This is a genomic window from Parafrankia sp. EUN1f (genome assembly GCF_000177675.1).
Lineage (GTDB): Bacteria > Actinomycetota > Actinomycetes > Frankiales > Frankiaceae > Parafrankia.
On sequence record NZ_ADGX01000024.1, the window covers coordinates 1 to 57,671 of the forward strand.

The 57,671-nt window shown below is 70.7% G+C and carries 41 protein-coding genes and 1 tRNA gene (1 of these 42 running past the window's edge); 23 read left to right on the top strand and 19 right to left on the bottom strand.

Annotated features, from left to right (window positions below; translation table 11 throughout):
• The 4 genes from FREUN1FDRAFT_RS09695 to FREUN1FDRAFT_RS09710 all read left to right on the top strand — a co-directional run.
• Window positions 1-216, top strand: a 216-nt coding sequence (locus tag FREUN1FDRAFT_RS09695) for a dTDP-4-dehydrorhamnose 3,5-epimerase family protein (protein ID WP_006539836.1), incomplete at its 5' end; no start/stop codon positions are given.
• A 465-nt stretch (window positions 217-681) separates the two neighbouring features.
• Entirely contained in the window at window positions 682-1,965 is a 1,284-nt protein-coding gene (locus FREUN1FDRAFT_RS09700) for a class I SAM-dependent methyltransferase (RefSeq protein ID WP_006539837.1), read from the top strand.
• A 1,335-nt stretch (window positions 1,966-3,300) separates the two neighbouring features.
• Window positions 3,301-5,331, top strand: coding sequence for a hypothetical protein (locus FREUN1FDRAFT_RS09705; RefSeq protein ID WP_006539838.1), 2,031 nt, complete (start codon window positions 3,301-3,303; stop codon window positions 5,329-5,331).
• 221 nt (window positions 5,332-5,552) lie between these two features.
• Window positions 5,553-7,121: an LPS biosynthesis protein gene (locus FREUN1FDRAFT_RS09710; protein ID WP_006539839.1), complete on the top strand. Its 1,569-nt coding sequence runs from the start codon at window positions 5,553-5,555 to the stop codon at window positions 7,119-7,121.
• 2,179 nt (window positions 7,122-9,300) lie between these two features.
• On the opposite strand, the gene FREUN1FDRAFT_RS09715 is transcribed toward FREUN1FDRAFT_RS09710, so the two are convergent.
• The gene (locus FREUN1FDRAFT_RS09715) at window positions 9,301-10,689 is read right to left on the bottom strand and encodes a hypothetical protein (RefSeq protein WP_006539841.1); all 1,389 of its coding nucleotides are present in this window, start codon (window positions 10,687-10,689) and stop codon (window positions 9,301-9,303) included.
• A gap of 430 nt (window positions 10,690-11,119) precedes the next feature.
• On the opposite strand from FREUN1FDRAFT_RS09715, the gene FREUN1FDRAFT_RS09720 reads away from it, so the two are divergent.
• A complete protein-coding gene (locus tag FREUN1FDRAFT_RS09720; protein ID WP_006539842.1) occupies window positions 11,120-12,247 on the top strand; it encodes a glycoside hydrolase family 26 protein in 1,128 nt (375 codons plus the stop codon).
• A gap of 41 nt (window positions 12,248-12,288) precedes the next feature.
• On the opposite strand, the gene FREUN1FDRAFT_RS09725 is transcribed toward FREUN1FDRAFT_RS09720, so the two are convergent.
• The 5 genes from FREUN1FDRAFT_RS09725 to FREUN1FDRAFT_RS09745 form a co-directional block, all read right to left on the bottom strand.
• Window positions 12,289-13,152, bottom strand: coding sequence for an SDR family oxidoreductase (locus FREUN1FDRAFT_RS09725; protein WP_006539843.1), 864 nt, complete (start codon window positions 13,150-13,152; stop codon window positions 12,289-12,291).
• Entirely contained in the window at window positions 13,149-14,075 is a 927-nt protein-coding gene (locus FREUN1FDRAFT_RS09730) for a hypothetical protein (protein ID WP_006539844.1), read from the bottom strand. Before FREUN1FDRAFT_RS09730 ends, FREUN1FDRAFT_RS09725 begins: the two co-directional genes overlap by 4 nt.
• On the bottom strand, window positions 14,041-14,808 hold the full coding sequence (locus FREUN1FDRAFT_RS09735) for a 2-C-methyl-D-erythritol 4-phosphate cytidylyltransferase (RefSeq protein ID WP_006539845.1): 768 nt from the start codon (window positions 14,806-14,808) through the stop codon (window positions 14,041-14,043). Before FREUN1FDRAFT_RS09735 ends, FREUN1FDRAFT_RS09730 begins: the two co-directional genes overlap by 35 nt.
• Before the next feature lie 2 nt (window positions 14,809-14,810).
• The gene (locus FREUN1FDRAFT_RS09740) at window positions 14,811-16,193 is read right to left on the bottom strand and encodes a DUF4910 domain-containing protein (RefSeq protein WP_006539846.1); all 1,383 of its coding nucleotides are present in this window, start codon (window positions 16,191-16,193) and stop codon (window positions 14,811-14,813) included.
• Between the two features lie 67 nt (window positions 16,194-16,260).
• Window positions 16,261-17,106 (bottom strand): sugar phosphate nucleotidyltransferase, encoded by an 846-nt coding sequence (locus tag FREUN1FDRAFT_RS09745; RefSeq protein ID WP_035951164.1) that lies wholly within the window; start codon window positions 17,104-17,106, stop codon window positions 16,261-16,263.
• A gap of 1,466 nt (window positions 17,107-18,572) precedes the next feature.
• On the opposite strand from FREUN1FDRAFT_RS09745, the gene FREUN1FDRAFT_RS43645 reads away from it, so the two are divergent.
• On the top strand, window positions 18,573-20,129 hold the full coding sequence (locus FREUN1FDRAFT_RS43645) for a glycoside hydrolase family 26 protein (protein ID WP_006539849.1): 1,557 nt from the start codon (window positions 18,573-18,575) through the stop codon (window positions 20,127-20,129).
• 71 nt (window positions 20,130-20,200) lie between these two features.
• On the opposite strand, the gene FREUN1FDRAFT_RS09755 is transcribed toward FREUN1FDRAFT_RS43645, so the two are convergent.
• On the bottom strand, window positions 20,201-20,617 hold the full coding sequence (locus tag FREUN1FDRAFT_RS09755) for a MerR family transcriptional regulator (protein WP_006539850.1): 417 nt from the start codon (window positions 20,615-20,617) through the stop codon (window positions 20,201-20,203).
• A 524-nt stretch (window positions 20,618-21,141) separates the two neighbouring features.
• Here FREUN1FDRAFT_RS09755 and mfd point away from each other — a divergent pair.
• The 11 genes from mfd to FREUN1FDRAFT_RS09810 all read left to right on the top strand — a co-directional run bounded on the left by mfd (window position 21,142) and on the right by FREUN1FDRAFT_RS09810 (window position 36,541).
• Entirely contained in the window at window positions 21,142-24,711 is a 3,570-nt protein-coding gene (gene mfd, locus FREUN1FDRAFT_RS09760) for a transcription-repair coupling factor (RefSeq protein ID WP_006539851.1), read from the top strand.
• A 156-nt stretch (window positions 24,712-24,867) separates the two neighbouring features.
• Entirely contained in the window at window positions 24,868-25,611 is a 744-nt protein-coding gene (locus FREUN1FDRAFT_RS09765) for a hypothetical protein (RefSeq protein WP_006539852.1), read from the top strand.
• A gap of 16 nt (window positions 25,612-25,627) precedes the next feature.
• A complete protein-coding gene (locus FREUN1FDRAFT_RS09770) occupies window positions 25,628-26,920 on the top strand; it encodes a MazG family protein (RefSeq protein WP_006539853.1) in 1,293 nt (430 codons plus the stop codon).
• A 90-nt stretch (window positions 26,921-27,010) separates the two neighbouring features.
• Window positions 27,011-29,113, top strand: coding sequence for a signal peptide peptidase SppA (sppA, locus tag FREUN1FDRAFT_RS09775; RefSeq protein WP_035951166.1), 2,103 nt, complete (start codon window positions 27,011-27,013; stop codon window positions 29,111-29,113).
• Window positions 29,114-29,676: 563 nt separating this feature from the next.
• Entirely contained in the window at window positions 29,677-30,963 is a 1,287-nt protein-coding gene (gene eno / locus FREUN1FDRAFT_RS09780; RefSeq protein WP_006539856.1) for a phosphopyruvate hydratase, read from the top strand.
• A 5-nt stretch (window positions 30,964-30,968) separates the two neighbouring features.
• Window positions 30,969-31,370, top strand: a complete 402-nt coding sequence (locus FREUN1FDRAFT_RS09785) for a septum formation initiator family protein (RefSeq protein WP_006539857.1) — start codon at window positions 30,969-30,971, stop codon at window positions 31,368-31,370.
• An 8-nt stretch (window positions 31,371-31,378) separates the two neighbouring features.
• Window positions 31,379-32,008: a DUF501 domain-containing protein gene (locus FREUN1FDRAFT_RS09790; RefSeq protein ID WP_006539858.1), complete on the top strand. Its 630-nt coding sequence runs from the start codon at window positions 31,379-31,381 to the stop codon at window positions 32,006-32,008.
• Window positions 32,005-32,961 carry a Ppx/GppA phosphatase family protein gene (locus FREUN1FDRAFT_RS09795; protein WP_006539859.1) on the top strand — a complete coding sequence of 319 codons (957 nt, stop codon included), beginning with the start codon at window positions 32,005-32,007 and terminating at the stop codon, window positions 32,959-32,961. Before FREUN1FDRAFT_RS09790 ends, FREUN1FDRAFT_RS09795 begins: the two co-directional genes overlap by 4 nt.
• Before the next feature lie 26 nt (window positions 32,962-32,987).
• Window positions 32,988-33,833: a uracil-DNA glycosylase gene (locus FREUN1FDRAFT_RS09800; protein WP_006539860.1), complete on the top strand. Its 846-nt coding sequence runs from the start codon at window positions 32,988-32,990 to the stop codon at window positions 33,831-33,833.
• A gap of 1,472 nt (window positions 33,834-35,305) precedes the next feature.
• Window positions 35,306-35,380: transfer RNA gene (locus FREUN1FDRAFT_RS09805), tRNA-Leu, on the top strand.
• A gap of 348 nt (window positions 35,381-35,728) precedes the next feature.
• Window positions 35,729-36,541: a Bax inhibitor-1/YccA family protein gene (locus tag FREUN1FDRAFT_RS09810; RefSeq protein ID WP_006539862.1), complete on the top strand. Its 813-nt coding sequence runs from the start codon at window positions 35,729-35,731 to the stop codon at window positions 36,539-36,541.
• Between the two features lie 90 nt (window positions 36,542-36,631).
• Here FREUN1FDRAFT_RS09810 and FREUN1FDRAFT_RS09815 read toward each other — a convergent pair whose 3' ends face one another.
• Both FREUN1FDRAFT_RS09815 and FREUN1FDRAFT_RS09820 read right to left on the bottom strand, forming a co-directional pair.
• Entirely contained in the window at window positions 36,632-37,042 is a 411-nt protein-coding gene (locus FREUN1FDRAFT_RS09815) for a PPOX class F420-dependent oxidoreductase (protein WP_006539863.1), read from the bottom strand.
• A 15-nt stretch (window positions 37,043-37,057) separates the two neighbouring features.
• Window positions 37,058-37,300 carry a DUF4287 domain-containing protein gene (locus FREUN1FDRAFT_RS09820; RefSeq protein WP_006539864.1) on the bottom strand — a complete coding sequence of 81 codons (243 nt, stop codon included), beginning with the start codon at window positions 37,298-37,300 and terminating at the stop codon, window positions 37,058-37,060.
• Between the two features lie 109 nt (window positions 37,301-37,409).
• On the opposite strand from FREUN1FDRAFT_RS09820, the gene FREUN1FDRAFT_RS09825 reads away from it, so the two are divergent.
• Window positions 37,410-37,808: a hypothetical protein gene (locus FREUN1FDRAFT_RS09825; RefSeq protein WP_006539865.1), complete on the top strand. Its 399-nt coding sequence runs from the start codon at window positions 37,410-37,412 to the stop codon at window positions 37,806-37,808.
• Window positions 37,809-37,868: 60 nt separating this feature from the next.
• Here FREUN1FDRAFT_RS09825 and FREUN1FDRAFT_RS09830 read toward each other — a convergent pair whose 3' ends face one another.
• The gene (locus FREUN1FDRAFT_RS09830) at window positions 37,869-38,855 is read right to left on the bottom strand and encodes a DUF459 domain-containing protein (RefSeq protein WP_006539866.1); all 987 of its coding nucleotides are present in this window, start codon (window positions 38,853-38,855) and stop codon (window positions 37,869-37,871) included.
• A gap of 701 nt (window positions 38,856-39,556) precedes the next feature.
• Between FREUN1FDRAFT_RS09830 and FREUN1FDRAFT_RS09835 the strand changes: the two genes are divergently transcribed.
• Window positions 39,557-41,452: a phosphocholine-specific phospholipase C gene (locus FREUN1FDRAFT_RS09835; protein ID WP_006539867.1), complete on the top strand. Its 1,896-nt coding sequence runs from the start codon at window positions 39,557-39,559 to the stop codon at window positions 41,450-41,452.
• On the top strand, window positions 41,448-41,579 hold the full coding sequence (locus tag FREUN1FDRAFT_RS45050) for a phospholipase domain-containing protein (protein WP_232295130.1): 132 nt from the start codon (window positions 41,448-41,450) through the stop codon (window positions 41,577-41,579). Before FREUN1FDRAFT_RS09835 ends, FREUN1FDRAFT_RS45050 begins: the two co-directional genes overlap by 5 nt.
• A 191-nt stretch (window positions 41,580-41,770) precedes the next feature.
• On the opposite strand, the gene FREUN1FDRAFT_RS09840 is transcribed toward FREUN1FDRAFT_RS45050, so the two are convergent.
• Window positions 41,771-43,477 (bottom strand): MBOAT family protein, encoded by a 1,707-nt coding sequence (locus tag FREUN1FDRAFT_RS09840; RefSeq protein ID WP_006539868.1) that lies wholly within the window; start codon window positions 43,475-43,477, stop codon window positions 41,771-41,773.
• A 250-nt stretch (window positions 43,478-43,727) separates the two neighbouring features.
• Here FREUN1FDRAFT_RS09840 and FREUN1FDRAFT_RS09845 point away from each other — a divergent pair, with 250 nt between their 5' ends.
• On the top strand, window positions 43,728-44,618 hold the full coding sequence (locus FREUN1FDRAFT_RS09845) for an alpha/beta fold hydrolase (protein WP_006539869.1): 891 nt from the start codon (window positions 43,728-43,730) through the stop codon (window positions 44,616-44,618).
• A gap of 135 nt (window positions 44,619-44,753) precedes the next feature.
• On the opposite strand, the gene FREUN1FDRAFT_RS09850 is transcribed toward FREUN1FDRAFT_RS09845, so the two are convergent.
• The 5 genes from FREUN1FDRAFT_RS09850 to greA all read right to left on the bottom strand — a co-directional run bounded on the left by FREUN1FDRAFT_RS09850 (window position 44,754) and on the right by greA (window position 50,917).
• Window positions 44,754-45,215 (bottom strand): hypothetical protein, encoded by a 462-nt coding sequence (locus FREUN1FDRAFT_RS09850; protein ID WP_006539870.1) that lies wholly within the window; start codon window positions 45,213-45,215, stop codon window positions 44,754-44,756.
• Window positions 45,216-45,314: 99 nt separating this feature from the next.
• Complete coding sequence (locus tag FREUN1FDRAFT_RS09855; RefSeq protein ID WP_006539871.1) at window positions 45,315-46,592, bottom strand: serine protease; 1,278 nt, start codon at window positions 46,590-46,592, stop codon at window positions 45,315-45,317.
• A gap of 57 nt (window positions 46,593-46,649) precedes the next feature.
• Entirely contained in the window at window positions 46,650-48,653 is a 2,004-nt protein-coding gene (locus FREUN1FDRAFT_RS09860) for a VWA domain-containing protein (RefSeq protein WP_006539872.1), read from the bottom strand.
• 96 nt (window positions 48,654-48,749) lie between these two features.
• Window positions 48,750-50,234, bottom strand: a complete 1,485-nt coding sequence (locus FREUN1FDRAFT_RS09865; protein ID WP_035951172.1) for a magnesium chelatase — start codon at window positions 50,232-50,234, stop codon at window positions 48,750-48,752.
• Between the two features lie 197 nt (window positions 50,235-50,431).
• On the bottom strand, window positions 50,432-50,917 hold the full coding sequence (greA, locus tag FREUN1FDRAFT_RS09870) for a transcription elongation factor GreA (protein ID WP_006539874.1): 486 nt from the start codon (window positions 50,915-50,917) through the stop codon (window positions 50,432-50,434).
• A 566-nt stretch (window positions 50,918-51,483) separates the two neighbouring features.
• Here greA and mca point away from each other — a divergent pair.
• Complete coding sequence (gene mca, locus FREUN1FDRAFT_RS09875) at window positions 51,484-52,389, top strand: mycothiol conjugate amidase Mca (RefSeq protein WP_006539875.1); 906 nt, start codon at window positions 51,484-51,486, stop codon at window positions 52,387-52,389.
• Window positions 52,390-52,410: 21 nt separating this feature from the next.
• Window positions 52,411-52,788 (top strand): hypothetical protein, encoded by a 378-nt coding sequence (locus FREUN1FDRAFT_RS09880; RefSeq protein WP_006539876.1) that lies wholly within the window; start codon window positions 52,411-52,413, stop codon window positions 52,786-52,788.
• A gap of 228 nt (window positions 52,789-53,016) precedes the next feature.
• Here the strand turns inward: FREUN1FDRAFT_RS09880 and arfB are convergent, their stop codons facing one another.
• The 3 genes from arfB to FREUN1FDRAFT_RS09895 form a co-directional block, all read right to left on the bottom strand.
• The gene (gene arfB / locus FREUN1FDRAFT_RS09885) at window positions 53,017-53,439 is read right to left on the bottom strand and encodes an alternative ribosome rescue aminoacyl-tRNA hydrolase ArfB (RefSeq protein WP_035951173.1); all 423 of its coding nucleotides are present in this window, start codon (window positions 53,437-53,439) and stop codon (window positions 53,017-53,019) included.
• Window positions 53,440-53,693: 254 nt separating this feature from the next.
• Entirely contained in the window at window positions 53,694-56,738 is a 3,045-nt protein-coding gene (locus FREUN1FDRAFT_RS09890; protein ID WP_035951174.1) for a leucine--tRNA ligase, read from the bottom strand.
• Between the two features lie 273 nt (window positions 56,739-57,011).
• Window positions 57,012-57,671, bottom strand: partial view of a glucose 1-dehydrogenase gene (locus FREUN1FDRAFT_RS09895; RefSeq protein ID WP_006539879.1) — the 3' portion only. Its footprint extends 120 nt past the window's final position; 660 of the gene's 780 nt are visible here — the last part of the coding sequence; its start codon lies off the right edge, out of view — the gene reads right to left on this strand; it ends in the stop codon at window positions 57,012-57,014.

Here is a 57,671-nt window from a genome sequence, read left to right on the forward strand (position 1 = left end):
GCCGGCCTGGCACACGGCTACCAGACCCTGGTGGACGACACAGAGGCCACCTACCAGATGAACGTGCCGTTCACCCCAGGGCACGATCGCGGGCTCCGTTTCGACGACCCACGCCTCGGCATCGCCTGGCCGCTGCCCGTCTCCGTGATCTCGGACAAGGACCGCGCCTGGCCGTTGCTGCCCGCCGCCGTACCGAGCGGGGCCGCCACCCGATAGACCGCCGTGCCCGTGCCCGTGCTGCTTCTGTGGCGCTCGTCGAGATGCCCGGCGTGCTTGCGTCAGGTCAACTCCGTACGTGTGTGACACTCACGTCACGGGATGGACGGCCTGCCGTGGGCCGATCCCGGGCAGGAGGTTGGACGAAGCGGGCGAAGCCGGCGGCGGGCCTGCCGCACGGGGCACTTCAGTAGCGTGGAAGTGCCCGGTGGCGGCTCGGACCGGGAACGCGGGAGGACCAGGTTGTTTGCATGCCTGTCATGGTGATCTGGTCGGATGCGACTGCTGGTGGTCCAGCTCGTGGCCGCTGACCGAAGGCGGCCAGCGGGCGTCGGGCCAGCACCACGATTGCCGTCAGGATTGCGGTCGTCATCATCTCGAACGAGGCCGGCTACGGACCGGCCGCAGCCCAACGCAGGCCGCTCACTGGTCACCGCGCCGCAGTGACCTCGAACAGGGGAACGTATGTCATCCGGTAGCGCAGCAGAAGGAAGCACGGCCGCGGGGGGCGTCGCCGCCCCGGTCACCGCCTGCAGATCATGCGACGGCCCCGCTCCGCGGGTCTTCCTGTCGCTGGGCTCCACTCCGGTCGCGAACCGGCTGGTGAAGGCGGACGCACTCGGTGCGGTCGACCCGGTCTTCCCGCTGGAGGTCGGCTTCTGCGAGCAGTGCGCGCTCGTCCAGCTCACCCACGCGCTGCCCGCAGACGAGATCTTCGACGCCGACTACCCGTACTTCTCCTCCTTCTCCGACATGCTCGTGAGGCATTCCGAGAAGCACGTGATCGACCTGATCGCGAGCCGAGACCTCGGGCCGGACAGCCTGGTCGTCGAGGTCGCCAGCAACGACGGCTACCTGCTCAAGGCGTTCGTCGAGCGGGGCATCCCGGTGCTCGGCATCGAGCCGACGCCGGGGCCGGCGGCCGCGGCGCGTAAGGCGGGTGTGCCCACCCGCGAGGAGTTCTTCGGCGCCGACCTCGCCCGGGCGCTCGTCGCCGAGGGTCTCAAGGCGGACGTCATCATCGCGAACAACGTGATGGCCCACGTGCCGGACCTCAACAGCTTCGTCGAGGGCTTCTCGATCCTGCTGAAGGACGACGGCATCATCGACGTCGAGAACCCCGGGGTCGGCGCGCTGCTGGCGCACAACGAGTTCGACACCGTCTACCACGAGCACTTCTGCTACTTCTCCACCATCGCCGTGGACGCCCTCATGCGCCGCCACGGCCTGGCGCTGGTCGGGGTCGAGGAGTTCACCGAGCTGCACGGCGGCACACTGCGCTGGCGGATGCAGCACCAGGCGGCGGCCGTGCCGACGGCCTCGGTGGCCGAGGTGCTGGACGCCGAGCGGGCCGCCGGGCTGGGCTCGTTCGAGCGCTACGCGAGCTTCGGCGACGACGTCCGCGTGCTGCAGACCGAGCTGACCGAGCTGCTGCGCTCGTTGCGGGCGGACGGGAAGTCCGTCGCCGCCTACGGTGCCGCCGCGAAGGGTGCCACCCTGCTGAACTCGACCGGCATCGACCACTCGCTGATCGACTTCGTCGTCGACCGCAACGTCCACAAGCAGGGCAAGTACATCCCCGGTGCGCGGATCCCGATCCTGGACCCGGCCGTCCTGCTGGAGCGTCAGCCCGACTACCTGCTGCTCCTGGCCTGGAACGTGAAAAAGGAGATCATGGCGCAGCAGGAGGAGTACGCCGCCCGGGGCGGGCGCTTCATCGTCCCCGTTCCCCGTCCGGTCGTCCTCTAGGGAAGCGGTACCCACCGAAGCAATGACACCTGTGTCGGCAGCCGTCCGGCTGTGCCGTGCACCCCGTGCTCCGGGCGCCCTGAGCCTGCCCGGCGGAGCGGGGCGTCCGGCATGACCGATCTCGGCACGGAACCGAGGGCCGCGGGCGGGGAGGACGCCGACCTCCCGCCCGAGGTGCCGTCCGGCGACGCCGGAAGCACCCAGTACGTGCCCCGTGCGCGGCGGATTCGCCGCGGCCGGCGCGATTCGGGCCGTGATTCGGGCAATGGGCCGAACCTGACCGGCGCGGCATCATCGCCTCCGCCAGCGGACTCGTCACCAGGCTCGCCCTTCCTGCCGGGTTCGGGCTCGAGCTCGCAGGTCGGGCGGGCCGGACCGGTGTCTCCTGGTGTCCAGGTGGGTGGTCCGGTATCCAGGAACACCTCGCCGGACCCGGTCGATCCACGAGGAGGCCCCGGCCCAGGCCGGCCACCGTCCGGTCCGATCCAGGTCGAGGGTCTGTCCACTCGGCAGCCGACGCCCCCGCCAGGAGGCGGGTACCCGGACGCCGGCGTGCACCAGCAGCCCGGCCAGCACCAGCCGCTACCCGACGAGCAGCGGCAGCCTGACGGGCAGCGGCAGCCCGGCCAGCGGCGGCAGCCAGGGAGGCACCGCCAGTCCGGGGACAACCGTCAGCAGCCCGGATGGTTCAGCACCCCGCCGCCGTCCGGAGCTCCCGGGGTAGGGCCGGCATCCGACGGGGAAGCGGCCGCCAGGCGGGGTGCCTCGCGCGCGCTGACACCGCCTCCGGGCTGGACCGCGATGCCGCGCAGCCCGGTCGGAGACACGCCACCGCCGGGATCGCTCTTCCAGCCCGGAGTCGTCCAACCGCCTGGCGATGTACCACCGGCTGGCGCTGTGTCGCCGCCGGCAGCGACGCCGGTTCCCGGGGAGCCGGCACGGGGTTCCGCGCCGGCGGGGTCGCCACCGGCCACACCCTCCGATGGCTGGGTCCTGCCCGAGACGACTGTGCGGATGGTCGGCGGGCCGGGGGTACTGCCGGAGCGAGGCCCCGGCCGGCAGCCGACGCCGTTGCCAGCCCGGCAGCCGACACCACTTCCGACTCGCCAGCCGACCCCGCCGCCAGCCCGGCAGCCGACACCGGCGCCCGGCGAACGGCCGCCGAGGGCACCGGATCCTGTGCCCGGTATCCGGGTGGACTCGCCGACGCCCCCTCCCGCGCGGAACTGGCGGGCGCAGGAGCCGGCACGGGGGGAAACTCCCCGGTCGCCGGCCCAGGACGCCGCGCCGCCCACCGGCACAGGCCGCCCAGGCGGCGCCGAGCCCGGAGGCAGGGTGGGACGTGGCTGGTCCGCGACCGGGCGTCGGGGCCAGTCACGATCAGACGCGGGGAAGCCGGCTGCTCCGAGCCCCGGCGGAGGATCGGACCCGGCGACCAGACGTTCGCAGGCCACCGGTCGTGGGTGGGGAGGCCGCGGGGAACGCCGTGACCCGCCGCCCGAGACGCGCGGCCCGGACCTGCACTTCATCAGCGCTTTCACCGACACCATCGACCTGTCGGCGCTACGGCGGCGGCTGGAGCTGGAAGACGCGCGCGTACCGGACCAGACGGAGTACATCCCGCGCCTGTACGGGCGCAACCGGGGCGACGGCGATGCCGCCAGCACCCAGGTGGTTCGTCGCTCCGGCGTGCCCGGGAACACGCCTGTGCCCCGTTCCCGGGCCGGTGCCGGCGCGCCCGCGGGGGCCTCGGATCCGGACCGGCTGTCCGACTCCCGGCGCGGCCGGTTCGACAGAGCCGATGATCCGGACCTGGTCGGAGCCGCCGCCACACCGTCCGGTGCCGAGCGGCCCGGCGCGCGGGCGGCGGAGGAGAAGCGGACCGGCGGCGGTTCGACGAAGACGAAGGCGATCTGGACGCTCGCCGACCAGGGCGTCTCCAGCGCCACCAACGCCGCCGTCTCGATCCTGGTCGCCCATTTTGTGGGCAAGACGGAGTATGCCGCCGGGTTCGCCGTCCCCTATCTGATCTTCTCGGTCATCATCGGCATTTCGCGGTCGAGCTGCTGCGTGCCGCTGGGAATCGCCTATGCCGGCCGGTCGGCTGCCGCGTTCCGGCATGCGGCCGGATCGACCACCGGAGCCTGCCTGGCCTTCGGCGCGGTGCTGAGCCTTCCCACCGTCCTGGTGGGATTCGTCCTCGGTGGGCGGGTCGGCAGCGGGCTGGTCATCATGGGCTTCGTCCTGCCGGGGCTGCTACTGCAGGATGCCTGGCGCTACGTGTTCTTCGCGCAGGGTGTGCCGGTCAAGGCCTTCGTCAACGACGTCGCCTGGGCTCTGGTCCAGGTCGTCGGCCTGTCGGTGCTCATCCGGCGCGGTGTGGAGCAGTCCCCGCCGATGCTGTTGGCCTGGGGCGTCGCCGCGCTGGTCGCGGCGCTGCTCGGAGTGGCGCAGGCGGGCCTGTGGCCCGCGCCGTCCCGTGCGCTGGCCTGGTTCAGGGAGAACCGGGCCAACGCGGCCAACCTGACGGCGGAGTTCATCACCGTGCAGGGCGCCTTGCAGGCGTCGATCCTGCTCATGGGCGGGCTGCGCTCCGCGGAGATCGTCGGTGACCTGAGCGCCGTGCGTACCATCCTCGGCCCGACGACCGTGATCGGTGTCGGAATCGTGAGCTTCGCGGTCCCGGAGCTGTCCCGCCGCATGGACATGTCCGCCCGGGCCCGCCAACAGGCCGCGGTGGTGCTCACCTCTGTGGTGGTCGGGCTCGGGCTGCTCTGGAGCTCCATCTTCATCCTGTTCCCGGCGCTCGGGGAGTACCTGTTCGGGAAGAGCTGGCCCGGGGCGCACGCCATCCTGTTGATTTCCGCGCTGCATTACGCCGGGACCGCCCTGCCGACCGGGCCGGCCTGCATCATGTACGCGCTCGGTCACACCAGGAAGACGTTCCGAATCAATCTGGTGATGGCGCCGATGCTGTTCGCGTTTCCGATCATCGGCCTGTTGTTGGGAGACGCGCGGGGCGCTGTCATCGGCTTCAACATCGTGTTCTGGGGGATCGCGCCGGTCTGGTGGATCCAGCTACGCCGAGTGATCCGTGACCATGAGGCGGAGCGCCTCGCGGCGGTCGCGGCCCGGCAGAGTCCTGCGGCCGAGGCGGGCGGCGGCACTGCCGGCCGGGGCGTCACCTTGCCCGGCGTCGGCGAAGGCGGGCCCCTCGATCTGCCCGACGCGGCAGCCCGCGGGGCGTCGACGGGCAGGCACGCACCGTCATCGTCGTCCGCGACCGGATCGTCGTCCGTGGCCGGGCCGGGACCGCACGGTAGCCGCGGTGGCCTGTCAGAGGGTGGAAATTTAACGGAACGGTAGGTTGCGTCGGTGGTGCAGGCCGCCTACTTTGCGCTATCGGCTATGCTCACAAATCGGTTCCGTCAGATCTTGGCCGTGGTCTAAATGACCGGCTTGACGCTCCTGTGGGGGGCCCAATTGACTCCGCTTCATTCGCGACCGGGAGGGCCCGCGTCGGCGCCGCTCTGCACGCGGCGGGCTGGCGCCCCGCGGCGTCCGCGCGGCGCTGAGGCGGGCGCACGATGAGCCGCTCCGGGCAGCCGGCCGAGGGTGGCCGTGCTCCCTCCGCGCCGTCGCTGATCCGCATCATCAAGCCGCGCTGGATGGTCATCGTCATCGCCACGGTCATCCTGGCCGCGCTCGCGATGATCGTCTCCAAGCAGCAGGCGGCCACCTACGAGGCCAGCTCGCGGATCTTCCTGAGTACGGACAAGATCGGGGATTCGGTCGACCCCGGCCGCTACACCCAGACCCAGGCCCAGCTCGCGACGTCGACAGCGGCGCTGGACAAGATCGCGGCCGATCTGAAGATCTCCCGCGACGACGTCGTCAAACGGCTGAAGACCACACCGTCGGACGAGGGCTACTTCTTCACGATCATCGGCAAGGGCTCCACCCAGCAGGCCGCGATCGACTTCGTGAACAAGGCGAAGAACGCGTACGTCGCCCAGCTCGGCAACTCCGGCAACGGCGACACGTCGACGGTGGATGACCTCGGCGCGGCGCGGGATCGGAAGCTGCAGGAGAAGACGGAGATCGAACAGCAGCTCAGGGCCAACCCGACCGATCTGCGCCTGGTGAGTAGGCAGACCGTGATCGATGGCGAGTTGACGCAGATCCAGAACCAGCTCACGGAAGCGGGCGTGGCTGGCGAGCTGGCGAGCACCTCCGTCCGGCTCGCTGAGGCACCCCAGTCGGACGGGCAGGTCGCACCGAACCTGTTCCGCAACGTTCTGGTGGCCGCACTGCTCGGTCTGTTCGGTTCCATCGCCGGGCTGTGGATCATGTACCAGCGGCGCCCGACCATCCTCGATCCGCACAACTCGGCGGATCTGCTGGGTGTGCCGCTGATCGCGGACCTGCCGCCGAACCGCACCAGCGCCAACGCGGCGGAGACTCTCGTCTCCGCGATGTCGGCGGTGATGTCGCCGACCAGCAAGGTGGTGGCTTTCACCCCCGCCTCGCGGACGGACCTCAGCTCCGAGCTGGTCGCCGCGGTCGCCGCCGCCTGGTCGGACGACCAGGGCGTGGTCCTGATCCTCGACACCTCGGCCCAGTCCGAGGTGCGAGCCTCACTGGAAGGGCTGCCTCGGCCCACCTCGGCCGAGCTGCCCCACTGGGCGCACGAGCCGACCTGCCTGGCTCGCTCGTCCGGCACCGGCCGCGGCCACATCCTGTACAACCGGGTCTCGCCGGCCCGTGCGGCCCGTCCCGGTGGCCTCGCGCCGATCCTGGCCGACCGCGCGCCCGTCGTGGACCTCGTCATCCTGGTCACCGCCGCGCTCGCGGACCTGCCGATGACCGCCGCCTCTGCGATCCAGGCGGACGCCGTCGTCGTCATCACCTCGTCCGACACCAACCTCAAGGAGCTTGAGCAGGTGCCGCGTGACTGGCCGGCTCTGGCCGAGCGGGTCGTGGGTGTGGTGCACGATGGCCGTACCGCGGTGCGGCGCAACGCCGGTGGTGGTCGTTCTTCGGCGTCTGCTTCGGTAGAGTCGATCACGTCCGCTTCGCAGGTGGGCGGTGAGCCGCAGGGCCGGGGCTCACGTGACATCGAGGCGACCGACCGCTACGCGCGGCCGAATCGCTGAGCGGGCGCAGGGCTGAGTACAGGCGGCCGAGTATGGCCGCCGCAACACGATAGGCGCGGTACGAAAGAGGCAGGGCGGTACCTCCGCCGGTAGCGGGATCACCGGGCCGGCGGGGGAGGGGAGCAGGGCCGCACCGAATGAGGGGCGGGTCGGTCGGGGCATGGCAGAGCCCCGAACCGACCCGCCCCTCGCTGTTTGTCAGCGTCGCTGAGCAGGAAGACGCCGTGCAACGCGGGCGGACAGCGGGTGCCGGAAGTCGTTCTTGAGGAAGACCCGCTGCCCACGGCACGATAGCGGGGCCCGCCGCGAGGACCGCATCCGCGGCGGAAGGGACATCGGCCTTCTGACCCGCCTCCGCCTGGCTTCGCCCAGAAACAGATCCACGCCATCGTCGCGCTCGCCTGCGCGCAAGCATCAGCCACCACCGTATGTGTGTGAACCGTTCGGGCTTCGGTGGAGGCTCCAAAACATGGATGAAAGGCTCAAAACGCCCACCATCGCCATTCGCCTAACCTCAGGGCACTTAAAAGTGATTTAAGTCACAAGTGCTTTGACGCCCAGATAATCGCTCAAGGTTATCGCGTTTGACGCTACGTGGAAGGTGCCGTTCGTCGCCGGCCACCACCGCCTACCTCGGCAAATGGGCTTCCATCCTGCCTGAGGCTGCTCTCCCGCCCAAAAAAATGGAACTACCGTCAGTAACAAGATGGCATAGGCGGACTGCAGGTTGAAGGATGCCGGCGTCTTGCTCGTCCGCTACAAAGGAGCTATCCACGCCATCGTCGCATTAAATTGAAGAATTCCCCAATTGGACTTCTGGTTCGACGGTTTCCCGATCGACAGACATTCGACAGGAAAATTTTCTTCGAACCCAGCGTCTCGACAGGGTCAAGATCGGGAGGAAGATATGAATCGGCCGGGAAGAATTAGCAGGCGGGTTGCCATTGGTGCGTGTGGACCCATCGCGTTGACCGCAATTTCGGGCGCGGTTACGCCGGCCAGCGCCATGGACCAAACTGTAGGGATAGCGTGCACTTTTGGTAACGGCTCACTCACGGCCTATGAGACCTATAGGTCCGGAAACAACATTGTCAGCGGCGCCAAGGCGGATTGCTCGTTGATCGGCGGTGCCACCAATATCCAATTGACCGTTGCCGTGCAGAAGTATTCCAACGGGGATTGGGTAAACGTGGAGACCGTTAGTAGCTCAACCTACGGTACTACTCTGAGCTTGACCGCCACCGAGGTCAACGGATGTACGGGGCATACGCAGTACACAGACTGGCGCACAGCGACGTTTGTAACGGCGGCTGGTCAAACCTATGGAATAACTTCCACTGGTATTGGAACGTACTGCTAAATTCTGTCGCTGTCTCTGGGGGAGAGGTTTTCCGTCAAGCTCTGTCTGTAATGCTGGTGTCAGATGGGTGAATCTGGCACCAGCATTGTCGGATCCTGATCGGCCGAGATCTGGTCGATCGCATTTGGCAACCCTGACAGTGCGTAGCGGATCTCAGTTCCCGACTGAGATCACAGATCACGGCGAGCGGGAACGGTGTCGTCATGTCCCGGAACAGGTCCAGCATCGAGCAGCGCGCCGCGGAGGTAACGGTTGTGGCGGCGAGTGTGTCGAGGTTGTCGTGCCGGCGGCGCAGGGCACGGGGGCGAACCCGGCTGCCACCAGCCTGCGAAGCTGGCCATGACGCGGGTCACCGATGTTGATCGGCGAGCCGAAGAACTCGTTGAGGTCGGGACTGAAATCGTTGACTGACAAACTGCCGTGACCGGAGCAGGAGTCCGCCGGACGGTGGGAGGCATCGACGACCCCGTTGCGGAGTACCAGTCGCGTCCAGGAGTTCGCCGAGTTGTTCATCGGCGAATTTGCCCCCATCGATCCTTTCCAGCGCCATCAAACACGGCATTTCCCAGTTCCGCGGTCACCCGCGGCCTGTGCTGCCCCGGCCCGTGCTGTCCCGGGGCGTCCACTCGGCTGGCGCGGTCGCTTTCGGGCGTGTCCCGCCGGCGCATTCCGTTCGAGGAGCCGGGACTTCCTCGCCGATGCCGTCACCTGGATGTGACCGCTGCACCCCCAGATCCACCAGGAGGAGTTCGGATACCTGGCTGGAGACCATCGCTCTGCTGCAGGGTTGCGGATGGCTGCGCGGGTTGGTGCTCGTCGTCAGACGCCGCGCTGGGCCGGGGTCAGTGCAGCGGGGAAGGCGGGATCGATCTGGGCCGTGACTCGCGGGCGGTTCCAGCGTTCGTCCTCGGGCGTCGCGGTGAACCAGGACACGAGGAGCATGCCCAGTGTGGTCACGACGGGGCTGAGGAGACCGCCTGACAGCACGCTGTAGAAGACGATGACCGATCCGGAGAGGACGAACGACGGCGAGCCACGTACGAACATGGAGAGGACGAAGGCCAGGAAGGCGACCGTCCCGACCACGCCGTATTCCAGGATGATCTTGGGTAGGAGCGCGTAGTTCAGCGGCAGGCTGGTCCGGAGGAAGAACTCGATCGCGTCGCGGTCGGCGAATCCGGGGCCGGAGCCGAAGAGGACGGTGACCGGATCCTTGTCCAGCGCGTCCCAGGTCCTGGTGTAGGGCTGGACGAACCGCAGGCTTCCGCTGGAGTTGTTCGAGGAGGTCTCGGTCGCTCGTTCGGCGAAGATGCTCGCCGCCGGGGTGAAGCTGAGGACCAGCACGACGATGGCGACGCCGACGAAGGCCGTGGTCGCGAACCGGGCACCCTTGTGCACCGAGAGCAGTACCAGGGCGGCGGCGAGCAGCACGACGCCGGTTCCGGAGACCGTCGAGAGCAGGGCCAGCACGTAGAGGACGTAGCGCCACCAGTTGCCGGAGCGGAGCACGCAGACGACCAGGCCGAACGCCAGGAACTGCGAGCAGAACGACGGCTCCAGGCAGATGAAGGCGTTCGACTTGTAGAGGTGCGATCCGTACTGCACCGGGTAGCTGGTGTTGAACCCGTGCATCCGGAAGTTGTCGGGAACGACCTGCTTCAGGACGTCCGTGTACTGCCAGCCGACGAGCTGGATGGCGAACTGGAAGATCGCGATCCCGGCCAGGATCGTCGTCAGCGTCACGAACCGGTCGAGCACCCGGGGGAAGATCGACTTGGCGTCGCTCGGAGCGAGGCCGAAGCACAGTGGCACATACGTGGCGAACAGGAGGATAAGCGAGGTGATCGCGCTGTCGTCCAGCTCGCGCAGGAACGAGACCAGCGCGGCCGCGCAGCAGGCGGTCATCGCCAGGAGATAGGCGCGCACGCGGCCGACGTTCACCTGGATGTCGCCGTGGCTCATCATCACGATGACACCGACGATGGTGATCGGCAGGATGAGCTGCAGCTGGGCGCCTGCGACCGGGATGGCGATCCGCTGCAGGAAGATATTCGCGCAGAGCAGGATCGTCAGTGTCTTGAGGATCCGTGCGTTGCGTGGATCCTCGGCGGCCACCTCGGCGGTGGGGATCACCCAGGAGCGTGGAATCCTCGTGGTGAGGGTGGTGGTGACCACCTGTTCCCGCCCCCGTTTCTGCCGCATCGGCATGTCTGGCCTGCGCCGCGCCGCACACCGCCCGCATCGCTTCGGCTGGCTGGCGACCCGCCCGATCGACCCGTCGGGGCAGTGGGTTGACGGCTGCGTTGCCGCTGCGGGTGACCGGCGTCGGCCCGGAGCGACAGTGTATCGGTGGGCGAAATGCGACCTCGTGGCGGCCGCTGCGGGCCCCGCGCGACCAGGTATGGTTAGCAAACCTCACGTGGCGTCATTGTTGCGACAGGTAATACTAGTAGTACGTGTCGTGATGATCGGGAGGGGGGAAGTGGGGGATCTGGTCCCCCGGGGTGTCGCGGAGCCGACTGTCGCCGCTCGCGGGAACCCTCCGTCCTTGGCGCTCCGTTAGGCGGGCGCGTTGGTGCCGGCGTGCGCATCAAATGATCTTCGGGCGTCATTGTGCGCCGGCGATGGAGGTGGGGGCATGGACGGTGGGGGTTCCAGGCGGCCTGGCGCGGAGCGGTCCGCGTGGTCGGTCGTGCCGCCGGACACCGGTGCGACCCCGCATCGGCAGCGCCGGCAGCGTCGGCTGCTCCTGCTCGGTGCGGCCAGCGCGGCCCTTGCCGTGGTCCTGCTGGCCGTGGCTGTCATCGTCTTCACCGGCGGCGACGAGGACGTTCCCGCGACCCATCCCACCACCACCGGCGTGAGCTGGACGTCGGGCGCCAACGCCAACCCGCCGAACGACCTCGCGTCCTGGGAGGCCTGGGTGGGTCGTCCCACCGACGTCGCCGTCGTCTTCACCGCCCGGACGAACTGGCAGACGATCACCCAGGCGGACTGGCCGATGTCCGACTTCCGCCCCGAGACCTATCCGGGGCAGCTCTCGATCGCCCAGCCGCTGCTGGCGAAGGGGAGCAGCGAGGCGGCCTGCGCGGCGGGCGCATACGACAGCCACTGGCGTGACTTCGGCGCCACCCTGGTCCGCAACGGCAGGCCGGACGCGATCGTCCGGCTCGGCTGGGAGTTCAACGGAGACTGGTTCGACCCCTGGCTTCCCAAGGACACCGGCACCTGGAAGGTCTGTTTCACCCGCGCCGCCGCCGCGATCCGGTCGACCGCCCCGCAGGTGCAGATCGAATGGGACATGACCGCCCATCGCGACACGATGGAGAACGGCGACAACGTGTGGGAGGCCTACCCCGGAGACGACGTCGTCGACATCATCGGCATCGACGCCTACGACAGCTCGCCGGCCTCCCTGAACCAGAAGATCTTCAACCAGCAGTGCAACCGCGCGTCGGGTGTGTGCACCGTGGCGAAGTTCGCGCGCGAGCACGGCAAGAAACTCGCCGTTCCGGAGTGGGGCCTGGACCGCCGCGCCAGCGCCGGTGGCGGTGCCGACAACCCGTTCTACATCGAGAAGATGTACGAGTTCTTCGTCGCCAACCAGGACATCCTCGCCTACGAGGCCTACTACAGTGCCTCACCGTCCGAGGAGGAGAACGTCGCCTCGTCCCTGCACAACCCGGCGACGAACCCGAACAGCGCCAAGCGCTATCTCGAGCTCTTCGGCGGCCCGAAGGTGGCCGCCACCGGTACCGGATCGTGAGCCGGTACCGGTGGTGCCGCCAGCAGCGCCAGGTGCCGGCGCTAGTAGCTTTTCAGCGCGGGCCGCAGATGCAGCTCGGTGACCTCGGCGGTGCGGGGGAGCTGCACGAGGTAGGTGACGAGGTCGGCTACATCCTCGGCCTGGATCAGCAGCTCGGGGCGGTAGCTGCGCCCCTCCCGCTCGAAGATCGCCTCCTGGCGGGGGGTCGCCGTCCGACCCAGGTGGATGGTCACGACCCTGATGCCGTCGGAGTTGATCTCCTGGCGCAGGCTGTCCGCGACGGCGCGCATCGCGTGCTGCGTCGCCGCGAACTGACTGGTCCCGGCACCCGCGCGGACACCCTGCGACGAGTTCATGACCACCACGTCCGCACCGGCGGGTGCGGCACCGCCGTCGCCGTCGCCGTCGAGGGCGGCCGCGGCGCGTAGCGCGGGGAGCAGCCGCTGCGTCAGGACGAACGGCCCGCGGACGTTCGCGGCGTACTGCGCGTCGAAGTCGTCGACGGAGGCGTCCTCGACCCGGGAGTTGAGGTAGCCGCCGGCGCTGTGGACGAGCAGGTGAACGTGGCCGTACCGGACGACGGTGTCCGCGGCGAACCGTTCCACCGCGGCGGTGTCGGTCAGGTCGAGCCGGACGGGCACCAGCGATCCGCTGGAGGGAAGCGCCGTGGCCTCCTTGCCGAGGGCGTCCAGGCGGGCCTGGTCCCGGCCCAGCGCCAGCACGGTCGCGCCGTCACCGGCCAGCCGGGCGGCGACCGCGCGGCCGATGCCGCTCGACGCACCGGTGACCACCGCCACCCGGCCGGCCAGCGGACCGGTGGCGACGGCCGCGAGCGCCGGCGACGGCTCGGGCTCCGGCGACGGCTCGGGCTCGGGCGAAGGGTTCGGCGCTGCGTCGCCGCTCACGAGGTCGGCTGGTGGTCGTAGACGAGGATGGCGTCCGGCAGCGGGGGAGCCTCGTCGTAGCTGAGGCAGAGGTCCTCGGGGATGCGGCTCAGGTCGGTGCCGCGCAGGTAGTCACGCATCGTCGTGCCGGTGCATTCCGAGTCGACGTTGGGCGCGCCCACGTGGTTCACGACATCGTCGAAATGGACAGTGCGGAAGTCGATGCTGAACCGGGTGCGGCCGGAGTTGTTCGGTACCGAGGAGTGCAACTGGTTGGCGGAGAAGACGAGCATGCCGCCGGGGGGCGCGATTACCCGCGTCTGCGGGAAGATCTCGACCTCCTCCTCGGGCTTGGGCTGCACCCGGGTGTCGGACTTGATGTGCTTGGCGGCCGACGCGCGGTTCGTCTTGTTCCACTCGTAGTAGTTGTAGGTGCGCGAGCCGTTCTTCACGCCCTGGCCGAAGTAGCGGGGGTGGAAGGCCAGTCCGTTCTCGGGCACGATGTCGAAGATCGGCATCCACCAGTTGAGCTGGCAGAACGGCGCCGAGTACCAGGTGTCGCGGTGCGGGTGGAACGCGTAGGCGATACCCGAGGTGAGGTAGTCGTCACTCGTCGACGTCCGCAGCCGCGGGACGTCGAAATAGGTCTTGGAGATGTCGCAGCCCAGCTCGGCGAGCATCGCCGGGATGAGCTCCTTGCAGGTCGGGTGGTGGATGAACCGCGGCTTCAGCTCGGCGAGCAGGGCCGCGTACTCCTCGACCGGCATGTGGTACTGCGCGGTCTCGGGATCCAGGTCGCCGAACGCGTCCCGGATGAGCTCCCTGGTGAACTCGACGAACGCGGTGGTGCTGGGCCGCGGCGAGTAGACGAAGAGCTCGCCCTCGTAGAGCTTGGCCCGCCGGTCGTCGTCAGACAGCGCTGAGTCGAACAGCACTGTGCTCATCTGGTTCTCCCTCGTCCTGGACGTGTTTGAGAAGGAGCCGGGCGAGGTCGAGCTCTTCCGGCGTCGTGACGTGGATGTTGGCCGGCTCGCCGTCGAGGACGACGATCCGTCCGCCGGAGTCGGCGACCATGGCCGAGTCCTCGACGGCCTCGGCCGCGTCGGCGTGCACCGCCCGCAGCGCCGACGCCCGGAACGCGTGCGGCGTCTGCACCAGCCGGTGGGTCTCCCGCGGTAGGGAGGCGCCCGCGACCAGATCGGTTCCGCCGTTCGCCCCGATGTGCGGGGCGACCTCCTTGACGACCTCGGTCAGCGGCAGCCCGGGGACGGCGCCGTCAGCGCCGGCGCGCACCGCCGCGACCACCGCGCGGTACAGCGCCGGGGTGGCGAGGGGGTGCGCGGCGTCCGTCACCACGATGACCTCGGCGTCGGCGGGAACAGCCGCGAGCCCGGCCCGCACCGAGTCGGCGCGCATCGCGCCGCCGGGCACCGCCAGGACACCGGCCGGCGGTGTCCACCGCTCCAGCAGGTGCTGGGGTAGCACGACGACGACTCCGTCACAGGCGAGGCCGGCGGCGCGCACCGGGTGGGCGACGAGTGGCCGGCCACCGAGGTCGGCGAACTGCTTCGGGCCACCGAAGCGGGTGCCGCCACCGGCCGCCAGCACGATCGCCCAGGCCGGACCGGACGGGTCGGCCGACCCGTCCCGGCCCGTGGTCGGGGTGACGACGTCCATGCTCAACCGATCACGACCGAGGCCGCGGACGCCCCCGCCAGGGATACCCCTGCCAGGGCCTCGGGCGGCCGTGCCACCGGCGGTTCCTCGACCAGCAGGCCCACTCCGGCCAGTGCGTCCGCCGCGTTGGCGACCGCGTCGAAGGGCAGGTCGGCGCGCTCGGCGATGTCGAGCAGGCCGCGGGTGCCGTCGGCCAGGTTGAGCACCCACAGCAACCCCATCTCGATCGACGCGCGGTTCATCGTCGCGCCGATCGAGCGGTAGAGCCCACGCCGGCCGAGCTGCGGCTCGCCGTAGGGGGAGGTGTTGCGCCAGACCCGGTCGGCCTCGCAGATCTCGATCGTGCGCCGCAGGATCGCGAACGAGTCGGCCAGCGACTCCGGCGTCACGAACTCGAGGTTGTCGGCCGAGGTGTGGTATTCCGGGTACTCGCCGTGCTGGCTACGACCGAACCGGCCGACCGGCAGGTCGAAGCCGGGCGAGCAGAACTGGCGCTCGTCGTACCCGTACGGGGAGAAGTCCACGACCCGGTGCGGACGTCCCGTCTCGGCGAGCGCGCGTGCCGTGGCCCGATCGATGATCGCGTCGCCGCGCCGGCTGCGCTTGTAGGTCGGAGCACCGCGGTCGCCCAGGCCGGTGAGCACCAGGCCGTGCCGGATCCGCCCGACCACGCCCGGGTTGAGTGCCAGCCAGGTGATGGAACCGATCGTCCCGGGAATGAACAGCAGCCGGTAGGTGTACCGGCGTTCCCGGGCGGCCAGCGCGGCGGCCAGCTCGATCGCCACCGCGATGCCGGACGAGTTGTCGTTGGCCATCGCGGGGTGGCACAGGTGCGTGGTGACGAGGAACTCCTCGTCACTGGTGCCCGGCAGGACGATCTCGCCGTAGGTCAGCGAGCCATCCGTGAGCGAGGTGTCGATCTCCACCTGGTACTCGCCGTCGGGCAGCGCCGCGAGCTGGCGGTCGCTCAGGCAGAACCCCCAGGCGTCGTTGTAGTACGAGGTCCGGTAGGGAACCCAGTCCGGCCGGTCCGGCATCGAGTAGAGGTGGTGGCGCAGCTCGTCCAGGGGCATCCTGGCCCGCATCGGGACGCTGTAGCCGAGCAGGTGCAGGGGGTTGTCCGCGGCGTCCAGGATGACCCGGCCGTCCGGCCCGATGAGCCGGGCGCCCGCGACGTTCCACTCCCGCGGGATCGTCCAGTCGAGGACGGGCGTGCCCGTCGGTACCTCGTGCACAGTGAGCGGGACCTGGGCCGGCAGCGCCGCCCGCACCAGGTCCAGCGTCGCCCGGACCCCGTTGCCGGTGATCGAGCGCATCGGTGGCATCAGGGCTGCGACGAGGTCGTACAGGCGGTGGCCCACCACGTCGCTCTCGGTGGTGCTCATGGCTTCGCTGCCCGCTTCCTTCGGTGTCCGGTTCCTTCGGCGTCCGGCTTCTGATCGATCGGTCGGCTCAGTCGGCCCAGACCCGCCACGGCGCGGCGCCCGCGTCCCACAGCTGGTTGAGCTCGGTCCAGTCGCGGAAGGTGTCCATGCCCATCCAGAAGCCCTCGTGGGTGTGCAGGGTGAGCTGGTTGTCGCGGGCGAGCTGCTGCAGCGGGTGGCGCTCGAGCATGGTGGACGGATCGTCGTCGAGGTACTTGTCGACGAACTCGCGCTCGAAGACGAAGTAGCCGCCGCTCACCCACCCGGTCGCCGGGGGCTTCTCGGCGAACTGGGTTACCGCGTTGCCCTCGGTGACCAGCTCGCCGTAGCGGCTGGAGGGCCGCACGCCGGTCACGGTGCCGATCCGGCCGGAGCGGACGTGGTCGGCGAGGACGTCGGCCACGTTGATGGCGCCGACACCGTCACCATAGGTGATCATGAAGCGGGGGGCGGTCAGGTACTGGGCAACCCGCCGCAGCCGGGCACCCGTCCCGGTCAGCAGCCCGGTCTCGGCGAAGGTGACCTCCCAGTCCTCGTCGCCGGCGGTGTTGTGGAACTGCGGTGTGTGATCGTCGGAGAGCTTCAGCGTGAAGTCCGCGACCTGCTGGCGATAGGCCAGGAAGTAGTTCTTGATCAGGTCGCTCTTGTAGCCGAGGCACAGTACGAACTTGCGGAATCCGTAGTGTTCGTACGTCTTCATGATGTGCCAGAGCACGGGCTTCCCGCCGATGTCGACGAGGGGCTTGGGAAGCTTCTCGCTGGCTTCACGCAGCCGGGTGCCCATGCCGCCGCAGAGGATGACGACAGGAATGTCACGTGGGTCGAGGCTCGCGGAGTCGGCCGCGGCGGCGGATCGGGTCGTGTCGGTCGTCAAGGCTGTCGCGTCTCCCGTGTCAGTGCCCCGGCGGGCACGGGGATGGATGGCTCTCCAGTCCGCGGCCGGGCCCGGCGAGCCCCCTGCGCCTGGTGTGACGTCCATGCGCCTGGAGGACCGCTGCCCCCGACCAGCCCCACCCGGTGCAGGGAAGGACTGTCTTCCGCCGCTGGGAAGGTCGCCGCGTTCGCGTTGCCCACCGGAGGTGTGAGGAGCGCGGATGGCGGTGGCCCGTCACTCGATGGCCCGTCACCCGGTGGGGCGGATGCGGCGGCTTCCATTTGGCCCGCGGTGTTTCTTGGCCCACTGTCTTTCACGTGTTCAGTTCGCGTGTTCGGTCGCGCGTGTGATCGTGTGGTCGCCTGGTTGGGAGCGGTCATCGATCGTCAACATGCGGGCGCGACGCGGCAACGGTACCGTACCGCCCCTTCAGTACTGGTCCACGGGCCTTCAGTACTGGTCCACGGGCCCGTGGACCCTGGACAGGAACGGCGAAGCGTGGCTGGCGCGTGCCGGCCGGCGTGTCGGCCGGCGTGTCGGCGGAGTGTCGTCGGTGTTGTCGACCTTCACGTCAGCGTTGTTGCGGACCTTGTTGTAAGGCCGGTTCCAGGATCCCTTTGCCCCGAGGGGCCTGGGGACTTGTTACGGTTTGTCGGATGTCCCGGGAGGAAGGTCGCGCCGCGCCCCCTGCCGTCGCGTTGCGGGCACTCTGTTGCGGAGAGTGCCCGGGGCTATACCTTCATCTTCTTACGTCGGCCGGGAGGTAAGATCCGTGCTTCCGGTCGAACTATTTACGTTCGGTAAACGGACTGACCTGCTGTGGATGTGGGTCCGGTGCGCTGCTGCTCGTGGGGGTGGATTCCGTGCCGTCTGACGAGCGGTACGACCACGGGGCGCGACCGGTCGGTGGCCGGCGTCCCGCGTCGGCTCGGGACCTGCCTGTTGCCGCCGACGACAGCGCCTCCTCGGGCCGGGTGTCACGTGGCGGCGATTCCGCTGGTGGACGGCCCTCGGTGGACCGGTCGTCCGGCGGGTCGCGCCGCGGCAGTGAGTCGCCGCGTCGGGCCTCGGCCCGTGACAACAAACGTTCAGAAGCCGGGTTCGACCCTGATCTGCTGGCCGCCCGAGGTGCCTCGGCACGGCGACGGTCACGGACCTCGCCGGTCGCCCCGTACCCCGAGGCACCCGGCCGGGACGGCACCGCGGGCCGGGCTGGCACCGAAGCCGACCGACAGGTCTCCGCGGACCGCCGGAGGGCAGGTGACCGGCGGAACGGGAATGACAGGCGTCGTGCCGGTGATCTAGGTGGCCAGCTCGACGGGTTTCGGTCTGACGACGTAGCCACCGACGGCAATGGCCGGTCCGACCGGAGACGCGGCGCGTCGGACCGGCGTGTCAGCACCGACCGGCGGACCGGGGACGAGCGGACTGCGGGTGCCGAACCGCAGGCAGCCCACGCACGATCGGTGGACCGCTCGCCGGCCCGCGGCGCGGACCCGGCCGTCGGTCCCGACACGGGCACCCAGCGCCTTGTTCGCGACGAGTTGCCGCGGGCGCGGCCGTTCCGAAGCAAGCAGGGCTCGGCCTCCCGGTTGAATCCGGGCCGCGAGGAGTCCGGCCGAGCGACCATGATCATGCCTCCGGTGCGGTTGAACTCCAAGCCGGAAGCCAGGCCCGCTGCCGACACGTCGGAGCCGACCGGACGTCGGCGCGCCACGGAGTCGGCCCGGGGCGGGAAGACGGCCGACGATTCGCTGGACGGGATCCTTCCCGTGGCCTCTCCCGCCGAAGACGGCCGTAGCCGAGACCGGGACGCCCGTGCCGGAGCGTTCACCGAGCCGGCCGCCGACGGGTCCCTGCCGAGCCGGATCACCGACTGGATCATCGAACACTGGGGAGCGAAGTCGGGATCGCCTCCCTATCTTCCCGTGGTTCTGGTCGTCGTCGCGGTGGTGCTCGCACTCGTCGCCTGGACGCTGGGTCCCGCCCAGCACACGCAGGAAAACGTCTCGGCCACCAATCTGACGGCGCAGACGCAGTCCCCGGCCCCCGCGGCGGAGTCCGCGGTTCCGTCGGCGCCTGGTGCCGCTCCGGGCACGGCCCCGACCGGAACCGCTGTCGCGGCGCCCGCCACCGGGCCGGTGGCCCGGGCGGCGACGGACGGGCTCTTCCCGAGTGGTGTGGCCGCCCACACGATGGCCGAGGTGAACGCCTGGGCGGCGTTCCGTGGTCGCCCGGTGGACGTGGTTGTCACCTACACCGACCGCGCTGACTGGGACGACGTTGTGAGCCCCTGGATGGGGGGCGTGTTCGCCAACTATCCAGGCACGCTCGTGGTCAGCGTTCCGCTCTTTCCGGAGGTGGGCAACATGACCTCCTGCGCGGCCGGCGACTACAACGCCAAATGGCGCCAGTTCGGCCGGTGGCTGGTCAACCAGGGCCGAGGTGACTCGTTCGTCCGGCTCGGGTGGGAGTTCAACGGCAAATGGTTCGACTGGTACGCCGGCGCGAATCCGACGGCCTACGTCAAGTGCTTCCAGAACGCCTCGTCGTCGATCAGATCGGCGGACCCGGCGGCGCGCATCGACTGGAACCTCAACGCGCACGGCCCGGACTACAACGCCTACGACGTCTACCCGGGTAACGACTACGTCGACGTGATCGGCATCGACAGCTACGACCAGTACCCCCCCAGCCGCACGGTCAAGGAGTTCACCGACCAGTGCAACGCCCCCCAGGGTCTGTGTGACGTCATCCGCTTCGCGCGGCAGCACGGCAAGCTCTTCTCGGTGCCCGAATGGGGTGTTGTGAGCCAGCGGAACACCGTGGCCGGTGCGCGCGGAGCCGCGGGTGGTGACAACCCGCTTTATATCCAGCAGATGTACTCGGTTTTCCGGCAGTACGCCATCTCGCTCGCCTACGAGGCCTACTTCAACGAAGGCGACAGTGGGGATGTCCACTCGTCGCTGGTCAATCCCAATATGCATCCGGCCTCGGCGTCCACATACAACAGCCTCTGGTAGCGCCGACGGCGCCTGCCGGCAGGCGCCGTCGGCGTGCCGGGTCGGAGTGCCGGCGCCGGTTGCGGTACAGCTCAGTTCGTTCCGGAGGAACGCTCCGCGTCGTCGTACAGCCCGCCGACGAAGGCCTCCGCCACCTGCACCTGCTGGCGCAGTGTGATCAGCTTCTCCTCGGCGAGCGCCACCCAGGTCGCGAGCCTCGCCTGCAGCTCGGCCCGCTGCTGGGCCGGCAGATCCGGCTGCGCGAGCTCGTCCCGCAGGACCAGCAGTGAGCGCATCTCCTCCAGGGTGAAGCCGAGCGGCTTCATCTTCTTGATCAGGAGGAGGCGGTCGACGGCATCCTTGTCGTAGAGGCGGAAACCCCCCACGGTGCGACCGACCGGGAGGAGGAGGCCGGCTTCCTCGTAGTACCGCACGGTGCGCAGCGACAGCCCGACTCGCTCGGCGACATCCCCGATCTGGTGGACGTCGCGACGCCGCGTGGTGGACAAGTCGACCCTTACGTCAGTATCTGCCGCCGGTGGCAAACCGGGCGTCAGATGACTGTACGTCCATCCGTGGTTCGGCGCCCGCAACTCGCCCGAGCACCCTGCCGTAAGCTGGTCGTAACGATCCCGCTGCCCGGGATGCAGGTCGGTGTCGGTGTCGTCCGGAGGGCGCCTCAGATCTGGGTACTGGTGTCTGGGTACAGGTTCCGGAGTACGGGGCTCCGGTGCGTGGGGTGGCCAGGTCCCATCGGCCGCGGTCACACGGGCCGGGTTGTCGCACCGGCCGGGTTGTCGGTGGCCGCCGGGTCGCATCCCGCGACGGTGGCCCATGTCCCGTCTCCCGCCCGGAGAGGCGGTTGTCGCCCGCGGCGGCAATATCGCCCGGCGGGGGGCTGTTGTAGCAGTCAGCGTGTGCCAGGCCGCACTGAGCCGCGGTTGCACGGATTGTCGCTCGTCGACCCGGTCCGCTGGCACCGGATTCGTCGAGACTGGAATCGATTCACTCCGAGAGGCACGGGACGGATCACATGACCCTCGCGCCGCTGCTTGACGCGCTGGTAGCCCGCCCTGGTGGCGACCCGGCGCTGACCCGCGCGCTGGCCTCGCTGGACGAGCCCGTGCTGGACCTGGCGGGTCCCGCCGCGCTGCGGCCGTTCGCCGCCGCGGCGCTCGCCGGCGCCGGCCGCACCGTGCTGGTGGTGACCGCCACCGAGCGGGAGGCCGACGACCTGACCGAGGCGTTGGGGAGCCTGCTCGGCGCGGGGCGGGTGGCCGTCTACCCGAGCTGGGAGACGCTGCCGCACGAGCGGCTCTCCCCCCGTGCCGACACCGTCGGGCGCCGGCTGGCAGTGCTGCGGCGGCTCGCGCATCCGGGGGAGGACGGGGCCGAGCCGCTGGCGGCCGTCGTCGCACCGATCCGCTCCGTGCTGCAGCCGCAGGTCGCCCGGCTCGGTGACCTCGCACCGGTGGCGTTGGCGAAGGGGGACAGCGCCGACCTGGAAGAGGTGACCGCCCGTCTCGTGGGCATCGCCTACCACCGGGTCGACCTCGTGGAGCGGCGCGGCGAGATCGCCGTCCGCGGTGGCATCCTCGACGTCTTCCCGCCCACCGAGGAACATCCGCTGCGGATCGAGTTCTTCGGGGACGAGGTGGAGGACATCCGCCACTTCTCCGTCGCCGACCAGCGCGCGCTGCCCGAGCAGGGCGGTGCCCCCGAGCAGGGCGGTGCCGGGCCGAGGCCGGCGCCGCTGCTGTTCGCCCCGCCGTGCCGGGAGCTGCTCCTCACCGACGACGTCCGGGCCCGGGCCGCGCGGCTCGCGCAGGAGCATCCGCAGCTCGTCGACATGCTCGACAAGATCGCGCAGGGCATCCCGGTCGAGGGCATGGAGGCACTCTCCCCGGTTCTGGTCGACGAGATGACCCTGCTGCTGGACGAGCTCCCGCGGGGCTCCCGGGTCCTCGTCTGCGACCCGGAGCGGGTGCGGAGCAGAGCCACCGAGCTGGTGCGTACCAGCCAGGAGTTCCTGGACGCCTCCTGGAGCGTCGCGGCGCTGGGAGGCGGGGCTCCCATCGACCTCGGCGCGGCCACCTACCGGTCCGTCGCAGAGGTCCGCGAGCACGCGGCCGAGCGGGGCATCCCCTGGTGGTCGGTCAGCCCGTTCGCCTCGGAGGCGGCCGGCGACGATGACATCTTCGGCGACGACACGGTCGTCGCCAGCCTGCGTCCCGCGCCGACCTATCTCGGGGACACCGCCCGGGCCACCGCGGACATCAAGGGCTGGCTGGCCGACTCGTGGCGGGTGCTGCTGGTGACCGAGGGGCACGGGCCGGCCCAGCGGCTCGTCGAGATGATGCGGGAAGCCGATCTCGGCGCCCGCCTCGCCGCCGACGCCGAGGTCGTCCCCGGCGTGGCCATCGTCACGCAGGCCCAGCTCGGCCAGGGCTTCGTCAGCCCGACGCTGCGCCTCGCCGTGCTCACCGAGACCGACCTGGCCGGCGCCCGCGGCGTCACGACCAAGGACATGCGGCGGATGCCGAGCCGCCGCCGCAAGGGCATCGACCCGCTCGCGCTGACCGCCGGCGACCTGGTCGTGCACGACGCCCACGGGGTCGGCCGCTACGTCGAGATGGTCACCCGGACGGTGGCCGGGGCGAAGCGTGAGTACCTGCTGCTGGAGTACGCCCGCGGTGACCGGCTCTACGTCCCCACCGACCAGCTTGAGCAGGTCAGCCGCTACGTCGGCGGTGAGGGCCCGAGCCTGGACCGCATCGGCGGCGCGGACTGGGCCAAGCGCAAGACCCGCGCCCGCAAGGCGGTCAAGGAGATCGCCGGGGAGCTGATCCGCCTCTACAGCGCGCGGATGGCGGCGCCCGGCCACGCCTTCGGCCCCGACACGCCCTGGCAGCGTGAGCTGGAGGACGCCTTCCCGTTCCGGGAGACCCCCGACCAGCTCTCGGCCATCGACGAGGTCAAGGCCGACATGGAGAAGCCCGTCCCGATGGACCGGGTGATCTGCGGCGACGTCGGCTACGGCAAGACCGAGATCGCGGTCCGGGCGGCCTTCAAGGCGGTGGGGGACGGCAAGCAGGTCGCCGTCCTCGTCCCGACCACGCTGCTCGTCCAGCAGCACTACCAGACCTTCGCCGAGCGGTACGCCCCGTTCCCGGTCGTGGTCAAGGCGATGAGCCGGTTCAACTCCGCCGCCGAGCAGCGGGCGGTGCTCGACGGCCTCGCGAACGGCACGGTGGACGTCGTCATCGGCACCCATCGCCTGTTTTCCAGCGAGACGAAGTTCTCCGACCTCGGCCTGGTGATCGTCGACGAGGAGCAGCGGTTCGGGGTCGAGCACAAGGAGCACCTGAAGAAGATGCGGACCGCGGTCGACGTGCTCACCATGAGCGCGACGCCGATCCCGCGGACCCTGGAGATGTCGATCACCGGCATCCGGGAGCTCTCGACCATCGACACCCCGCCGGAGGAGCGCCACCCGGTGCTCACCTCGGTCGCCGCCCACGACCCGAGCCAGGTGGGGGCGGCGATCCGCCGGGAGCTGCTGCGCGAGGGGCAGGTCTTCTACATCCACAACCGGGTCGAGAGCATCGACCGGGCGGCCGCGCGGCTGCGTGAGCTGGTCCCCGAGGCCCGCGTCGCCACCGCCCACGGCCAGATGAACGAGGACACCCTCGAAGGGGTGATGGTCTCCTTCTGGGAGAAGAAGTTCGACGTCCTGGTCTGCACCACGATCGTCGAGTCCGGCCTGGACATCTCGAACGCGAACACGCTGATCGTCGAGCGGGCCGACAACTTCGGGCTCTCCCAGCTGCACCAGCTGCGCGGCCGGGTCGGCCGTGGCCGCGAGCGCGCCTACGCCTACTTCCTCTACCCGCCGGACCGGCCGCTGTCGGAGACCGCGCACGACCGGCTCGCGACCATCGCGCAGCACAACGACCTCGGCGCCGGCATGGCGGTGGCGATGAAGGACCTGGAGATCCGCGGCGCCGGCAACCTGCTCGGCGGCGAGCAGTCGGGGCACATCGCCTCGGTCGGCTTCGACCTGTACGTCCGGATGGTCGGGGAGGCCGTCGCCGAGTACAAGGGTGAGGTCGAGGAGCCGATCGAGGTCAAGGTCGAACTGCCCGTCGACGCGAACCTGCCGCACGACTACGTGCCCAGCGAGCGGCTGCGGCTCGACGCCTACCGCCGGCTCGCCGCGGCCGTCACCGCCGCGGACATCGACGAGGTCCGCGGCGAGCTGACGGACCGGTTCGGCCCGCTGCCCGAGCCGGTGGAGAACCTGCTGGCGGTCGCCTCCCTGCGGGTGCTCGCCCGCCGGTACGGCGTCAACGAGATCACCGTCGCGGGCCGCCAGATCCGGATCGCCCCGCTGGAGCTGCGGGAGAGCCAGACGCTGCGCCTGAACCGGCTCTACAAGGGCTCCGTCGTCAAGCCCGCGGTGCGGACGGTGCTGGTTCCGGCGCCGACGGAGACCGGCCGGATCGGGTCCCGCCCGCTGCGCGACCGGGCCCTGCTGGCCTGGGTCGGCCAGCTGCTCGAGGCCGTCGCCGGGGACTCGATCGCCGCGGCGGCCAGCCGGTAGGTCGCGGCGGCCAACTGGTAGGTCGTCGGGGCGTTCGTCCGGGCCGCTGTCCGGGCGGACGCCCGCGGGGTCGTCCGGGGTCGTCCGGGCGGTCGTCCGGGGTGGCCAAGGCAGCCCCATACACTTCTGGGCCGAGGAGCGGATACGGTCACTGCTGTGAAGTTTCCGCGTCTTCTGGCCGGGCTCGGGCTCGCCGTGCTCACCGGCCTCGCAGGTACCGCATGCACGTCCCACGCCGGTGCGGCGGCCCAGGTCGGGTCGAGCACGATCGAGACCTCGACCGTGCGCGGCATCGTCGACCGCGGCCTGGCAGCGGCCGAGACCGCCCAGACCGCGCAGACCCTCACCCGTACGGCGCTCCAGCGCCGCACGATCACCATGCTGGTGGACCTCAAGGTGCGTGAGTCCGCGGCGAAGAGCCTCGGGGTCACGGTGAGCGACCAGGACCTCAACGCCTTCTACCAGGCGAGCGCGGTGCTGGGCTACGGCGGCGTCAAGGAGTTCGAGACGAACGCCGCCGCGCTCGGCTACGCCAAGGAGGATCTCCTGACGGCGATGCGGGTCGGTGCGCTGGAGTTCGCCATCGCCGACAAGGTCGCGCCGACCACCCTCGCCTCCCCCGACTACGCCCGCGCGCAGTACGACGGCCTCGTCCAGCAGCACGGCGAGCTTCCGCTGACCTACGAGGCGGCCCGGCCGTACCTGCAGCGGTTCCTGGCCTCCGACCAGCGCAACGCGAAGATCCAGCCGGTGCTGACCGACACCGCGAACCGGTTGGGCGTCTCGGTGAACCCCCGCTTCGGGGAATGGAACGCCAAGGAATCCGTCGTGGACGAGGCGCCGGGCACCATCGCCACCACGGAGGAGCCGGTCGCCTCGACGGCCGAGCTGACGCTGTAGGGCGCAGGCGTCCGACGTGAGCGCACACATCACACTGGTCGCGACGAGCGCCCGGGTCGCGCCGGGCCTGCTCACGGCCGCGGCCTGGGATCTGCTCCGCTCGGCCGCGGTCTGGACGGCCTGCCCCGACCACCCGCAGGCTCCGGCGCTGCGCGAGGCCGGTGTCGAGGTGTCGGTGCTGGTGGAGGGCGAGATCGAGAGCTGGGCTGCCGGCCAGGCCGAGGCCCCGGCCGGCGGCGCCGGTCCCCTTGCCTGGCTGCTGGCCGCTGCCGGGGCGTCCGGCCAGGTCGCGTGGCTGCTGGATCCGGTGTCGCCGAACGTCGTCGACCGGGCCCTGCTCACGGCCGTCGGCGGCACCGGGGCCGACCAGCTCGCCCGAGTCGACCAGCTCGCCCGAGTCGACCAGCTCACCGCCACCCGCGAGCTGCCCGGATCGGCCCTGCTGGACGCGGTCGCCGTCATGGACCGGCTGCGCTCGCCCGGCGGATGCCCCTGGGACGCCGAACAGACCCACACCTCGCTGGCGCCCTACCTGCTGGAAGAGGCGTACGAGGCGTACCAGGCCATCGAGGACGGCGATCTCACCGAGCTCCGCGAGGAGCTGGGGGACGTCCTGATGCAGGTGCTCTTCCACGCGCGGGTGGCGGCCGAGGCCGGTCCGGGCGGCTGGGACGTCGACGACGTCGCGGCCGGGCTGTCCGCCAAGCTGATCAGGCGCCATCCCCATGTCTTCGCCGACGTCGCCGTCTCCGGCGCGGACGAGGTCGTCACCAACTGGGACGCGATCAAGGCGACGGAGAAGAACCGGAAGTCGGTGACGGAGGGGGTGCCCCTGTCCGCGCCCGCGCTGTCCCTGACGGCCAAGCTGCTGCGGCGTGCGGGCAAGCTGGGCCTCCCGCTCGACCTGGCCCTTCCCGCTGGTTCGCCGGCTCCGGGAGCTTCGCCGGCATCGGCGGCTCCGGCGGCCCCGACGGCCGCACCCGGTTCGGCGGGGCTCACCGCGCTCATCGCCGAGCTGGCGCGGGGCCTCGACGCCGATCCGGGCGCGGGACCTGCCGTCGCCGAGCGGTCGGTCGGTGACCTCCTGTTCGTCGCCGTGGCGTTGGCGGCCGCACTCGACGTCGACGCCGAATCCGCGCTGCGCGGGCGTGCCCGGTCGTTTCGGGACAACCTGGCCCGGGCAGAATACGCGGCGCTGGAACGCGGTGTCGAGCCGCGTGGGCTGGATGCGGCTGGCTGGAGCGCGCTGTGGCGATCGGCGGCCACCTCGCCGACGGCGACCACGGAGCCTTCCGCCGACGGATCCTGAACGACCTGGACGACCTTTCGCGCGACGGAACCTGAACGCTCCGGCCGCGGGAGATCCCCCGGTTCGCAGGCACCGCACTAGCCTCGAACCATGGTTGGAACGCCCAGGCAGGCAGTGGCCGATATCCAGCGCTTCGCGCGGCGGCGCGCCGCCCCGATCATTCTTGAGCTCGACCTGACCTCCGACCTGGTGGAGGGCGTGCCCGCGGACCCGCTGACCGCCGCGGTCGCCCACCGGCGGCCGACCCTGCGCGAGGTCGTCGACGGGCTGCGCCGCGCCGCGCGGGACGACCGGGCGAAGGTGCTCGTCGCCCACATCGCGGCTGGCGGGATGCCGCTGGCCCGGGTGCAGGAGGTCCGCGACGCGGTCGCCGAGTTCCGCGCCTCGGGCGGCGTCACCTTCGCCTACGCCGACACCTTCGGCGAGTTCGGTGGCGGCACGGTGGCCTACTACCTGGCGTGCGCGTTCGACGAGATCTGGCTCGCGCCGCCCGGGGACGTGGGCCTGACCGGCGTCGCGATGGAGACCCCCTTCCTGCGGGAGGCGCTGGACCGGCTCGGGGTGAGTGTCGAGATCGGCCAGCGCCACGAGTACAAGAACGCGGTCAACACGCTGGTGGAGCGGGACTTCACCCCGGCGCACCGCGAGGCGCTCGGGCGGATCGTCGACTCGTGCGCGGAACAGGTCGTGGCGGAGGTCTCGGCACGTCGAGGGCTGTCGCCTGACCAGGTCAGAAGAATGATCGATGACGCCCCGATGTCCGGGCGGGCCGCGTTGGAGGCGGGCCTGGTCGACCGGATCGGCTACCGGGACGAGGCCTATGACCAGGTGCGCACGCGGGCGCGTGAGCTCGCCGGGACGTCCGGCGTCGGATCCGATGCCGACGGTGACGGCGGCGTCGAACCGACGTTGATGTACGTCTGGGCGTACCGGCGTGCCGAGGTGCGCCGGGAGGCCTCCCCGGTGCGCAGGGCCCGGGGCCTTGCCGCGGCTCTTCCGGCGTCGGTGCTGCCGGGGCAGTCCGGTGGTGATCGGGCGCGGTGGCGGTCCGGCACCGGTCCGGCTGCGGCGACGCCGGACGTGGCGGCGGAAAAGGCGGCAGCCACGCCGGACGGCGGGGCGGGGACGGCGGCCGGCGGTGATCCGAATGTGGTCCCACCGGAGATCGATCCGCGGACGTCGGTGGTCGCACTCATACACGGCACCGGTCCGGTGGTGCTGGGGTCCGCGGCGCTGCCGTTCGGGGGGCCGGTCCTCGCGGCGGACGCGGTCACGGCGGCCTTCCGGGCGGCGGCCCGGGACTCCTCCGTGGCCGCCGCGGTCTTCCGCGTCGACAGCCCAGGCGGTTCGTATGTGGCCTCGGATGTGGTCCGTCGAGAGATCGAACGGTTTCGTGCCACCGGGCGTCCAGTGATCGTCTCGATGGGTGCCGTCGCGGCTTCCGGCGGCTACTTCGTCGCGCTCGGCGGTGATCTGATCGTTGCCAACCCGGGGACGCTGACCGGTTCCATCGGAGTTTTCGGTGGCAAGCAGGTCGTCCGTGACCTGCTCGACAAGGTCGGGATCGGCTTCGGTGCGGTCGCCGCCGGCGAGAACGCGCTCATGATGTCCCCGCGGCAGTCGTTCACCGAGGCCGAGCGGGCGAAGCTGGAGGAGTTCCTCGACCGGGTGTACGCCGACTTCGTGGGCAAGGTCGCACAGGCCCGGCGGATGTCGCACGCCGAGGCGCACGAGCTGGCCCGCGGGCGGGTCTGGACGGGCGCCGACGCCCATCGCCACGGTCTCGTCGACGAGCTGGGCGGGCTGGCCCACGCGATCGACCTGGCCTGGGCCCGGGCCGGCCTGCCGGCCGAGGAGACCCCACGGGTGCGGCTCACCCCGAAACCGTCGGTGCTGGACCGGCTGCGCACCCCGAAGTCCAGTGAGGAGCCGGGCGCGGCGGCCGCGCGAACCGTGACGAGCCTCGGGGTCCCCGGCATCCGGGGAGTTCTCGGCGTTCTCACCGCGTTCGACGCGCTCGGAGGGCTCGGCGCGCTTGCAGGGCTCGGCGCGGTCGGTGGCGCCCATGGTGGTCTGCCAGTGGGCTCCGACGGGTTCGCCGGCGGCTGGGGCGCACTCGCGCCGCTCGCCGCGCGGGCGGGGCTGCCCGTCCACGGGCCGCTGCTGATGCCTCCCGTGGGGCTCGTCCGCTAGCTCCGACCGGACGAGCCAGAAGATCTGGGGATTCTGGTCGCCGGAGCCGGAGCCGGAGCCGGAGAGCCCGGAGGTGCGACTGAAGCTGCCGCCGCTCGAAGATCATAAGATTTTGGTCGTCCCGACGACCAGGATCCTCAACTCTTGCCCGGCAGCGACGGCTTCCCGAAGTTCGGGATCCTGCGACGGGCTCCGGAACGACCAGAATCCTCGGATCTTCGAGCCGTGGCTTCGGGTGGCCGGCCGGGGCGGGGGCGGCCTGAGCCACCCACTATCGGGGCTGCCCACCAAGGTGATGTGTGCGACGCCGGGCGGATTCGTGACGCGGCCGACCGGCGACGGACGCGGCGTCCGCGTCAGCGTGGCGCGACCGGGAGGCGACGCGGCGGCGCGCCGCGGCGGTAGTCTCGCACCGACCGGTTCGTCCGGACGGCGTCGCTCGTCCCCGGGTGCTCCGCAACCAGCAGTCTTCGCAACCAGCAGTCTCCGCAAAGATTTCAGTGCCGCAAGCAGGATCCGTCCCGCGCCGGTGCCCCGGTAGCGTCCCATCGAAAGGTGTGCTCGTGCCGTCCATCGAGGCTGTCGGAGCTCGCGAGATTCTCGACTCGCGAGGCAATCCCACCGTCGAGGTCGAGGTCGTTCTGGAGGACGGAACGCCCGGCAGGGCCGCTGTCCCCAGCGGAGCCAGCACCGGCGCCTTCGAGGCCGTCGAGCTGCGCGACGGGGGCGACCGGTACGGCGGCAAGGGCGTCACGAAGGCCGTCGACGCCGTCATCTCCCGGATCGGTCCGGCGATCATCGAGATGGAGGCCACCGAGCAGCGGCTGCTCGACGCGCGCCTCATCGAGCTGGACGGGACGCCCGACAAGTCGCAGCTTGGCGCGAACGCGATCCTCGGTGTGAGCCTGGCGGTCGCCAGGGCCGCCGCGGCCGCGAGCGGGCTGCCGCTCTTCCGCTACATCGGCGGGCCCAACGCCCACCTGCTGCCCGTGCCGATGATGAACATCCTCAACGGTGGCGCGCATGCCGACACCAACGTCGACATCCAGGAGTTCATGATCGCGCCGATCGGCGCCGGCACCTTCGCCGAGTCGCTGCGCTGGGGCGCGGAGATCTACCAGGCGCTCAAGAGCGTGCTGAAGGGCCGGGGCCTGGCGACCGGCGTCGGTGACGAGGGCGGTTTCGCCCCGAGCCTGCCGACGAACCGGGAGGCGCTCGACCTGATCGCCGAGGCCGTCGACAAGGCGGGCTTCAGCCTGGGTGACGACATCGCGCTGGCGCTCGACGTCGCGTCGACGGAGTTCTTCGAGAAGGGCTCCTACACCTTCGAAGGCACCGGCCGGTCGGCCGACCAGATGATCGACTACTACGCGGATCTGGTCGACTCGTACCCGATCGTGTCCATCGAGGACCCGCTCGCCGAGGACGACTGGGCCGGCTGGGCGAGCATCACCACCCGGCTGGGCTCGCGGGTACAGCTCGTCGGCGACGACCTGTTCGTCACCAACCCGCAGCGTCTCGCCCGCGGCATCGCCGAGGGCGCGGCCAACGCGCTGCTGGTGAAGGTGAACCAGATCGGCACCCTGACGGAGACGTTGGACGCCGTCAGCCTGGCCCACCGCAACGGCTACCGCTGCATGATGTCGCACCGCTCTGGCGAGACCGAGGACACCACGATCGCCGACCTCGCGGTCGCGGTCGACTGCGGCCAGATCAAGACGGGTGCCCCCGCGCGCAGCGAGCGGGTGGCGAAGTACAACCAGCTGCTGCGGATCGAGGAGGAGCTCGACGACGCGGCACGGTACGCGGGCTCCGGCGCGTTCCCGCGGCGGGCGACGACCGCCCGCTGAGCCGAATGCCCTTCCGGCGGAGGGCGCTGACGACAAGGGCCACCCTGCTGGCCATCGTCATCTGCGTCCTGGTTCTGACCCTGGCCTACCCACTGCGGCTGTACCTGCAGCAGCAGGCGAAGATCTCCGAGCTGACGCGCACGAACGCACAGCGGCAGACGAGGGTCGACGACCTGCGTGACGAGGTCGCGCGCTACAACGATCCGGAATGGGTGAAGGACGAGGCGCGCCGCCGGTTGCACTACGTCCTGCCCGGAGAGAAGACGTACCTGATGCAGACGAGCCCCCAGCCGACAGCGGAGCCCGACGTGGGCGCCGGTGGCGGCGGGGGCGGCCAGTCCTGGTACAACCAGCTCTGGTCACAGCTCGCCGAGCCGGCTACGCCGACCCCGGCGGCGCAGCGGTGAGCGGCCCAGTGGTGAGCGGCCCAGTGGGAAGTGGCGCGGCGGGAAGCGGGGCGGCGTCGGGGTCCGCTCCGGCCGCGGGGCTCGGGGCCGAGACCGAGATCGTTCGCCGTCAGCTCGGGCGGGTGCCACGGGCGGTGCTCGGTGTGGCCCACCGCTGCACGTGCGGGCTGCCAGACGTCCTCGAGACGGCGCCGCGCCTCGAGGACGGAACGCCCTTCCCGACCCTGTTCTACCTGACCTGTCCGCGGGCCGCGGCGGCGATCTCCCGGCTGGAAAGCTCCGGTGTCATGCGGGAGATGACCGCCCGGCTGGCCACCGACCCGGACCTTGCTCGCGCCTACAGCGCCGCGCACCGCGACTACCTGGCCCGCCGCGATGCCCACGGCGTGCTCGCGGGGAACCCGAGCGCCGGTGGGATGCCGGACCGGGTCAAATGCCTGCATGTGCTGGTCGCGCACAGCCTGGCTGTCGGTCCCGGTGTCAATCCGTTCGGTGACGAGGCTCTCGCGGCACTGGCTGACTGGGGGGCCCGTGGGCCCTGCGTCGGCCTCGAGCGCGCATCCTGTGCGGAGGAACCTGCGAGCTCGCCCGGTGGTGCGGCGGGCGGTGGCCAGGGACGAAAGGGGACCGCCGGATGAGTCGCGTCGCAGCGATCGACTGTGGCACCAACTCCATCCGCCTGCTGGTGGCGGAGGTCGACGAACAGTCCGGGGGTGCCGGAGGGCGGCTGCGTGAGCTCACCCGCAGGATGGAGATCGTCCGTCTCGGTGCCGGCGTCGACCGGACCGGTGAACTGGCGCCGGATGCGCTGGCCAGGACTTTCGCCGCGCTGCGCGACTACGCGGACGAGATCGACCGGCTGGGCGCGACGCGGGTCCGCATGGTCGCGACCAGCGCCACCCGGGATGCCCGCAACCGTGCTGAGCTGGTAATCGGCGTCCGTTCGATCCTCGGGGTCGATCCGGAGGTGATCACCGGTGGTGAGGAGGCGGCGCTTTCCTTCACCGGCGCGATCGGGGACCTCGACGCCGTCGACACACCGATCCTGCTCGCCGACATCGGCGGTGGTTCCACCGAGCTGGTGCTGGGTGACGCGAGCGGGGTACGCGAGTCCATCTCGGTGAACGTGGGCTGCGTCCGGATGGCCGAGCGCCACCTGCACGACGACCCACCGACCCCCGCACAGGTCGCCGCGATCGTCGCGGACGTGAACGCGGCTTTCGACGTCGCCGAGCGCGTCGTGCCGATCACCAGCGCGGCGACCCTAGTCGGTGTGGCGGGCACGGTGACCACGGTCGCGGCGCTCGCGGCCGACCTGCCGGCCTACGACGCCGATCGCATCCACCTGATGGTCACCTCGGCAGCCGACGTGGCGGCGGTGACGGAACGCCTGGTCGCGATGACCCACGCCGAGCGGGCGGTGCTGCCCGTGATGCACCCGGGTCGGGTCGATGTCATCGCGGCAGGTGCGCTGGTGCTGCGGACGCTCCTGGAGCGGTCCGGTACCTCCGCCGTGATCGCGAGCGAGCGGGACATTCTGGACGGCATCGCGCTTTCTCTCGGTGGCGTGGTCGAGTCGGGCGCGCGGTGACCGCTCCCAGCCGGCAGGCTGGGAGCATGGTCGTTGACGCCGGACCGGACGACCGGGCGGCTGGTACGGGTGCCGGACCGGCCGCACCGGGGACGGGGTGGCCGAACGACCCCGCCACGGTGGACACGCTGGTGGCAGACACGGCGGGCCGTGTCGTCGAGCTTGCCGCGACGGCGGCGGACTGCGCCGGGCTCGACGCCCGGGTCTCGGTCTGCCGTGCCTGTCCCCGACTGGTGCAGTGGCGGGAGGAGGTTGCCGCCGTCAGGCGCGCGGCGTTCGCGGACCAGCCGTACTGGGGCAGGCCGGTGCCCTCGTTCGGTCCGCCCGACGCGCGGCTGCTGATCGTGGGGCTGGCGCCGGCCGCGCACGGCGGGAACCGCACCGGTCGGATCTTCACCGGTGACCGCAGTGGGGACTGGCTGTTCGCCGCGCTGCACCGGGCGGGTCTGGCTCGGAAGCCGACCTCGGTCGCGTCGGGGGACGGCCAGGAGATGATCGATAGCAGGGTGGTGGCCGCGGTCCGCTGCGCGCCGCCGGCGAACAAGCCGACCCCGGACGAACGGAACACCTGTCGCCCATGGCTGGTCCGGGACCTGCAACTCCTGCGACCGACGCTGCGGTCGATCGTGGTGCTCGGCGGATTCGCCTGGACCGCGCTGTGGCCGGCGCTGCGCGCGGCCGGCTACACCCTTCCGCCTCGCCGGACGCCCTTCGGCCACGGTGTGACCGTGGACCTGGCCGAGTTGCGGATCTTCGGGTGCTACCACCCCAGCCAGCAGAACACCTTCACCGGCAGAGTGACGGCTCCGATGCTCGACGTGGTCTTCTCGCGAGCGGTGGAGCACATCGCCGGTGTTCGCGACGCTCCCTGAAATCGCATCGGCGGGTATGGTTTCGGACCGCGCTGTGCTGTGTCCGGCCATCGGGGACCTCGTTGTGGCCTTCCCGGCGTCACGGGAATCGTCCGATCATTTGTCGGTTGCCGACACCTTCCCACCATGCGAAACAGTGGGGCAGATCACTTTTCGCGGTGTCGTGCGGCGCGAAACGACGGCGACCTCGCCTAGCGGGGCCCCAGGTGCCCGCGGTCACGGCTGCACTTTCGCAACGACGCTTCTCCTGCCACGGAGCGGAATTCTCTCCGTGGGGAGATCGAGTCACGATCGATCCGATTGTTGTGACAGATAACAGCAGATGAACTCGCGGGGGGCGCCCGTGCGGCCCGGTGCGCTCGGGCGTCGGGCCGTGCGGCCTTCCGGCCGGCAGCCCGGGCGGAAGACGTTGCTGCTCCGTTGCTCGTTCGTTCACAGTCGGCGGGTGTCAGTCGGGTGCGGCGGGGAGCACACCGCCGAGCGGACGGCCTCGAGCAGGCGGCAGGCGGGTCGCGGTGCCGTGGCGGTTCTTCGGGGCCGCGCCCGCGGGGAACGGTGATGCGTATCGTCGCGGGGCTTTCGGGTGGAATTTCCAGCCCGATTCCGGCGTCCCGCCGGATGCATCTGCCAGGCGTTCCGGTCGGTGCCGGAACGCCTGGCGGAACGGAATGCAATGGAGCTGATCGCCGTCGTCGTTCTGGCCGCGCCGCCGCCATGGAAATCGGGGGTTTCAGCGTGCCGCGGGTCGCCGTCCCAGAAGACACGCAATGTGGGTGGCGGCGGGTGCGTGACGTCCGTGGTGGGCTGGCGTGGCCGATTTCTGGTTGGGGTCGGGTGCGCTTTCCGCGCGATCGCCGGGACGCCGTGGCGGACACAGCGCCGTTGCGACCCGTCCGGCCACATGGCTGCAGCGGCATGGCTCGTGACTTTCCGTGTCTGTCGCCGCCGCCGCCGCCCGGCCAGCGAGGTGCCGCTGCCTCCGGCCGGACCGCCGGCGCTGCGCGGCGCCGCCGCCCCGCTTCGGCATGTCGACCGCCTGGCTGGCCCGACGGTTACCGGGGCTGCTGCCGAGGGCGGCCCAGGGCCGACGGGTGCAGCCAGTGGGCGGCTGCCGCCGGTGCGGCGTCGACGGATCCGGGCCGGCAGGCAGGCCGCGGCACCCGTGATGTTGCGCTGGCGACATTGCGCGAGGCGGACGTCGGGCGCTTCGGACTCCTCGGTATTCTTGATCTTGTCTTCGCCGTTGATCGGCTATAGGTGATCAAGGCCGGTCCTCCTGGCGCATCCTGGTGGCGGATCCTTCCGGATCCGAACCGTGATGTGACCCCTTGCCGTGGGATGGCGGTTCACGTGCCTTGGTCGTCACCAGGAGTCACGAATTCGTCCGGGTCGGCCGGTCCGGGCGACTTTTCCTGCGATGCGTTATTCCCAGACCCTACGTAGCGTGGTAGAAACATCAGCGATGTGCACGAGCCGGTGTATCCCAACAGGTAGAGGAGGCTGTCCTAAAAACAGCTCGAGTGTCGGTTCGACTCCGACCACCGGCACCTTTCAATGTCGACCGGCCGCCTCGTATTGCCCCTGAGGTCGGCGATCGAACGGGCACGGGCAGTGCCCGGGAGACCTTTGTCTGAACAGCGAAGCTCTGGATCTGGATTGCGGTCGAGCTGATCTCGCCGAGCTGACTCTCTCGGCCGGCTTGGCCGCGTCCTCTTCTGCCCCTTATGTCTAGTCCGACTCCGCTGCCCGGCCGCACCTCTCCTGGATTGCTCGCCGCAGCACGGACGTCACCCAATGCCGCAAGCGCGGAACCCGGTCGGCCCCCGTGGGCGTTGTACTGTGTGATCGTCGCGTGGCGACCTGTCCGCGCGGGCAGGCTGGGGAGGTCCAAGCCGATGGCAGAGCTACGTTCGTCCAACCCGGCGTTCACCCGAACAGGGTTCGGGCAGGGCCGCCCACCGGCGCCTCCGGAGGGCTCCTGGCAGCCTGGCGGGTGGCCACCGGCGCCGCCGCCCGGCCAGCCCGGCTACCCACCGCCGGCTCCCGTGCGGGAGAGGCTGACCTACGACGACGTGATCATGCACACGCTCGGCGTGTTCGCGGTCATGTTGGTCCTCGCGGGCCTGGGCTGGTACATCGCTCCCGACTCGCCGGGCCTCGCGATCGGTGCCTTCGTCGCCGCCCTCGCCCTGAGCTTCGTGATCTCCATGCGGGAGCGGATCAGCCCGCCGCTGGTGGTCGTGTTCGCCGGGCTGGAGGGCCTGGCCGTCGGCATCGTCTCGCGGTACTACGAGACGGCCTTCTCCGGCATCGTCCTGCAGGCTCTGCTCGGCACGGCGTTGGTGTTCGTCGTCATGCTGGTCGCGTACCGCAGCCGCCGTCTGCGGGCCACCCCGCGTATGGCCAGGATCGTCATGGGCACGCTGCTCGCCGTCGTGCTGCTCGGGTTCGTCGATCTCGGCATCCGGATCTTCACCGGTAGCCACCTTCCCGTGATCAACGACCCGTCGCCGCTGGGCATCCTGTTCAGCATCGTGGTGCTGGCGGTGGCCAGCCTGCAGTTCATCCTCGATTTCGACTACATCGAGCGGGCTGTCGCCAGCGGTGCGCCTCGCGAGGAGGCCTGGCGGGCGGCCTTCGGCCTGCTCGTCGGCTTCGTGTGGGTGTACCTGGAGCTGCTGCGGCTGCTCTCCAAGCTCCGCCAGTAGGGACAAGGGGGACCAGCGGGCAGGTGCGGGACGGAGCGGCGGGGAGACGTCCGCGGCTGACGGTAGGGCGGGCCGCGGGCGTCTCGGCTGTCACCCGGAGCGTTGCGGGCCGGCCGCGGTGGGCGTCACCCTGATCACGCAGCGCTGCTCCCGCTCCATCGCGGCGCGGTAGTCCGCCCAGTCCGGGTGCTCACCGGAGATCTGCCGGTAGTAGGAGACCAGAGCGTCGTGGGCCTCGGGCAGCCGGATGACCTGCGCGGTGCCGCCGATCTGCACCCATGGCCCGAAGAAACCATCGGCCAGGACGCAGAGGTACACGCGGGGATCGCGTTCGATGTTCGCCGTCTTCAGCGCCGTTGTCCGGGTGCTGATCACCAGGGCCCCGTCGGCGTCGACACCGACGAGGACCGGGGACAGCTGGGGAGTGCCGTCGCGGCGGGTCGTGGCCAGCACGGCACGGTGATGATCGCGGATGAAGGCACGGGCGGCGTCAAGGTCCACCGGATCATTCTCGCCTCAGACCTGGATCGCGTGCCGACGCAGGTCGGCCTCGTGCACCACGGCGGCCGCGTACCGGTGCGGCACGCCGTGGATGTCCCTCAACCAGCCCACGCGTTCCGAGAAGCGCAGCAGACCCGGCCCTTCGTTGAGGCAGGCCAGCCAGTGGCGTAGATCATGGCCGGTGGCCTTGGGCATGCGGTCGATAAGACCCCGGTGTGTCTGCGGGGAGTGATATATCGGGGAGCGATACAGCGACATGCGCGCCTCCAGAGGACTTGCGGTGTGTCAGCGGTACATGTGCCGAGCGTGCGCCTCGCCGTTCGCTCGGGCAAGACGTGGCGAGTGCCTCGGCAGGTATCCTGCTCGGATGTCGGATTCGCTCCGCGAGGTCAACCGGCAGGCCAGCCTCCTGGTCTCCAGGGCACGGGGCTGGACGGGTTCCGCCTGGGATGTGCGGATCACCAGCGGTGAGACGAGAGCCGACCGGCTCCGTTCCCTGATCGACGAGCTCGCGCTGCTCGGCCGGCAGGCGGGCAGCGGTGCGCCTCCCGGGGCCCGCCCACCCCGCGTCGCCGACCATGCGCTGCCCGACCAGCTGATTGTGCTGGTGGACGACTTCCTGGCCGCCGCGGCGACGCCGACGGCGGTTTCGGGCCCGGCCGGACCCGGCCAGGGTGATCCGGAGCTGACCGCACGGGCGCTCGCGGTGGTGACCGCGGCCAGGGGCGATCTCGACGGGCCCGGCTTCGGGTTCCGCCCGAGCTGACCGGTTCGCCGGCAGTGCTGCGCGGCTGCTTCCCTGCTCGGCTGGCTGATTGGCCGACCGTCAGTGCAGGTGCCACTCCTGAGCCAGGGTCTGAAGCACCGGAGCGGCGGCCAGGCGGGCTCCGTCGAGTGTCAGGTGCACCCCGTCTCTGGTGCGGATGAGCACGGAACGCCCGCTGCTGTCGGTCAGGTAGTCGGTGTACTGGCCGGCGTTGGACAGCATCGGACGAAGGTCCAGGAAGCGTGCACCGGGAACCCGCTCGGCGGCGGCCTGGGTCGCCTCGTTCATGCGGGCGAAGTAGCCGTTGAGGGTGCCGGACCGGGCCGGCGGCAGGCTCAGCCAGAAGACGCGCCGGCTGCCGCCGTCGGACCAGATCCGCATCAGGACGATCGCCCGGCGGCGGTACTCGGCCGCCCACTCGTCCGAGCCCGCGGGCAGGATCGTGCCGTCGGGCTGGGTGATGCCCTGGCCGTCGTTGCCACCCATGATCACGACGATCGCCTCCGGGTTGCGCCCGGCGATCTGGAGCCGGGCGTGGGTCGCCCAGTCGAAGAAGTCCGGTCGTACCAGCCCGGTGCCGAAACGGGTGTCGGTCTCGGCATGGATCGTCGCCGGCTCGGTGTTGGCGATCGTCGGTCCCAGCGACTCGGTCAGCGAATCGCCCGTGACCAGGACCCGCAGCGGATCGGTAGCGGTCGGCGTCCGCAGGGGCGCCGCCGCGACGACGTTCTCCCTGCGCTGGGGAGCCTGGTCCTGGCCGCCGGTCGCCCCCGGCTCGGCCAGCGCGGCGGCTGAGGCGAGCTCGGAACTGTCCGCCTTCGCGCCGGTCGGGTCGGGGTGCCCGAACGCGGTTGTCAGAAGCCGGTCGGGCTGGTTGAGCCTGAGCGTGGAGGTGATCCGGTCCAGCGGGCGGGCGACTCCGAGGACGAGATCTCGGGTGGTGCCCGGGGGCATCCCCTCGCCGGCGTGCACCATCGCCGCGGATCGCAGCACGGCAAGCAGCCCCAGGCACGCGGCCACCAGCAGCAGCGCCCGGCGCGCGGACATGGTGGGCACCGATGGCGCCGACGGCTCGGGCCCTGCAGCCGACGGTTCAGCAGCCGACGGTTCAGTGGCCGGCGGTCGTGGCGCGGCCGGGCCCGCGGTGGCCGGACTGGCCGGAGTTCGGCTGGCGGCCGCCGGGGCTCCGAGTGCCGCAGGGGTTTCCGACGCCGCTGGGGCCGCGGGTGCTGGGGCCGCGGGTGCTGGAGCTGCGGGTGCCGCTGGGTTTGCCGACGCCGCTTGGGCAGCCGAGGTCGCCGGTGTCACGGTGGCCGGTGCGCTGTTGGCGCGAGGGGCGGTCACGGCCTGGCCGGGTGGGGTGGGCGCCGTCCGATCCGGGTTGCGGCGTGGGGCAGGCGCGGATGGCGTCGAGGCCGTCGGCTCGTCGCGCTGCGTCATGAACACTCCCCGCGATCAACGGCATATGTATTCGGATGCTTACCTTAAGTGATGATCGCTGGTTCTGCCGCTTGACCCACGCTCCGTCCGTGAGCTTGGAAAGGAGCTGCCGAAGGCCTGGAGGTAGCCCCGGCCTGAACTCGGGCGCGCGGAAACGGGTGGGAAGTCCGCCAGCTGACCTTCTGGTATCCGGTGGGCGAAAAGGCTTCGCTCGCTGGTCACATGCGAGACGCCCGCCGGTTGTGACGGTGCGCAAATCTTGGCCGACCCGCACTCCTCGGATCACACTTTCTCGGGCAAGGAGCCCCATGGTCGACCTCGATCGTCGCCGGTTTGTGACCCTGGCCGGCGGCGCCGCCGCACTGACCGCGCTCGACCAGAGCATCGCGCGCGCCGCCGCGATCCCCGCGAATCGCCGGACCGGGACCATCCGGGACGTCGAGCACGTCGTCGTCCTCATGCAGGAGAACCGCTCGTTCGACCACTACTTCGGCGCGCTGCGCGGCGTCCGGGGTTTCGGTGACCCGCATCCGGCCATCCTTCCCAGCGGAAAGGAGGTCTGGAGCCAGCCGAACGGCACCGGTGAGCTCCTGCCCTTCCACCCCGACGCCGCCGACCTCGGCGCGGCCTTCCTCACCGGGCTTCCGCACAGCTGGTCCGACGGCCAGCGGGCGCTCAACAAGGGCGTCTACGACCAGTGGGTGCCGGCCAAGGGCACGGCCACCATGGCCTACCTCCAGCGGCAGGACGCGTCCTTCCACTACGCCCTGGCGGATGCCTTCACGGTCTGCGACGCCTACTACTGCTCGTTCATCGGCAACACCGATCCCAACCGCTACTACATGTGGTCGGGCTGGACGGGCAACGACGGCAAGGGCGGCGGGCCCGTCCTCTACAACGACGAGCTCGGCTACGACTGGAAGACGTACCCGGAGCGGCTCGAGGCCGCGGGCGTCAGCTGGAAGATCTACCAGGACGAGGGAACCGGTCTTGACGACGCCGGTTCCTGGGGCTGGACCAGCGACCCGTACATCGGTAACTACGGCGACAACTCGCTGCTCTACTTCAACAGCTACCGCAACGCGGTGCCGGGCGACGCGCTGTACGAGAAGGCTCGCCGGGGCACGAAGAACCGGGATGGCCAGGACTACTTCGAGCTGCTTCGCGCCGACGTCGCGAAGAACCAGCTGCCGAGTGTCAGCTGGGTCGTCGCACCCGAGACGTTCAGTGAGCACTCGAACTGGCCGACGAACTACGGCGCCTGGTACATCGCCAAGGTTCTCGACGCGCTGACCGCCAACCCGGAGGTGTGGAGCAAGACCGTCCTGCTCATCACCTACGACGAGAACGACGGCTTCTTCGACCACCTTGTCCCGCCGCACGTCAACAACCCGCTGATCCCGGGTGCGAGCACAGTCCGGACGGACAACGAGTTCTACACCGGACCGCTGGGTGACGGCCATTACGGCCTCGGGCCCCGGGTGCCGTTCTTCGCGGTCTCGCCGTGGAGCGTCGGTGGCTGGGTCTCCTCGGAGACCTTCGACCACACCTCGATCATCCAGTTCCTGGAGAGGCGATTCCGGATCAAGGAGCCCAACATCACGCCGTGGCGGCGCGCGGTGTGCGGCGACCTCACCTCGGCGTTCGACTTCTCCCGTGATGCCCGTAACCCCCGGCTGCCCGACACCACCGCGTGGGCGCCGGCCGACCGGCTGCGCCACCCCACCTACCGCCCGAGCGTGCCGGCGGTGGGCCAGATGCCGAAGCAGGAGTCCGGCACCCGGCCGGCCCGCCCGACGCCGTACTACCTCGAGGCCACGGAGAAGAGCACGGCGAAGAAGCCGGTGATCTCCGTCGAGCTCGACAACCGTGGGTCGCTCGGTGCGCACTTCCAGGCCCGGCTGCTCGCCCCCGTCGGTGCGCCGCACAGCTACACCGTCGGCGCCGGGGACCGTCTGCGCGCGGATTGGCCGGTCAGTGGCGACTACGACATCCACCTGCATGGCCCGAACGGATTCTTCCGGCGGTATGCCGGCACGGCCGCGTCGGACACCGTCACCGTCACCGTGGCGCGCTCGGGCCGCTCGAAGACGCTGCAGCTGTCCATCGACGCGCCGAAGGGCGTCGCCGTCGAGGTAGCGAGCGCCTACCAGGGGCGGGTCTCCCAGGCGAAGGGCAACAAGAAGATCACAGATCACCATTGACACCCGTGGCAGTGGCGGCTGGTACGACCTGACCGTCACCGTGCCGGGCACCACCTGGGTGCGCGGGTTCGCGGGGCACCTGGAGGACGGCTCGTCCTCGATCAGCGACCCGCAGCTGGGCCACTGACCTCGCTGCTGCCGCCGAGCAAGAAGTGAGGATTCTGGCTGCTGCGGCAACCAAAATCCTCCTTCTTGTGGATTGTCAATCGACATCTTGTGGATTGTCAGTTGACTCTGTGTGTCATTCATCCATATTGACCTGAATTGCTGGTGATCTCCTACGTCGTGTCGTTGCCCCGGGCTGTTCCACGGACGCGGTCAGAACCGGAAGTAGATGAACGGGGCGACGTCCTGCTGGCCGACGAAGGCGTAGATCACCAGCAGGAAGGTGACCACCAGGATGATCTGGGTGCCGAGGCGTCGGGCGGCGAACAGGCCCTGGGCGCGCACCCACCACCAGCTGGGCACCGCGGCGGCGCCCAGCCCCGCCACGATCGCGACCAGCACGGTCGTCGTCACCAGCGGAGAGGGCCCGCCGGCGGTGAACAGCCGGCCGAAGATCTCGGCCGCCGTTCCGAGGTCGGGGGACCGGAACAGGACCCAGGCCGCGCAGACGAAGTGAAAGACGAGGATCCGTCCGAGCCAGACCCGGGGGAGGTTCGTCGGGCCGCGCATCGGGGTCGTCGCCGCGATCGGCGGGGCCGCCGTCTCGAGCGCGGCCGCCCCTGCGGCCAGCCCGGGTTCGTGGGGACCGGTCGGTGCGACGCGGGTGCCCGGCAGCTCCTCCCACGACGGCGTCGGCGCGGGCAGGGGGTGAGACGCCGCAAGCCCGGGTTCTGTCAGCTCGGGCTGTTTGGGCCGCGGCAACACCACCGTGCCGCCTGCCCCGCCGGCACCGCCGGTTCCGCCGGCACCGCCGGCACGATGCCTGGGCCCGGTGGACCCGGTGGACCCGCGCCCGGGACGTCCGCCCGGTCCGCCGCGGTGCGCGCGCCAGGCGCGCTCGCCGGCGAGGACGCCGCCGTGCAGCGCGCCCCAGATGACGAACGTCCACGCCGCGCCGTGCCACAGACCGCCGAGAACCATGGTGATCATGAGGTTGAGGTAGGTCCGGCGGCGCCCGCGGCGGTTGCCGCCGAGTGGCAGGTAGACGTAGTCGCGCAGCCAGCGGGACAGCGTCATGTGCCAGCGGCGCCAGAAGTCCTGCAGGCTGACGGCGGCGTAGGGGCGGTCGAAGTTGTCGGGGAACCGGAAGCCCAGCAGCAGGGCCACGCCGATCGCGATGTCCGAGTACGCGGAAAAGTCGCAGTAGATCTGCACGGCGTACCCGTAGACGGCCACCGCGATCTCGCCGGACGAATGCTGGCCCGGGGCGTCGAAGACCGGGTCCACGATCCGGGTGGCCAGCAGGTCGGCCAGGACGACCTTCTTCACCAGGCCGCCGCCGATGAGGAAGATCGCCCGGGTGACCTGAACCTGGCTCGGGTCGCGCGGAGTGGCGAGCTGGGGGGTGAACTCGCTCGCGCGCACGATCGGCCCGGCGACCAGGTGGGGGAAGAAGGCCTCGTACACGGCGAAGTCGATCAGCGAGACGGGCCGGATGTCGCCGCGCCAGACGTCGATCACGTAGGAGAGTGCCTGGAACGTGAAGAAGGAGATGCCGATGGGCAGCGCCACCTGCAGCAGCGGCAGCGGTGCGGGCAGGCCGACGTCCTGCAGGGCCCGGTCGACGGACAGCGCGAAGAAGCCGTAGTACTTGAACCAGCCCAGCAGTCCGAGATCGCAGACGATCGCGGCGATCAGGATCCGTCGGTCGCGCCAGCGCCCGATCGCCACGGCGGCGAGCTGGTTGATCAGCGTCGAGGAAATGATCAACAGGACGAAGCGGGCGTCTGCATAGGAATAGAAGAAGTACGAGGCGGCCAGGATGAACGGTTTCCACAGCGCCGGAATCGGCATGAGCAGCCAGGAGACGGCCATGACGATCACCAGGAACGCGGCGAACTCGATCGTAGGAAATACCACGCGTAACCGTCCGGCGTCTGCTACGGAAAGGAAAAGATTCACTACAGAACGTAGTTGAAGTGCGGCGGATGCGCCGCTCGACGGGCCTGGACACACGCTGGTGGGCTGGCGCCGCACGGTCTGGCCGGGACGAACCCGGTCAGGCCCCGCGCCGGCGGACGTACAACGCCGCCTGTCCGACGGTGAGCTGGAACCGAATGCGTAGCCGTGTACTGACGAACGGGTAGGACTGTCGCTACCGTCCCGGGTCATGAGAATCGTTCCGGCCAACGGCATCGAGCTGGCCGTCGAGACGCACGGTGATCCGGACGGCCTCCCGCTGCTGCTGGTGGGCGGGCTCGGGCAGCATCTCGTCGGCTGGCATCCCGACCTCGTGGCGAGCATGGTCCGGCGTGGCTACCACGTGATCACGTTCGACAACCGTGATGTCGGGCATTCCACCCATCTGGACTGGCATGGCCCGCCCGACCTGTTGGGGATCGTGTCCGGCCAGACCGCGCTCGCGCCCTACGGCCTCGAGGACATGGCCGCGGACACCATCGGGCTGCTGGACGCCCTCGGTGTCGAGTCCGCCCACGTGTTCGGCGTCTCGCTCGGTGGGATGGTCGCGCAGCTGCTGGCGCTGAACAGCCCGGACCGGGTGCGCAGCCTCACCTCCGTGATGTCCCACCCCGGAGATCACAGCGTCAAGCCGTCGGACGAGGCCGTCGAGCTGCTGCTACGGCCAAGCCCGACCAGCCTGGACGAGTTCATCGCCAGGGCGGAGGAGTCCGCGCGGGTGATCGGCTCGCCGGAGTTCGCGGTCGACGTCCCGTGGCTGCACAGCCGGTCGAGGCAGCTCTGGGAACGCCGGCAGAACCCCGCCGGGGTGGCGCGTCAGCTGGCGGCGATCCTGGTCGCGGCGGACCGCTCCGCGGCGCTGCGCGGCCTGCGGGTGCCGACGCTCGTGGTGCACGGAACGCACGATCCGCTGATCCCGGTGCGCGGCGGGCGGCTCACGGCGGCCACCGTTCCGTCCGCGGAGCTCCTGGAGATCGACGGGATGGCACATGATCTGCCCCGCGAGATCTGGGAGCGGCTTCTGGACCGGGTCGACGACGTCACCTACCACGGCGAGTCGCTGCGCGCGGCGGTGCAATGAGCCTCTTCCATCTCACGTTTGTCGAGTGCTGTAGCCACAGGTCGGAGTCGACGAGGGAAAAGGCTCAATGAGCCCTTTCCCTCTCCCGGTCCACGACCAGGTATGCAATGAGTCCGAGTGGACGACGGAGAAGGCTCAGTAACCCGGCTTCATCACCATGAGGCAGATGATCAGGATCCAGCAGGTGACCGTGGCGGCGGCGCCGATTGTGATCACCGGGAGCTGGCGGCGCGCGTCGCCGCCGCGCTCGATGTCGTGGACGGCCCGCCGCAGGCCCCTGGAAATCACGGCCATGCTGATCACTACGGCCGCGATCCACAACAGGCCGGATGTCAGCAGCCACGGATCACTGATCCGGCGAAGGCTGCCGAACGGTCCCCGCTGAACAATCACCAGTCCGAACACCGCGACCAGGATCGTCGCTGGCGGGAGGTACCAGGTGGTGCGGGCGGCTGCCCGCAGCCTGGACAGAGCGGCCGGGCCCGCGTGGACCAGCCAGGGTGCCGTCGCGATCGTCATGCAGAGCGGGCCGACCAGGAGGAACGCGGAGAGTACGTGCAGGGTCAGGAAGAGTCCGTAGCTGCCTGAATGCGGCATGACCAGACCGTATCGGGCGGCTGTTGCTGGCCGGTCCACCGGGCGGCGCCGCGCCGGCGGTTGCTCGACTGGTAGTCCCGACCGGCCGTCCGGCTGCTGTCAAAGGTCGTTCGACTGGTAGTAGAGCAGCTCGATCGCGCGACCGAAGTAGGTGCCGTAGACGGTCTCCGGGTCCGAGGCGTAGGCGTAGCTGACGACGCTGTCGACCCAGCCTGCGCCGGGCCCGGCCCGGCCGAGCCCGGTGAACAGCGGGCCACCGCTGGCCCCGCCGGTCATGTCACAGGCCAGGCCCATCGAGGTGGTGCCATAAGGGTCGTCGCTGGACGGCCCGGCACAGTAGATCAGCTCCTCGCCGGTGTACTTCCCGAGCCGGGGGTAGCCGAAGGCGTACTGGGCGAGCGTCCGGGGCTGGTTGAAGGCGATCTTCTCGCCGCCGACGACATTCTCGATGTGCTGCCCGGCGCGCGTGTTGAACAGGATGAAGCCGGTGTCGTAGTCGAAGTCGCCCCGCAGGCCCCAGCCCGGCGTCACGGTGATCAGCCGGGCGGCCCAGAGCCCGAAGGGCAGGGAGCCGTCGGAGTAGCCGGGCATGAAGGCCACGTTGGTCGCGAAGGCACCGCCGCTGCCCTCGTGCAGGCAGTGTCCGGCGGTCACCGCGAGGTCGCGTCCCGTGCTCGTCACGACCGTGGCGGAACAGGCGTAGTCGATGCCGTTGATCGTGGTGAACAGGCGGCCGACGGTCTTCGCCACCAGGCCGCCGTAGCGGTACGGCGACCCGGTGCTCGGCGGCGGTGGGCTGGTGGCCTCGAGGGTCTGATCGGTCCCGGTGGGCCCGTCGAGCCGCTTCGGCACTGGTCGGCCGTCCCGACCGGCCGCGTCCGCGACCTGGGCGCGGCTGCGCCGCTGTGCCGACCAGTAGGCGGAGATCCGGGCCTGCTCGAGATCGGTCCGGGCGACGGGAGCGGACATCGGCTTCGCGTACGGGCGGCTCAGCGGTTCGGAATAGGGACCCGCGAACGGCCCCGGCAGCTCCCGGCTGAGGGCGGACCGCAGGGACTGCGCCGGGCTGTGGTCGCCACCCGTCGCCGCGGAGGCCAGTGTGGGAAGCGCCGGCAGGAGGGTGCCGGGTACGAGGGCGCAGAGCGCGGCCGCCGCGGCCAGGGCGCCGGCGAGGTGCCGTCGTCCACGCCACCGCGACGCCGGTCGGCCCGTCGCCCGGGCTGGATCTGCCGGCCGCGGCCGGTTCGTCCGCCGCAGCCGGTTCGTCCGCCGTGGCCGGTTCCTCGACGGCCGATGCCGATCGGCTCCGCCGCCCCGTTCGCGGCCCTGGTCGTGGCCTCCGTCGTGGTCCTCGTCGCGCTCGCACTCTGTCACCACGACCGCGCACGGTAGCAGCTAGTTAACTGATAGTGCCTGCAGTTGGCGGTCGGTCTCTCAGCGAGCCACCCGGCGGGCCCCCCGGGCATGCAGGTAGTCCCGGATGACGTAGCTGCCGAGGGTGGCCGGGTCCGGCGAGAGCACCCGACCGCCGTTGCGCTGGGCCATCTCCTCGACGAACCGGACGAGCCGGGGCTCGTCGTCCAGCATGAAGACGTTGATCGTCACACCGCGGCGGGTCAGCCGCTCGACCTCGGCCAGGGTCAGCTCCAGGGTCTCGGGCATGGGTGGCCAGGAGAACGAGGACGAACCGTCCCGCTGCAGATGGGCGGTGGGCTCGCCGTCCGTGACCACCATGATCACCGGCTCGGACTCCGGATACCGGCGCAGCAGCCGGCCCGCGATCAGCAGCGCGTGCTGCAGGTTGGTGCCCTGCACCATCTCCGAGTCCAGCCCCGCGAGCTCCACGGGGCGCAACTCCCGCGCGTAGTCGGAGAAGCCGATGATGTGCACCTTGTCCTGGGGGAAACGGGTGGTGACAAGCGAATGCAGCGCGAGTGCCGTCGACTTCGCCACCCCCCAGGTGCCGCGCAGGGCCATCGAGTACGACAGGTCCACCAGCAGGCAGACGGCCGCGCTGGTGCGTCGCTCAGTCTCGGCGACCTCGAAGTCGTCGACGGAAAGCCGCACCCGGCGGCCCGGGCCGGGCGGCCCCGCCCGCAGCACCGCGTTGCGGACGGTGCGGACCACGTCGATCGGCTGGGTGTCGCCGAACTGCCAGCGCCGGGAGGTACCGAGCAGATCACCGGCGGAACCGGCGTCGGTGTTCGTGTGATCACCGCGCCCGCGCGCGGCGACCTCGCGGAAGATGCGGGCCAGCGCCGCGTCGCCGATGCGCCGCACCGCCCGCGGGGTGAGCTCCAGCGCGCCCGCGCGGCGGGTGATGAAGCCCTGTCGCTCCAGCTCACGCTCGATCTGCTGGAGCTGGCGCAGGTCGTCGACGGCGGTGCGGCCCAGCGCCCGCTCGACGGCTTCCGGGTCGACGTCGTCGAGGGAGGCGCCCGGGTAGTCCTGGCTGAGCGCGGCCGCGAGCTCGTCGAGTTCGGCGAGATCCTCCAGCGCGCTCGTGGCGTCCCCGAAGCCGAGCGGTTCGTCCCCGGTCATCGCCTCCGGGAAGCGTCCACGAGCCCGACCGCGCCCGCGTCCCCGCCCACCCCAGTCCAGGTCCGGGCGGGCTGACTGCAGCGCCCGCGACAGCCGGGACATCTCGCCGGACAGGCCCAGGTCCTCCATCGCGGTCGCCATCAGATCGGCCAGCTCCTGGCGTTGCGCCGGAGTGAGGCCGGCCAGCAGCCGCTGGGCCGCGGCGGCCCGCCGGGCCAGCGAGTCGACAAGCTCCTCGAGGTCGCGGGGGTTCTCCGGGAAGAACTCGCCGTGCCTGCGCATGAACTCCTCGAAGCGGGCCCCGGTCTCCTCGCCCCGCGCGTCCGCCTCCAACAGGTCGTTGAGATCGCGGACCATCTCGCGCACGCGCGCCAGGTCGTCCGGGGTGGCGCCCTGCAACGCCTGCTTCATCCCGCGGAACTGCGCGTCGAGCACCTCGCGGCGCAACAGGTCGGAGATCTGGTCGTAGGTCTCGCGGGCCTGCTGCGAGCGCCAGTCGTAGTCGGCGAGCTCCCGCACCGCGCGGGCGGGATCGGACGGCAGCGCGTCCAGCTCCGCCTCCCGTAGCCGCGCCTCGTCGCCGGGGTCGGGGAACAACGCGGCCCGCTCCTGGCCGATGGCCGTGTCGAGCAGACGGCGGACCTCGTCGAGGGTGCCGTCGAGCCGGCCGCGGGAACGGGCCTCACGGCGGCGGCGCTCGATCGCGCGGCGCAGGTCGTCGAGGCCGCGGCGGCCCGGCATGCCCCGGCGCAGCAGGGTGTCCAGGGCCTCCCGCGGCGTGCGTCCCTCCAGGATCTGGTGGGACATCTCGTCGACGGCGTCGGTTGCGGAGAAGGGGGACGCCAGCGGGTCGGGCCCGCCGTCCCAGGGGCCGTATCGGAACTGTCCGGAGCTCACCGGTGCCTCCTGGTGGCCTGCCGCGTGATTCTGTTTGTGGTCGGGCGAGTCGCGCGTGGCCGGGCGAACCGCCTGACGGGGCGAACCGTCCGACGGTCAGCCGCCGTACACCGTCCGCCCGGGCAGTTCCTCCTTGGCGAGGCGCCGGTTGAGGTGCAGGCCCTCCATCGCCAGCTCCAGCGCCGCGGCGGCCAGCCCCGGCGACTCCGCCCCGTCGACCTCCAGGCGAGTGAGGATCGCTGACAGGCCTGGTACCGGCCCGATCCGGCGCAGCAGCTCGGCGGCCGGGACGAGATCGCCGGTCTCCACGGCCCCGTCGCGCTCGAAGCGTTCCTGCAGACCGGAGAGGTCGGTCCCGGCGAGCTTCGCGCGGAAGGTCTCCGCGATGGCCCGGCGCAACATCAGCGCCAGGACCTCGTCCTCCCGGCCCTCCTCCAGCTGGTCGAACTCGACCTTGCCGCGGACCGCCGGCACGATCGCGGCGAGGTCGACGACCCTTGCGGTCGCGCTGTCCTCCCCGGTCAGCGCCGCCCGCCGAACGGCGGAGGCGGCCACCGTCTCGGCCGCCGCGACCGCGAGCCGGGCCGAGACACCGGAGCGCTGGTCGACCTGCGGCGCGTCGCGGACAAGCCGGGTGAAGCGGGCCACCACCTCGATGAGGTGGTCGGGCAGCTCGGGGGTGCCCAGCGGCGCGTCGGCCCAGGAGATCACGGCCTCCTGGCGGATGAGGCTCAGCTCGTCGTCCAGCCGCAGCGGGTAGTGGGTGCGGACCTCGGCACCGAAACGGTCCTTGAGCGGGGTGATGATGCGGCCGCGGTTGGTGTAGTCCTCCGGGTTCGCGGAGGCGACCAGCAGCAGGTCCAGCGGTAGCCGCAGCATGTAGCCGCGGACCTGGATGTCGCGCTCCTCCAGCACGTTGAGCAGCGCCACCTGGATGCGCTCGGCGAGGTCGGGCAGCTCGTTCACGCTGAAGATGCCGCGGTTGGTCCGCGGCACCAGCCCGTAGTGCACGGTTTCGGGGTCGCCGAGAGTGCGGCCCTCGGCGACCTTGACCGGGTCGACGTCGCCGATCAGGTCACCGACGCTGGTGTCGGGGGTCGCCAGCTTCTCCCCGAACCGCTCGGAGCGGTGCCGCCAGGTCACGGGCAGCTGCTCGCCGATCTCGGCGAGCAGCAGGCGGCACCGGCCGCAGACCGGAGCGTAGGGGTGATCGTTGATCTCGCAGCCGGCCACGGCGGGCGACCACTCGTCGAGCAGACCGACGAGCGTCCGGATCAGACGGGTCTTGCCCTGGCCTCGCTCGCCCAGGAACACGATGTCGTGCCCGGCGAGCAGTGCCCGCTCGACCTGCGGGAGAACGGTGTCGTCGAAACCGACGATGCCCGGGAACCGGGGTTCGTCCGACCGCATCCGCGCAAGCAGGTTCTCCCGCAGCTCGGCCCGCACCGACCGGTGACGATGGCCGGAAAGGCGCAGGTCAGCAAGGGTGATGGCGGCTGGCGGAGGCCCGGATGCCGAGGGGGTGGCGGTGTGGTTCGTGGGAGGTGTGGACGGACTGTGCGGAGCCGGCGGATCTGCCACCAGCTGACGGTACGTCCACACCGGCCCGCGCGCAGCGGCATGGGATGTCGTCCGCTTATGGCGTAGTCGCGTTATGGCGTCGCCGCGCCGGCCCGCCAGCCCGCTCCCGTCGGCTCACCGCGCCCCATGGCAGGTGCGTAACCGCAGGTACGGGTCCCGCAGGTACGGGTCCCGCAGGTACGGCGCCGCTAGGCCGCTCAGCCCGCGTACGGCGACACCGCGACGATCTCCACCGCGGCCGAACGGCCGTTCGGCAACGTGTAGTTCACCGTCTCGCCGGCCTTGTGGCCGGTGACGGCGCCGCCGAGGGGAGATGCGGGAGAGAACACCTCGATGCTCGTGCTGTGATCCTCGCGTGAGCCGATGAGGAACTTCTCCGTCTCCTTCTCACCGGGGAACCTGATCTCGACGATCATCCCGGGCCCGGCCTCACCGGACACGGCGGGCGCGGTCTCGCCGACCCGCGCGTCGCGGAGCAGATCCATCAGCTGGCGGATCCGGGCCTCCTGCTTGCCCTGCTCCTCCTTGGCCGCGTGGTAGCCACCGTTCTCCCGCAGGTCGCCTTCCTCACGGGCTGCCTCGATCTTCGTGGCGATCTCCGTACGCCAGGTGCCCGTGAGGTACTCGAGCTCGGAGCGAAGTCGGTCGTAGGCCTCCTGGGTGAGCCAGGTCTGCTGCGTCACGCGTCACGCTCCTCGAGGAATACCAAAGTTCTGAGTCTATCGGAGGGAGCCGAGGCTCCCGGCGGCGCGCCCGGGTGGGGCCCGCTCACGGCAGGCGCCACGGGGCTGTTGCTGGTTCAGTGCTGGTCGCTGGTTCAGTGCTGTTGCTGCTTCAGTGCGAGCAGGTGGTCCGGGCCGCCCTCGACGTCGGTTCCCACGGTGCGAGGTCGTCATGACGACTTCCCGCCGTGGTCACGGGCCGATGATCCCTCAAAGGTGGGCCCGACGACGATGTCGGTTTGCAGACGACGCCACCTGCCAGAGACCGTCCGCCCGCAGACCGGTGAACCGGCATCTTTGGAGCGTGTGCGGACGGTGTATTGTGCCACGCCGCTCGGTGACTTTTCCAGATCGAGAGTGAGCTGGGTCTCGTTTGTGCCGGTCGGTCCCTCGTTCCCGGGGCGGTCGACCGCCCCGGTTGGCGGGCAGCCAGGCGGTTGAGGGCCCCCGAGGGGCTGCCCTGCGGCGGCCCAGGTGGCCGCCGCGCGAGCGCTGGCCGGCCCGGTCCGCTCCGGACGTCAGCCACAATGGGCTGCATGCTCCCGGCCGAACAGGAGCGTGGTCTGCGGCTCATGGCCGTCCACGCGCATCCCGATGACGAGTCCAGCAAGGGCGCGGCGACGATGGCCCGCTATGCCCACGAGGGCGTCGAGGTGCTGGTGGTCACGTGTACCGGCGGTGAGGCGGGCAGCATCCTCAATCCGGCCATGGATTCGCCCGAGGTCCTCGCGCGGATGCCAGAGGTCCGGCGTGAGGAGATGGAACGGGCACGGAAGATTCTCGGAGTGCAGCAGGAGTGGCTGGGGTTCATCGACTCGGGGCTGCCCGAAGGTGACCCGCTGCCGCCACTGCCCGAGGGGACCTTCGCCACGCAGCCCCTCGCGGACGCCGCCCGCCCGCTGGTGCGCCTGATCCGCCAGTTCCGCCCGCAGGTCGTCACGACCTACGACGAGAACGGCGGCTACCCGCATCCGGATCACATCATGACCCACCAGATCAGCGTGGAGGCGTTCGAGGCCGCCGGTGACCCCTCCCGCTATACCGAGGTGGGCGTCGAGGTGGGCCTTGCGCCGTGGCAGCCGCTGAAGCTCTACTACCACCTGACCTTCCACAAGGACCGCATCCTCGCCCTGCACGAGGGGATGCGCGCCGCGGGCCTGGAGTCGCCCTACGCGAAGCGGCTGGACGAATGGATCGACCGGGCGGAGGACACCGGCCGGTTGACCACCCGGGTCCGCTGCGAGGACTGGTTCGAGGTCCGGGACCGCGCCCTGCTCGCGCACGCCACCCAGGTCGACCCGGACGGGCCGTGGTTCCGGGTGCCGCTCACCCTGCAGCGCGACGCCTGGCCCACCGAGGACTACCAGCTCGCCCGGTCCCTGATCGAGGTGGGCGTACTACCCGAAGACGATCTGTTCAACGGAATCCGCTGAGACTACAGGAGGTGCTGGTCAGTGGATGACACGTCCGGCGGGGTGCGGCTCGCCGCCGAGATAGGCACGGGCACCAGCGGCGCCCTCGTGGTCTTCGTGCTGATCCTCGCGTCAGCCGGGCTCTTCGTGCTCCTCTCGAAGAGCCTGCGCAGGATGCGGACGAACGTGGAGAACGGCGAGTTCGGCCGGCCGCGCGGGGATCTGACGAACCGCGGCGAGGCGGGCGGTGACCCGGCGGCGGGCGCCCTGGCCACCGCCGAGCGCGGCGCCGAGGGGCCCGCGGGTGCGAGTGCGGGCGCGGCCGCGCCGGCCAAGGGGGCGAAGGGAGCCAAGGAGAAGCTTCCCCGCCAGCGCGGCAGACAGGGAGCAGCGGAGGACACGGGAACCGGCTCGGCCTGAGCCGAGCTCCCGCCCCGCACGGCCACCCGTGGCACGGCCACCCGCCGGGGATCCCGCGCCCTCGCGCAGCGCCAATAATTCATCCCAAGAGGGACAAAAGGGGCGCGGGCTCGCTTGGTAATCCGCAAGAGTTGAGGATTTCGGTCGCGAGAACGACCACGATCCTCAACTCTTGCCCGGCAGCAGCCACGCCCACGGCTCGGAGCTCGGAGCTCGGAATCTGCCCGATCATTCGTCCGGCCCGCGGCGGCCCCCGCCACGATCCTTTTTGATCTCACTACGGCGCTTCTTGCCGGCCAGCCGCCGCTCGACCGAACCACGGGTGGGGCTGGTCGGCCGCCGTGGCCGCGGCGGAGGTGCCGTGGCCTCCCGCAGGATGGCGGCCAGCCGGGCCGCCGCGGCCTCCCGGTTCCGTAGCTGTGAACGATGCTCGGACGCGGCCAGGGTCAGGACCCCGCCGACCAGGCGACCCTCCAGCCGAGCCAGCGCCCTGGCTCGCATCCGCTCAGGCACGGATGGCGCCCGGGCGAGATCGAACGAAAGCTCCACGCGGCTGTCCGAGGTGTTCACCGACTGCCCACCCGGCCCCGCGGATCGCGAGTAGCGCCACGTGAGCTCGCCGGCCGGGATCGCGAACCCCGGCCGGATCATCAGAACGCTCGGCAGCACCCCGCCATCGTCCCAGGGCGACGGCCCGGTCGTCGCGGGCATTTCGGGCTGATCCGCCCGCGACGCCGTTACCCGTTGTGCCGCCAGCCCGGCTGTGCCGCCAGCCCGGCTGTGCCGCCAGCCCGGCTGTGCCGCCAGCCCGGCTGTGCCGCCAGCCCGGCTGTGCCGCCAGCCCGGCTGTGCCGCCAGCCCGGCTGTGCCGTCAGCCCGGCTGTGCCGCCAGCCCGGCTGTGCCGTCAGCCCAGGGCGATGTTGACGATCCGGCCGGGGACCACGATGAGGCGCTTGACGGTCTTGCCGGCCGTGTGGCGGGGGTAGTCCTCGTGTGCCTCCAGCGCCTGGCGCACCGCGGCCTCGTCCGCGTCGGGCGCGACGTCGATCGTGAACCGCACCTTGCCGTTGACCTGCACCGGCAGGCGGACCGTCGAGGCCGCGGCCAGCGACTCGTCCCCCTCGGGGAAGGGGACGGTCGAGACCGAGCCGGCGTGCCCCAGCCGCGTCCACAGCTCCTCGGCGAGGTGTGGTGCCAGCGGCGCCACCATCAGCACCATGGCCTCGGCCAGCTCCCGCGGCGGCCCGGCGAGCCCGGCGCCGAAGTGCTTGCTGGCCAGGTTGGTCAGCTCGATCAGCCGGGCGACCGCGGTGTTGAACCGCAGCTCGGCGTAGTCCGTCCGGACGGCCAGGATCGTCCGGTGCAGCGCCCGGGTGACCTCGTCGCCCGACTCGATGTCGCCAAGCCCGGTGTCACGCACCCGCGGCTCGCCGGACTCCTCGTCGATGATGTTGCGCCAGAGTCGCTGCAGGAACCGGTACGAGCCGACGATGTCGTCGGTTCGCCATGGGCGGTGCGCGTCCAGCGGCCCCATCGCCATCTCGTAGACACGCAGCGTGTCCGCCCCGTAGCTGTCGTACATCTCGTCAGGGCTGACGCTGTTCTTGAGGCTCTTGCCCATCTTGCCGGAGCGCCGGTTCACCGGGGCCCCGTCGTGGGTGAAGGTCCCGTCCGCACCGCGGACGACCTCGGCGGCGGCGACGTACATCCCGCGCTCGTCGGTGAACGCGTCGGCCTGGATGTAGCCCTGGTTGTAGAGGCGCTTGAACGGCTCCCGGGTCGAGACCAGGCCCAGGTCGTACAGCACCTTGTGCCAGAAGCGCGCGTAGAGCAGGTGCAGGACGGCGTGTTCGACGCCACCCACGTACAGGTCGACGCCGCCGTCGCCGGCGGGTCCGCGCTCGGAGTGCATCCAGTAGCGCTCGACGGTCGGGTCCACGAACCGCTCGGAGTTCGTCGGGTCGAGGTAGCGCAGGTAGTACCAGCAGGAGCCGGCCCACTGCGGCATGGTGTTCAGCTCGCGCCGGTACTCACGCGGGCCGTCGCCGAGGTCGAGGGTGACCGTGGTCCACTCCGTGGCCCTCGCCAGCGGCGGGACGGGCTCGCTCTCGTCGTCGTCGGCCATCGCGCGCGGCCGGAAGTCGGTCATCTCGGGCAGCTCGACCGGCAGCTGGTCCTCGGGAACCGCGATCGGCAGCCCCTCGTCGTCGAAGACGATCGGGAACGGCTCGCCCCAGTACCGCTGGCGGGAGAACAGCCAGTCGCGCAGCCGGTAGGAACGGGTGGCCCGGCCGCGGCCGGCGTCCTCCAGCCAGCCGACCGTGGTCTTGATGGCCTCGGCCTTCGACAGGCCGACGAGGCCCGGGCGGTTCGGCGGGCCGGGCAGATACGTGCCCTCACCGGCGAACGGCGCGGGCCAGGCGGACGCCGGCGTTCCCGCGGGCACCCCGTGCTCGGAGTGCCAGGCCTCATCCGGCTCCAGCACGGCCTGTACCGGCAGGCCGAACTCGCGGGCGAAGGAGAAGTCCCGGTCGTCGTGCGCCGGCACCGCCATGATCGCCCCAGTGCCGTAGCCGAGCAGGACGTAGTCGGCCAGGAAGACGGGAATCGCGTCACCGCTGACCGGGTTCGTCACGAACGCCCCGGTGAACACGCCGGTGCGGTCGATCTCCGCACCGCCGCGCTGGCGGTCGCTGCGCCGGGCGGCGAAGGCGCGGTACGCGTCGACGGCTGCCTGTGGGGTCCAGTGCTCCTCGAGCGGGCCGGCGGGCCGGCCCTGCGCGAACTGCCAGCTGGCCGGGGTGTCGACCGGCCAGTCGGTGGCGATCAGCGCGTCGACGAGCGGGTGCTCCGGAGCCAGCACCAGGAAGCTCGCGCCGGGCAGCGTGTCGGGACGGGTCGTGTAGACCTCGATGTCGACCGGCGCGCCGGCGTCGCCACCGGCGTCGCTTCCGGCGCTGGCACCGGTCGTCGTGGTGAACCGGACGGCGGCGCCGTCACTCGGCCCGATCCAGTTGCGCTGCATCTGCTTGATGGAGTCGGGCCAGTCGACCAGGTCGAGATCCGACATCAGCCGGTCGGCATAGGCGGTGATCCGCATCATCCACTGGCGCAGCGGGCGCCGGTAGACCGGATAGTTGCCGATGTCGCTGCGCCCCTCGGGCGTGACCTCCTCGTTGGCCAGCACCGTGCCCAGGCCCGGGCACCAGTTCACCAGCTCCTCGGAGATGTAGGTGAGGCGGTGGGCGTCGACGACGCGACGCCGTTCGCTCGCCGTCAGCTCGGACCACTCGGCCTGGCGGGGGTTGGCCTCGCCGGCGCCCGGCCCGACCGCCGACCGGCGCCCGCTCTCGAACGCCTCGACCAGCTCGCTGATCGGCCGGGCCCGGCCGGCCTCGTCGTCGTACCAGCTGTTGAAGATCTGGAGGAAGACCCACTGGGTCCAGCGGTAGTACGTGGTGTCGGTGGTGGCGATCTCGCGGCGTGTGTCATGACCCAGACCCAGCCGGGAGAGCTGGCGGCGCATGTTCGCGATGTTCGCCTCGGTCGTCACCCGCGGATGCTGGCCGGTGTTGATGGCGTACTGCTCGGCGGGCAGCCCGAAGGCGTCATAGCCGAAGGTGTGTAGCACGTGGCGTCCGGTCATCCGCAGGAAGCGGGCGAAGACGTCCGAACCGATGTAGCCGAGTGGGTGGCCCACATGCAGACCCGTCCCGCTCGGGTAGGGGAACATGTCCAGCACGTAGAACGGATCGCGGCCCTGGACGGCCTCGAAGCCGGCGGACAGCGGCCCGGTCGGGTTCGGCGACTCGAACGTGCCGTCCTTGAGCCACCGCTGCTGCCAGCGCTGTTCGATCTCCGCGGCGAGCCGCGAGTCGTAGCGGTGGGGCAGGTCGGCGTCGCCGCCCGCGGGCGTCACGGGGGTTTCGCGCTCGGTGGGCTCGTTCATCGCAGGTCGCATCCCAAGACATCGATCACTGTTGACCCGTGCCCGCTCGCGCGCCCCCTGGCCGACGACGGACGGCCGCTGGCCCGCCAGGGCGGTGGCGGTGGCGATGATGGTCGTGGGCCGGGGCGCGGGAACGGCGTGGATCACTCCTGGCGTCCAGCGTATCCGGGCGGCCGCGATCGCCGGCGGCGGCGCTGTCGGCCGGCCGCTGTCGGCCGGCCGCGGGCGGGCGGGTTGCGGGGCCGGCCGGCGTCGGCGATCGCGGGTCCGGGGTCAGGCGGCCTCGTACCTGAGGGCGGGGCCGAGGAGCAGGCCGCCGTCGATGACGAACTCCGAGCCGGTGGCGAAGGACGCCTCGTTGGAACTGATGAACAGCAGGGCGCGGGTGATGTCGTCGGGCTGGCCGAGCCGGGGGATGGCGAAGGGCTCGGGGGAGTAGAAGTCCGAGATCGGTGCGTCGGCCCCCGCGGCGGGCTCGGTGATGAACGGGGTGGCTATGACGCCGGGGTGGATGGCGTTGACGCGGATGTTGTCACGGCCGAGCTCCAGCGCGGCGGTCCTGGTGAGGCCGCGGACAGCCCACTTGCCGGCGACGTACGGGGCGTAGTGGGCGGTGCCGCCGATGCCGGATGTGGAGGCGATGTTGACGATGACCCCTCCGCCGTTGCGGCGCAGGGAGGGAACGGCCGCCTTGATGCCCAGGAACGTGCCGGTGAGGTTGATGTCGAGGACGCGGTCCCACACGCGGCGGTCGGTGGCTTCGACGGGAGCCGCCGGATTCTGCACGCCGGCATTGTTGACCAGGATCGACAGCGGGCCGAAGTGCTGTTCGGTGGCGGCGATGGCGGCGTTCCAGGATTCCTCGTCGGTGACGTCGAGGTGGACGAACAGGGCGCGGTCGCCGAGCTCGGCGGCGAGGGCCCGGCCGCCGTC

Bases quoted from the DNA above. Each gene is read 5' to 3' on its own strand.
- FREUN1FDRAFT_RS09700 (WP_006539837.1), top strand. From the start codon at position 682: ATGTCATCCGGTAGCGCAGCAGAAGGAAGCACGGCCGCGGGGGGCGTC.
- FREUN1FDRAFT_RS09710 (WP_006539839.1), top strand. From the start codon at position 5,553: ATGAGCCGCTCCGGGCAGCCGGCCGAGGGTGGCCGTGCTCCCTCCGCG.
- FREUN1FDRAFT_RS09715 (WP_006539841.1), bottom strand. From the start codon at position 10,689: ATGCCGATGCGGCAGAAACGGGGGCGGGAACAGGTGGTCACCACCACC.
- FREUN1FDRAFT_RS09720 (WP_006539842.1), top strand. From the start codon at position 11,120: ATGGACGGTGGGGGTTCCAGGCGGCCTGGCGCGGAGCGGTCCGCGTGG.
- FREUN1FDRAFT_RS09730 (WP_006539844.1), bottom strand. From the start codon at position 14,075: ATGAGCACAGTGCTGTTCGACTCAGCGCTGTCTGACGACGACCGGCGG.
- FREUN1FDRAFT_RS09735 (WP_006539845.1), bottom strand. From the start codon at position 14,808: ATGGACGTCGTCACCCCGACCACGGGCCGGGACGGGTCGGCCGACCCG.
- FREUN1FDRAFT_RS09740 (WP_006539846.1), bottom strand. From the start codon at position 16,193: ATGAGCACCACCGAGAGCGACGTGGTGGGCCACCGCCTGTACGACCTC.
- mfd (WP_006539851.1), top strand. From the start codon at position 21,142: ATGACCCTCGCGCCGCTGCTTGACGCGCTGGTAGCCCGCCCTGGTGGC.
- sppA (WP_035951166.1), top strand. From the start codon at position 27,011: ATGGTTGGAACGCCCAGGCAGGCAGTGGCCGATATCCAGCGCTTCGCG.
- FREUN1FDRAFT_RS09785 (WP_006539857.1), top strand. From the start codon at position 30,969: ATGCCCTTCCGGCGGAGGGCGCTGACGACAAGGGCCACCCTGCTGGCC.
- FREUN1FDRAFT_RS09795 (WP_006539859.1), top strand. From the start codon at position 32,005: ATGAGTCGCGTCGCAGCGATCGACTGTGGCACCAACTCCATCCGCCTG.
- FREUN1FDRAFT_RS09800 (WP_006539860.1), top strand. From the start codon at position 32,988: ATGGTCGTTGACGCCGGACCGGACGACCGGGCGGCTGGTACGGGTGCC.
- FREUN1FDRAFT_RS09810 (WP_006539862.1), top strand. From the start codon at position 35,729: ATGGCAGAGCTACGTTCGTCCAACCCGGCGTTCACCCGAACAGGGTTC.
- FREUN1FDRAFT_RS09820 (WP_006539864.1), bottom strand. From the start codon at position 37,300: ATGTCGCTGTATCGCTCCCCGATATATCACTCCCCGCAGACACACCGG.
- FREUN1FDRAFT_RS09825 (WP_006539865.1), top strand. From the start codon at position 37,410: ATGTCGGATTCGCTCCGCGAGGTCAACCGGCAGGCCAGCCTCCTGGTC.
- FREUN1FDRAFT_RS09830 (WP_006539866.1), bottom strand. From the start codon at position 38,855: ATGTCCGCGCGCCGGGCGCTGCTGCTGGTGGCCGCGTGCCTGGGGCTG.
- FREUN1FDRAFT_RS09835 (WP_006539867.1), top strand. From the start codon at position 39,557: ATGGTCGACCTCGATCGTCGCCGGTTTGTGACCCTGGCCGGCGGCGCC.
- FREUN1FDRAFT_RS09845 (WP_006539869.1), top strand. From the start codon at position 43,728: ATGAGAATCGTTCCGGCCAACGGCATCGAGCTGGCCGTCGAGACGCAC.
- FREUN1FDRAFT_RS09850 (WP_006539870.1), bottom strand. From the start codon at position 45,215: ATGCCGCATTCAGGCAGCTACGGACTCTTCCTGACCCTGCACGTACTC.
- mca (WP_006539875.1), top strand. From the start codon at position 51,484: ATGGGCTGCATGCTCCCGGCCGAACAGGAGCGTGGTCTGCGGCTCATG.
- arfB (WP_035951173.1), bottom strand. From the start codon at position 53,439: ATGATCCGGCCGGGGTTCGCGATCCCGGCCGGCGAGCTCACGTGGCGC.
- FREUN1FDRAFT_RS09890 (WP_035951174.1), bottom strand. From the start codon at position 56,738: ATGAACGAGCCCACCGAGCGCGAAACCCCCGTGACGCCCGCGGGCGGC.